The sequence below is a fragment of the Plantactinospora sp. KLBMP9567 genome, from assembly GCF_033446045.1.
In the GTDB taxonomy this organism is placed as follows: domain Bacteria; phylum Actinomycetota; class Actinomycetes; order Mycobacteriales; family Micromonosporaceae; genus Plantactinospora.
Genome location: NZ_JAWQRR010000016.1, coordinates 173,015 through 228,665 on the forward strand (window position 1 = coordinate 173,015; position 55,651 = coordinate 228,665).

A 55,651-nucleotide genomic window follows, 5' to 3' on the forward strand; every position below is an offset into this window, starting at 1 on the left:
TGCGTACCGTAGCCGAGCCAGGTCGCCAGCGACCACCCGACGGCCCCGCGGATGCCGCGCAGGGACAGCGGCCGGGGCATCGGCTCGCGGCGGGCCAGCCGGAGCAGCGCGGCGAGGATCCGGTTGACCAGCGGCGGCCAGAGCACCAGCAACGCGGGCGGGACGGCCAGCAGGACCCACCAGTAGTCCGCCACGGCCCGATCACCCAGCACCGGCAGGGCGACGGCGGTGAGCAGCAGGCCGGTGCCGAGCGTGACGAGCATCGCCAGTAACGCCGCCGCCGCCGACGCCCGCCCCGGCACCCCGTACGCCCGTCCGAGCCGGGCCTGCACCAGGATCGGCCAGACCTTGCCGGGGAGGTACTTCGCCAACTGCCCCACGAAGAAGATCCGCGCCGCGCCGCCCAGCGGAAGTTCGGCGCCGAAGTCCGCCAGGATGGCTCGCCAGGCCAGGCAGCCGCAGAGCGCCCCGGCGACGGCGGCCAGTCCGGCCAGCAGCAGGCCCGACACGGAGAGTTCGTCGAGCACGGCCGGCACCTCGTCCCACCGGCTCGCGACGGACCAGCCGACGAGGCCGAGGAATGCCGTGGTCACCGCGACCTGGGCGATCCTCCGCACCAGGCTCCACCTGCCGGTTGCGCGCGGCATCACGACACGACGATACTCCGCGTGACACTGCCGACCCGGAGAGCCACGCGGTCACCGCACCCCGGCCTGCCCACCACCTCCGCCGCCGGCCCGGACTCGCCACCACCGCCGCCGCGCGCCACCGATGGACGCGGGCGGGGCATGGCCGGCGGGCGTGGCCGGCTCGACTCAGCCCACGTCCCAGACCGGTTCCGGGGTCTCGACCACGTCACCGTCGCCCCGGAAGAGCAGGAACCGGTCGAACGACCGGGTGAACCAGCGGTCGTGGGTGACCGCCAGCACCGTCCCCTCGAACGCCCGCAACCCGGCGTCCAGGGCCTCGGCCGAGGCCAGGTCCAGGTTGTCGGTCGGCTCGTCCAGCAGCAGCAGGGTCGCGCCGGAGAGTTCCAGCAGCAGCACCAGGAACCGGGCCTGCTGCCCACCGGAAAGCGTGCCGAACCGCTGGTCGCCCTGGCCGGCCAGCTCGTACCTGTTCAGCGCCTTCATCGCGGTGTGCCGGTCCATCCCGGCCCGGTGGTCGTCGCCCCGCCACAGCACCTCGACCAGGGTCTTGTCGAGCAGCTCCGGCCGGTCGTGGGTCTGGGAGAAGTGGCCCGGCCTGACCCGGGCACCCAACCGGGCCACCCCGCCGTGCCGGACCGGGGCCAGGGCCAGGCCACCGTCGACCGGGCCGTTGGCCGGGTCCGGATCGGTGCCGCCCCGGGCGAGCAGGCGGAGGAAGTGCGATTTACCCGTCCCGTTGGCGCCGAGCACGGCGACCCGGTCGCCGTACCAGACCTCCAGGTCGAACGGGAAGGTGAGGTCGTCCAGCTCGACCTGCTGGCAGACGACCGCCCGCTTGCCGGTACGCCCGCCGGTCAGCTTCATCCGGATGTCCTGGTCCTTCGGCGGTACGGGTGGTGGCCCCGCCTCCTCGAACTTGCGCAGCCGAGTCTGCGCCGCCTGGTAGCGGGACGCCATCCCGTCGTTGTACGCCGCCTTCTGCTTGTACATCAGCATCAGCTCGCGCAGCTTCTGGTGCTCCTCATCCCAGCGGCGACGCTGCTCCTCCAGCCGGTCGTGCCGGGCGAGGCGGGCCTCGTGCCAGCTGCCGAAGCCGCCCGGGTGCACCCAGGCGCTGCCGCCCTCCACCGCGACCACCCGGTCGGCGGTATGGGCCAGCAGTTCCCGGTCGTGCGACACGTAGAGCACCGACTTCGCCGACTCCCGCAGCCGCCCCTCCAGCCAGCGCTTGCCCGGCACGTCCAGGAAGTTGTCCGGCTCGTCGAGCAGCAGCACCTCGTCGATGCCGCGCAGCAGCAACTCCAGGGCGAACCGCTTCTGCTGCCCGCCGGAGAGGGTGCGTACCGGTCGGCTGCGCGTCTTCTCCCAGGGCAGCTCCAGCACGATCGTGGAGACGGTGTCGAAGAGCACCTCGGCGTCGTAGCCCCCGGCCTCGCCCCAGGCGGTCAGCGCTTCCGCGTACGCAAGTTGGGCCTTGCCGGCGGCACTGCTGAACTTGCCGCGCACCTCGGCGTCGTACAGCGCCACCTCGGCCACCGCCAGCCGCTCCCCCGCCGCGCGCAGCTCTGGCGGCGAGAGCGAGAGTACGAGGTCGTGCAGCGTCGACTCGTCGCCGATCATGCCGATGAACTGGCGCATCACGCCCAGCCCGCCGGAGCGGGCGATAGCTCCGGTCCGGGTGGGCAGGTCGCCGGCCACCATCTTCAGCAGGGTGGTCTTGCCTGCGCCGTTCGGCCCGACCAGGGCGACCTTGGCGCCCTCGCCGACCCGGAACGAGACGTCGGCGACCAACTGCCGGCCATCCGGCAGGATGTGCCCGACTCCGGCGACGTCCACGTAACCCACGTCGGCATCCTGCCCCAACCACCCCTTCCGACGACACCGGGTTTCACCCGCGTGACACCGGGTCCCGGGCGGAATGCCGGGTTCCGGGGCCAGCCCGAAAGTGGACGGGAGACCGAGTTTCCGGGGCCAGCCTGAAAGAGGACAGGAGGCGGAGTTTCCGGCGGCCACTCGGAAACAGAGCAGGTGCGCCGGCCAGCGCCAGGGAACCGTTTCGGCGCAGGCCGCGACGACCGGCGCGGGGCGGTCAGCGGGTGACGCGGAGCACCCGGTAACCCTTCTGGCTGGCGTGACGCTCGACCTGCCAGCCGGCCTCGACGAGCCAGCGCTGGAGGGAGTCACCGCCGAGATGCCGGGCCACCACCAGCCATGCCACGCCGCCCGGCGCCAACCTGGGCAGCCAGCGCCGCAGCATGCCGTGCAACTCCTCCTTGCCGACCCGGATCGGCGGGTTCGACCACAGTTGCGCGAAGGTGAGGTCCTCCGGCACCTCGTCCGGCGCGGCGACGCGTACCCGGTCGGCCAGGCCGAGCCGCTCGGCGTTCTCGCCGGTGAGTTCGCGGGCCCGGCCGTTGACGTCGACCGCCCAGACGGTGGCCGCGCTCGCCCGGGTGGCGAGTACGCAGGTGATCGGCCCGTAACCGCAGCCCAGGTCGAGCAGTGCTCCGCCGGTCTCCGGCCCGGGCAGCTCGGCCTTGCGCAGCAGTACGGCGGTGCCGGGATCCAGCCGGTCGGCGGAGAAGACCCCGGCCGAGGAGGTCAGCGAGTAGTCGTACCCCTCGACGGAGAACGCCACCGTACGCCGGTCGGCGCTGGTCGCGGGCTCGGTGCTGAAATAGTGGTCGCCGGTCACGCCACGCATTCTCGCCTACCGGCCGGGCGCTCTCGTCAGTGGCCGTACTCCGGGCCCTGCCCGGCTTCCGGGCAAATGCCCACTCTCTCACCAACTGAGACTCATCCACGACGGCGCGCCGATCCGCATTTCCGTTACCCTGTGCGACATGGTTTATGGGCGTGGACCTCGACCGGGCGGTGGACCGCCACGGTCTCGACGAGATCCCGCCGATCAGCCTTCGGACGATGCGGATTCGGCGGCCGGTCCGCCGCCAGGCCGAGCCGGCCGGCGCCGGTCCGGAGCCGAGCGGTCCGACGGGTTACCGGCGGCGGCCCGCTTCGGTCCGTCCACTCCAGAGCCCCCTGCACCGGGCTCCTCCCACGGCTGGCCGGGCGACGGGCCGGGTCGACCGGCAGACCGTCCAGGTCGGCCGGTGACGGCTCCGGGCCGCTCCATCGACACCTCCGGCCGATTCCCCGAGGGGCCGGGCCGGCACGCGGACGGACCAGCCAACCGGCACGCGGACGGACCAACCGGCCGGTACGCCGACGGGCCGGCCGGCCGGTACCCGGAGGCGTCGCCCGGCCGTGCGCCGGACGGCCCGGGGCGCTCCGCGGAGTCCCCCGGTCGGTCCCGTCGTGCCCGGCACGGCGCTCCCGAGCCCGACCGCACCGGGCCGGGTGCCGGCTATCCGCCGCCGGGCAAGCCGGTCCCCGACCCACTCGGACCCCCCGGCGGCCAGACCCGCGACCGGTTGCCCTCGAATCGTCCCGGCCAGGATCGTCTGCCTCCGGGCGGCCCGATCCGCGGCGCGGGTGGCGGACGCCATCTGACCGCCCCCGAGGACGGACCTCCCGGTGGTGGCCGGCCGGTCCCAGGCGGTCGGTCCGTCACCGGTGACCGTCCCGGCCCTCGTGACCGGATGGCCTCCGGCGGCCGGCCGGTTCCCAGCGCCCGGATGCCCGCCGACGAGCTGCCCGCCGACGAGGGCGGGCCGGGTCCGGGCGGCCGATCGCCGCGGGCGGGAGGCGGCGTTCCCGTCGGGCCGGCTCCGTCCGGCGCCGAATCGTTCGGGCCGCCCCGCACCGCCTCCGGCCCGGTCGCGCCCGGGAGCGCCGATTCGCGGGAGCGTGCCACCGGCGGTCGACGTCGGGCCCAGCCCGAGCGCGCCTCCGGGGTGGGCGACCCGTACCACCCGGGCCCCGGGGAGGGTCCGCTCGCCGGGCCGCCGCCTGCTCCGGTGCCACGACAGCGACGCCCTCCCTCGGCCGACCAGGAGCCGCTCCGGCCCGGCCTTTCGGACCCTGTCGGGCCGTCCGCCGGACGCCGCAGGCCGGCCGACGGCCCGGCCGAGCACCGCGGTGACCGGGGCGGGCCGGTCCGACCTCCGCTGGACCGCGCCATGCCGCCCCGGCCAGGCCTGGAGAACCCGGGCGTACGACGGCCGGGCGGGCCGGCTGCCGCCGAACCTCCCCCCGCAGGCCGGCCCGGCGCCCGCGGCTCCGCCCGCTCGGGTCCGGCGTCCGGTGCTGCGCCGACGGGGGCACCACGACCCCGACCGGGAGATCCTGGGGCGGATGGTGTCATCCGGCCCGGCCCCGAACCGGGTAGGCCGGCGCCGGCCGGTCCACCGCCCCCGCGCCGGTCCCGGACCGCCGGAAACCCGCCGGGCTCACCCGCCGGGCCGCGCACCGGCCCGCCGCACGACCGGACCCCGGGCTCACCCGCGGGTCCCCGCTCGGGGTCACCGGGGGCGGCGCCGCTGGACCGTGGCCCCGGCTCACCCGCCGGGCCACGCTCCGCACCGGACGGCGTACCGCGATCACCCGCCGGACCACGCGGCAGGCCAGCCGGCGCCGCACCGCTGGACCGGGGCCCAGGCGCACGCCCCGGCCCCGCACCGGACGGCGTACCACGATCACCCGCCGGCCCGCGGTCCGGTCCGCCGCACGATCGGGCCCCGGGTTCACCCGCCGGCCCGCGGTCCGGGCCACCCGGCGGTGGTCGGTCGGGGCCGCCGGCACAGGGTGCACGTACCGGGCCCGCCGGTGGTGCCTCCCCGGCCCGCACGCCGGGCCCCGAGAGGGCACCCAAGTCAGCCGTTACCGCGCCGACCGCGCCCGCCCCGGCAACCACCACCTCGGCCAAGCCCGCCGCCGGCTCGGCCCTCGCCACCGTGCGGTCGACCTCCGGCAACGCGGGCGCACCACTGCGCAGTTCCAAGCGGACCTGGCAGTTGATCATTGGCTCGCTCGGCGTACTGCTCCTGCTCGGTATCTGCGGGCTCAGCTCCTACTTCTTCATGGTCGACGACCCCGTCGGTCGGGACTCCCGGGCGGCTGACGGCACCGGTGCCGGCGCCGCGCCCCGGGACATCAGCTCCCGCGCCGCCGATCCGGCCCCGCTGACCGTCAAGGAGCTCTTCCCGGACGGCAAGGAGGTACTGGTCGACCCCGAGCAGTCACCGTACGAGCTGCTGAAGACCCAGGCGGCGGAGGACTGCAGTCTTGCCGCCGACGGCCAGATCGCCACCGTGCTGGCCGAGGCCGGGTGCAGCCAGTTCGTCCGCGGCACGGTACGCTCCCCCACCGGCCTGTACGTCGCGACCGCCGGCATCGTCAACCTGGCGGACGAGGCGGGGGCGACCTCGGCGCGCGAGAAGATAAAGCCGATCGTGGACGGCCGGAAGGGGCGATTCCTGGGCCTCGCCGCCGGACGCGGCACCGAGGCCGTCACGGCCGCCTCGGCCCAGGCTGGCTGGCACGTCCGTGGCCACTTCCTGATCTACTGCGTCGTGGCCAAGAGCGACGGCAAGACCATCGGCGACGAGGACCTGTTCGCCCGGCAGATCCTCTCCGACATGATCGAGGTGTACCTGCGCGGCAAGGTGCTCGACCAGCGGACCATCGCCCCGTCCGGGCCGGCGAGCCCGGCGGGGTCCGACTGAGCACCGGCCCGGAGGCGCGACACCGCCGGGCCTGCCGGCCGGGTTCAGGCCGAGGCGGTGAGCCGGAGCCGACGGGTACGCAGCGCGCGGCTGGCGTACTCGGCGGGGTCCTCGGGATAGCCGACCGCGACCAGGGTCAGCCCGTGCGGCGGCGCCACGCTCACCTCGCTGGCCCGCTCCCGCCGCCCGAGCAGACCACCCGGCCAGTCGACGGGGCGCCGCCCGTCCCCGGCCACCAGCATCGCCCCGACCAGACTGCGGACCATCGACTGGCAGAACGCGTCGGCCTGCACGGTGGCCACCAGCAGGCCGTCCGGATCCCGCCGCCAGTCCAGTCGGGTCAGTTCCCGCACCGTCGTGGCGTTCTCCTTGCGCCGGCAGTACGCCGCGAAGTCGTGCTCGCCGACCAGCCCGGCGGCGGCCTCGTTCAGCGCCGCCAGGTCGAGCGGGCGGGGCCAGGCGAGGACCTCGTGCCGGCGCAGCGGCTCGGCGCCGTACGGCGCGTCGGTGACCCGGTATTCGTAGCGCCGGAAGGTGGCCGAGAACCGGGCGTCGAACTCGGCCGGTACCTCGGTCACGGCGCGAACCCGCATGTCGGGCGGGAGTACTCCGGCGAGCCGGCGCAGCAGCGTCTCCGCCCCCTGCCGCCACACCCCGCTGGGCAGGTCGAGGTGACAGACCTGCCCGCTGGCATGCACACCGGCGTCGGTCCGCCCCGCCACGGTCAGCCCACTGACCCGATCCGGCCCGATAATCCTGGTCAGCGCCGCAACCAGCACCCCGGCGACGGTACGCCGACCGGGCTGCGCCGCCCAGCCGGAGAAGTCGCCGCCGTCGTAGGCGACGTCCAGGCGTACCCGGGTCCGCCGCTCCTCATCCACCTCGTGCTCCACGACCAGCTCCAGATATGCCGCAGCCCGACACCCCTGCGGGGATGCCGGGCCCGGCGTCGTTCGTCGGTGTTACTTGGTGTCGGCCTCGTCGGTGTCCTCCCGAGCCGCCCCGGTGTCGCCGGAGCGCGACTCCGGCGCCTCGGCGTCCTGGTCGTCCTCGCCGGACGAGGAACGCGGGGTCTCCTCGTCCGGGGCGAGCGCCTCGACCTTGTCCTGCTGCGCCGCCTTGCGGGCGGCGGTCTTCTTCGCCGGTGCCGCCGGAGCCTCGACCAGCTCCTCGACCAGCTCGATGATGGCCATCGGCGCGTTGTCGCCCTTGCGCGGGACGGTCTTCACGATCCGGGTGTAGCCACCGGGACGGTTGGCGAACCGGGGAGCGATCTGGTCGAACAGGGTGAAGACCACGTCCTTGTCCCGTACGACGGTCAGCACCCGTCGGCGGGACGCCAGGTCGCCCCGCTTGGCCTTGGTGATGAGCTGCTCCGCGAGCGGGCGGAGCCGCTTGGCCTTGGTCTGGGTGGTCGTGATGCGGCCGTGCTGGAACAGCGCGGTGGCCAGGTTGGCCAGGATCATCCGCTCGTGCGCGGGGCTACCGCCGAGGCGGGGGCCCTTGGTGGGCGTGGGCATTCTTGGTGCTCCTCAATAGTGGGTGGCCGGATCTCCAGTGGGTGGCCGGATCTCCGGCTAGCCCCGGACTAAAGCTGCTCGGTCTCGCGGTAGTCGTCGGTGTCGTAGTCGGCCTCGCCGAAGGAGTCGACGACGTGCGCCGGGTCGAAGTTGGGCGCGGAGTCCTTCAGCCCGAGCCCCATGCCGGCGAGCTTCATCTTGACCTCGTCGATCGACTTCTGCCCGAAGTTCCGGATGTCGAGCAGATCGGCCTCGGTACGCCCGATCAGCTCGCCAACCGTGTTGATGCCCTCGCGCTTGAGGCAGTTGTAGGAGCGGACGGTGAGGTCCAGCTCCTCGATCGGCAGCGCCAGGTCGGCGGCGAGCTGCGCGTCCTGCGGCGACGGGCCGATGTCGATGCCCTCGGCGCTCTCGTCCAGCTCCCGGGCCAGCCCGAAGAGCTCGACCAGGGTGGAGCCGGCGGAGGCCAGCGCGGTCCGCGGCCCGATCGAGGCCTTGGTCTCGACGTCGATGATCAGCCGGTCGAAGTCGGTACGCTGCTCGACCCGGGTCGCCTCGACGCGGTACGTCACCTTCAGCACCGGCGAGTAGATCGAGTCGACCGGGATCCGGCCGATCTCGGCGCCGGCCTGCTTGTTCTGCGCGGCGGTGACGTAGCCACGACCCCGCTCGACGGTCAGCTCCATGTCGAGCCGGCCCTTGCCGTTCAGGGTGGCGAGCTTGAGGTCGGCGTTGTGCACGGAGACACCGGCCGGAGGCTGGATGTCACCGGCGGTGACGTCGCCGGGGCCCTGCTTGCGCAGGTACATGCTGACCGGCTCGTCGTGGTCGGAGCTGACGCAGAGCTCCTTCACGTTCATGACGAGCTCGACCACGTCCTCCTTGACGCCCGGGATGGTGGTGAACTCGTGCAGCACACCGTCGACCTTGATCGAGGTGACCGCCGCGCCCGGGATGGAGGAGAGCAGGGTCCGGCGGAGGGAGTTGCCCAGGGTGTACCCGAAGCCCGGCTCGAGCGGCTCGATGGTGAACCGGGACCGGGTCTCGCTGATCGACTCCTCGGTGAGGGTCGGCCGCTGGGTGATGAGCATGTTGTTTCCTTTTCGTTCGGGGCACCCGCTATTTGATGCCCAAACTGATGTCCGGCGCTCCGCGCCGGCTCCGGCGGCGAGGCCGGGAGCCGGGCGCGGAGACACCCGGAACCGCTACTTCGAGTAGAGCTCGACGATCAGCTGCTCCTGGACCTGGGTGTCGATGACGCCCCGGGCCGGAAGCGAGTGGATCAGCACCTTCATCTGGCTGGGGATCGCCTCCAGCCAGGCCGGCACCGCCTTCGAGCCGGCCTCGGCCTGCGCCACGATGAACGGCGTCAGCTCCTTGGACTTGGCTCGGACCTCGACGATGTCGTGCTCCTTCACCCGATACGACGGGATGTCGACCTTGCGGCCGTTCACCGTCAGGTGGCCGTGCTTGACGAGCTGCCGCGCGTGGTCGCGCGACTTCGCCAGGCCAGCCCGGTAGACCACGTTGTCGAGACGCGACTCCAGGATCTGCAGGAGGATCTCGCCGGTCTTGCCCTTCTTGGCGACGGCCTCCTCGTAGTACCCCCGGAACTGCTTCTCCAGCACGCCGTACACCCGGCGGGCCTTCTGCTTCTCACGAAGCTGGAGCAGGTATTCCGTCTCCTTGGTACGGCCCCGGCCGTGCTGCCCGGGCGGGAACGGCCGGGACTCGAACGGGCACTTCGGGCCATCGCACTTGCTGCCCTTGAGGAACAGCTTCATCTTCTCCCGACGGCAACGGCGGCAGTCGGCACCGGTGTAACGAGCCATGTTCTTCGTCTACCTCTCAGACCCGACGACGCTTCGGCGGACGGCACCCGTTGTGCGGCTGCGGGGTGACATCGGCGATCTGGCCGACCTCCAGCCCGACGGCCTGCAGCGAACGGATGGCGGTTTCCCGGCCGGAGCCGGGGCCCTTGACGAACACGTCGACCTTGCGCATGCCGTGCTCCATGGCCCGACGCGCGGCGGCCTCGGCGGCCAGCTGCGCGGCGAACGGAGTCGACTTGCGAGAACCCTTGAAGCCCACCTGGCCGGCGGAGGCCCAGGAGATGACGGCACCGGTCGGGTCCGTGATGGAGACGATGGTGTTGTTGAACGTGCTCTTGATGTGCGCCTGCCCGTGGGCGACGTTCTTGCGTTCCTTGCGCCGGACCTTCTTGACGGCGGCCCCGGCGCGAGCCTTCGGTGGCATAAGTCTGTGCGCTCCTAGTTGACTTTCCGGTACAGGTTGGAGTCCGGCCTACTTCGGCGGACGTCGACCCGAATTCCGGAGGACTCTCCGGTACGGATGGCAGTCCGGCCTGGCTCGGCAGACGCCGACCCGGATTCCGGTTGACTTCTCCGGCGCGGGTGGGAGTCCGGCCTGGCTCGGCGGGCGCCGACCCGGATTCCGGTTCAGCTCTACTTCTTGCCGGGCTTCTTCTTGCCGGCGACGGTCCGCTTCGGGCCCTTCCGGGTCCGGGCGTTGGTACGGGTCCGCTGACCACGGACGGGCAGACCCCGGCGGTGCCGGATGCCCGCGTAGCAGCCGATCTCGACCTTGCGGCGGATGTCAGCGGCGACCTCGCGGCGCAGGTCGCCTTCTACCTTGTAGTTGGCCTCGATGTGGTTCCGGAGCTGGACCAGCTCCTCGTCCGTGAGGTCCTTGGCGCGCTTGTCGGGGGAGATACCGGTGGCGGCGAGCGTCTCGACCGCGCGGGTCCGACCGACCCCGAAAATGTAGGTGAGCGCAATCTCCAGCCGCTTCTCGCGGGGAAGATCAACGCCGGCTAGCCGTGCCATGTGCGGGCGTACTCCTCAAAATCTTCGCGGAGGTCTGTACCCGCCCCACCCCGCCTGCCCATAACCTGCGGGCCCCGGCCTCCGACCGGGGGTCGGCCACGACTGCGCTATCGCTGGGCGATCTCGCGGCTCGCGGCTGGGACGAGCTTGTGTTGTTGTACCGGATCTGCGGTCGGAACTCACCGTCGACGCCGCCGGCTCGTCACCGGTCGGCGGTCGCGGATCAGCCCTGGCGCTGCTTGTGGCGCGGGTCGGTGCAGATGACCATGACCCGGCCGTGCCGGCGGATCACCCGGCACTTGTTGCAGATCCTCTTGACGCTCGGCTTGACCTTCACGGTTGCCTTACTTTCCCATCTGTGCCCGGCAGCGCGCTGACGCCGTCGAGTCTTGAGGACGGACACGGACACCCGGCCGTCGTCAGGCAGTTCACGAGGTCCGGACCGGCAACCGGCCCGGCGACGTTCACTTGTAGCGGTAGACGATGCGCCCTCGGGTCAGGTCGTACGGCGAAAGTTCGACGACGACCCGGTCCTCGGGCAGGATGCGGATGTAGTGCTGCCGCATCTTGCCGCTGATGTGAGCCAGCACCTTGTGGCCGTTGGCGAGTTCCACCCGGAACATGGCGTTCGGGAGTGGCTCGATCACTCGGCCCTCGATCTCGATGGCTCCGTCTTTTTTCGGCATGTCCTCCGCTGTCCTGACGTCGGTTACTCCGGACGGCTCACAACGCCTTTCCCGGACGGAGAACATCCGAGCCAGCCGCGGCTCCGGGACCCACCGAAGCGCTGGTGGGCATGCCGGAGTGGACGCTGTGCGCCGATCAGCCAGTGTACGCGCGCCCGCACGCCAGCGCCAACCCGGGACCCTGGGGGTCGCCGGATCGGACGAAGGCGACTATATCAGGCGGGTTCCTCCTGACCGGCCTGCTCGTCCCGCCGGCGTTTCCGCTCCTCCACCCGGGCCCGCTTCTCGATCTTCGCCCGTTCCTTCGCCGCCTGCTTCGCCGCCTGCTTGGCGGCCCACCGCTGCGGCTCCCCCTTCGCCAGCCCCGTGACGGTACCGACCAGCAGCAGCGCGCCGAGCGGCCCGGCGACCCAGCCCGGCCAGAAGTAGAGGAAGTCGGTCGCCAGCACCGAGGTGACCGCCCAGATGGCGACGACGACGCCGACCAGGCCGAAGTAGCCGTCCCAGGTGTCGGCCAGCCAAGCCCGGGTGGCGCCCGGATAGCGGCCGTCGGGTCCGGGGCGGAGCACCGGCCGCTTCGGGTCACCGATCGGCACCAACTGGGCCTGGTCGACCGGCACCGTACCCGGCAGGTCGGTGAGGAGCCCGTCGAGGTCCCCGTAAGTCTTCGCGGCGTACGCCCGCTGGAGCCGGTCGTCGTACTCGCCCAGGTCGAGGCGGCCCTCGTTCAGGGCCCGCAGGAGCTGGTCGGCCACGGCCGCTCGGTCGGAGTCCGCAGCACGCATCTCGTCCCGCCGGTCCATGACTACGAGGATGCCACTGCGGGTCCAGCCCCGCCTACCCGTGCGGACCGGAGGCGGCCGTCAGCCGGCGGAGGACCTGGCCGGTTCCCGGGCGGTGACCAGGTCGCCGAGCCGGGCCCGGCCGCCGTCCGGCGCGGTCAGCACCCAGACACCGTCCTCCAGCAACGCCATCGTGTGCTCGACGTGGGCCGCGATCGACCCGTCGCGGCTGATCACCGTCCAGCCGTCGTCCAGCTCCACCGTCCGGGGGGACCCCATGGTCACCATCGGCTCGATCGCCAGCGCCATCCCCGGCACCAGCCGGGGGCCACGCCCGGGCCGGCCGTGGTTGAGCACGTGCGGGTCCTGGTGCATCTCGGTGCCGATGCCGTGCCCGCCGTACCCCTCGACGATGCCGTACCGGCCGGCGGCCCGGACCGCGCGCTCGACCGCGTACGAGATGTCGGTCAGCCGGCCGCGACCGCTGAGCATGCCGCGCGCCGCGGCCCGGATCCCCGCCCACATCGCGTCCTCGGCGGCCTCGGCCATCCGGAGCAGTTCGGGGCGGACCTCGCCGACCCCGACCGTGATCGCGGCGTCGCCGTGCCAGCCGTCGAGGATGGCACCGCAGTCGATCGAGATCAGGTCGCCGTCCCGGAGCACCTGGGTCGGCGCCGGGATGGCGTGCACGATCTGCTCGTTGACCGAGGAGCAGATCGACGCCGGATAGCCGTGGTAGCCCTTGAACGAGGGCGTGCCGCCGGCCTCCCGGATCACCGACTCGGCGATCGCGTCGAGGTCGGCGGTGGAGACGCCGGGGGCCACCGCCGCACGCATCCGCTCCAGGGCCGCCGCGACGACGAGCCCGGCGGCGCGCATCAGCTCGATCTGCTCCGGGGTCTTCAGCTGGATGTCCAGCTGGGGACGGCGCATGGTGCCCAGCCTATCCGCCGTACGACCGGAGGGCGTCGATAGCCCGGACGGTGACGTCCTCCACCGGCCCGGTGGCGTCGATGCCGACGAGCTTGCCCTGCGCGCCGTAGTAGTCGATCAGCGGCGCGGTCTTGCTGGCGTACTCGCGCAGCCGCTCGGCGATCGTCTCGGCCTTGTCGTCGTCGCGCTGGAACAGCTCCCCGCCGCAGCGGTCACAGAGCCCCTCGACCGAGGAGGGGTCGAACTCGATGTGCCAGACCTTGCCACAGCCCCGGCAGGTACGCCGGCCGGAGAGCCGCCGGATGACCTCGTCGTCGTCGACCACCAGCTCCATCACCAGGTCGAGCGCGGTGCCGAGATCGGCCAACAGCTTGTCCAGCGCGGCGGCCTGCGGAGTGGTCCGCGGGAAACCGTCGAGCAGGAATCCCTCGGCCGCGTCCGGTTCGGCGAGCCGATCCCGGACCATGTTGATGGTCACCTCGTCCGGCACCAGCTTGCCGGCATCCATGTAGCGCTTCGCCTCGACACCGAGTGGGGTGCCCTGCGACACGTTGGCCCGGAAGATGTCCCCCGTCGAGATCTTGGGCACGGCGAGGTGGGCGGCGATGAACTCGGCCTGGGTCCCCTTGCCCGCCCCGGGGGGACCGACCAGAACGAGTCGCATCTACCGCAGGAACCCTTCGTAGTTCCGCTGCATGAGCTGGCTCTCGATCTGCTTCACGGTCTCCAGCCCGACGCCGACCATGATCAGCACCGCGGTGCCGCCGAACGGGAAGTTCTGGAACTGCTGGTTGTCCAGCCAGATGAAGAAGAAGTTCGGCAGGATCGAGATCAAACCCAGGTAGAGCGCACCGGGAAGGGTGATCCGGCTCAGGATGAAGTCGAGGTAGTCGGCGGTCGGCTTGCCGGGCCGGATGCCCGGGACGAACCCGCCGTACTTCTTCATGTTGTCCGCGACCTCGGTCGGGTTGAACGTGATCGAGACGTAGAAGTACGTGAAGAAGATGATCAGCAGGAAGTACACGCTGATGTAGGTCGGGCTGTCCGGCTGCACGAGGTGGTTCTGCACCCAGGTCTGCCAGCCGTTGAGGTTGTTCTGGTCGAAGAACTGGAGCAGCAACGACGGCAGGTAGAGCAGCGACGAGCCGAAGATGACCGGGATGACACCCGCCTGGTTGACCTTCAGCGGGATGTAGGTGGAGGTGCCGCCGTACATCCGCCGGCCGATCATGCGCTTGGCGTACTGCACCGGGATCCGGCGCTGCGCCTGCTCGATGAAGACGACCGCGGTGATGACCACCAGGACCAGGACCAGGACCAGGCCGAACATCCCCCAGCCCTTGTTGTTCTTGATGGTCCAGCCCTCGCTGGGCAGCCGGGCGGCGATCGAGGTGAAGATCAGCACCGACATGCCGTTGCCGACGCCCCGGTCGGTGATCAGCTCGCCGAGCCACATCACCACACCGGTGCCGGCGGTCATCGTGATCACCAGGACGGTCACGGTCAGCCAGGTCGGCAGGCCGGTGCCCTCCGGGATGATCGGGAACTCCTGGCACAGCCCGTTGAAGAGCTGGCCGGATCGGGCCAGCGCCACGAACGCCGAGGCCTGCAGGATGCCCAGGCCGAGGGTGAGGTAACGGGTGTACTGCGTGATCTTCGCCTGACCGGCCTGGCCCTCCTTGCGGAGCTGCTCCAACCGCGGGATGACCACGGTGAGCAGCTGCAGGATGATCGAGGCGGTGATGTAGGGCATGATGCCCAGCGCGAAGACCGACAGCGAGAGCAGCGCGCCGCCGGAGAAAAGGTTGAGCAGGTTGAAGACGCCGTTGCCCTCGCCCTCCTCCATGGTCCGGATGCACTGCTGCACGTTGCCGTAGGAGACGCCCGGGCTGGGCAGCGTCGCGCCGAGCCGGTAGACCGCGATGATGCCTACTGTGAACAGCAGCTTCTTGCGCAGGTCAGGCGTGCGGAACGCACTGAGAAAGGCGGAGAGCAACTTCTTCCTCCTGCGCGAGGCGGCCGCCGCTGGTGCGTGGCGGGACGGGGTGGTTGTCGGGCGATCGACCCGATACCCATAGCTGGGATCGGACTCTAACAGTCCGGCGCGCTTCCGGGCAGATCCACCCCGGAGAGCATTCACCGCTTCCGATATTAACGGGGCGAATGTCCCGCTAGTAGGCCGTGGCGCCCGCCAGTTGCCGGAACTGGGCGAGCGCCTCGACCACGACGTCCTACAGCTCCGTCACCGAGCCGCCGGCAGCGGTGATCTTCTCCTTGGCCGACGCGCTGAACGCGTGCGCCGACACCTGGAGGGCGACCCCGCCCAGCTCCCCGGTACCGAGAACCTTCACCGGCTGCCCCTTGCGGACGGCGCCGGCCTGGACCAGCTCCTGCGGACCGACCTGGCCGCCCTCCGGGAACAACTCGGCGAGCCGGTCCAGGTTGACCACCTGGAACACGACCTTGAACTTGTTCTTGAAGCCCTTCAGTTTCGGCAGCCGCATGTGGATGGGCATCTGCCCACCCTCGAAGGCCGCCGAGATGTTCTTCCGGGCCTTGGAACCCTTGGTACCGCGACCGGCGGTCTTCCCCTTCGAACCCTCACCGCGACCCACCCGGGTCTTCTCGGTCTTGGCTCCGGGGGCCGGGCGCAGGTGATGGACCTTGATCGTCATTACTCGACCTCCTCGACCTTCACGAGGTGGCTCACGGTGAAGATCATGCCCCGAATCTCGGGACGGTCCTCCTTGACCACCACGTCGTTGATCCGCTTGAGACCGAGCGACCGCAGCGACTCGCGCTGGTTGTGCTTGGTCCCGATGCCGGACCGGACCTGGGTCACCTTCAGGCGTGCCATCAGGCCGTCACCCCCGCCTGGGCCGCCAGCATGGCGGCCGGGGCGACGTCCTCGACCGGCAGGCCCCGACGCTTCGCGACCGCCTCCGGCGACTCCAGCCCCTTCAGGGCCGCCACCGTGGCGTGCACGATGTTGATCGGGTTGGACGAGCCGAGGCTCTTGGAGAGCACGTCGTGGATGCCCGCGCACTCCAGCACGGCCCGGACCGGCCCACCGGCGATGACGCCCGTACCGGCGCTGGCCGGCTTGAGCAGCACCACACCGGCGGCGTCCTCACCGGTCACCGGGTGCGGGATCGAGGCACCGATCCGCGGCACCTTGAAGAAGTGCTTCTTGGCCTCCTCGACGCCCTTGGCGATCGCCGCGGGCACCTCCTTGGCCTTTCCGTAGCCCACACCGACCGTGCCGTCGCCGTCGCCCACGATCACCAGGGCGGTGAAGCTGAAGCGACGACCGCCCTTCACGACCTTGGCAACCCGGTTGATGGCGACGACCCGCTCAAGGTGCGGCGTCTTCTCGGCGGGCGCGTTTCCGCGACCGCCCTCACGGCGGTTGTCGCGGCGACCACCCTCGTTGCCACCGGACCCGCCGCCACGGCGCTGTTGACCTGGCATCAGCAGCCTTCCTCTCTCCTCGTGACGGGGTTAGAACTCGAGCCCGGCTTCGCGGGCCGCGTCGGCCAGCGCGGCGATCCGCCCCGCGTACTGGTTGCCACCGCGGTCGAAGACGACCTTGGAGATCCCGGCCGCCTTGGCCCGCTCGGCGATGAGCCCGCCGACCTTGCCGGCCAGGGCGCTCTTGTCGCCCTCGGCGCCCCGGATCGAGTCGTCCATGGTCGAGGCGTAGACCAGCGTGTGGCCCTTGCCGTCGTCCACGATCTGCGCGGTGATGTGCCGCAGCGAGCGGGTGACCACGAGACGCGGCCGCTCGGCGGTGCCGACGACGGTCTTGCGGACCCGGAAGTGCCGACGCGCCCGCCCGATGGCGCGCTTGGCGGCGACCCCGCGGCGACGCTTGAGCAGTGTGGCGGTCACTTCTTACCTGCCTTTCTCCCAGCCTCGCGGCCGGCGGATGCCCTCGCCCTGCCGTTGGCGGTCACTTCTTGCCCGCCTTTCCGGCCTTACGACGGATGACCTCGCCCTGGTACTTGACGCCCTTGCCCTTGTACGGCTCCGGCGGACGGATCTTCCGGATGTTGGCGGCAACCTCGCCGACCTGCTGCTTGTCGATGCCGGCCACGTGGAACAGGGTGGGCCGCTCGACCGTGAAGGTGATCCCGGCCGGAGCCTTCACCTGCACCGGGTGCGAGAACCCGAGCGCGAACTCCAGGTCGCTGCCCTTGGCGGTGACCCGGTAACCGGTACCGGCGATCTCCAGGGTCTTGCGGTAGCCCTCGGTCACCCCGGTGATCATGTTCGCCACCAGCGTACGGCTCAGGCCGTGCAGCTCCTTGGCCTTGCGCTCGTCGTTCGGCCGGTTGACGTGCAGCTGGCCGTCCTCGCCCCGCTCCGCCGTGATCGGCTCGGCCAGGTTGTGCGACAGCTCGCCCTTCGGCCCCTTGACCTTGACGGTCGAGCCGTCGATGGTCACCTCGACGCCGGACGGCACCGGGATCGACTTACGTCCAATACGCGACATTTCTCTCTGTCTCCCGTTACCAGACGAAGGCGAGGACTTCCCCGCCAACGCTCCGCTTGCGGGCCTGCCGGTCGGTCAGCAGCCCCTGGGACGTCGAAATGATCGCCACGCCCAGTCCACCGAGCACCCGCGGGAGCCCGTCCGACTTGGCGTACACCCGGAGGCCGGGCTTGGACACGCGCTTGATGCCGGCCAGGCTCCGCTCCCGGTTCTGGCCGTACTTAAGCTCGACGACCAGTCGCTTGCCGACGACGCCCTCCTCGGGCTCCTCGACGGCCCAGGTGGCGATGTAGCCCTCGGACTTGAGGACCTCGGCGATGTTCGCCTTGATCTTCGAGTAGGGCATCGTCACCCGGTCGTGGTACGCCTGGTTGGCGTTACGCAGACGCGTCAGCATGTCTGCGATCGGGTCGGTCATCGTCATGGATCTCGTCAGCCTTTCTCGCCGGGGTTCCCGGGGCAGTGGCCCGGGCCTACGGCGTTGCGATCCTCGCCCCGGATATCGGTCGGGACGTGGCTGGGCCCAAAGCGGGCGGCGTCACGGTGCTCGCTCCGCCACCCACGGATGGGGCGCAGTGTCACCAGGAAGCCTTCGACACGCCGGGCAGCTCACCGCGGTGGGCCATCTCCCGAATGCAGACCCGGCAGAGGCCGAACTTGCGGTAGACCGCCTTCGGCCGCCCGCAACGCTGGCAGCGGGTGTACGCGCGAACCGAGAATTTCGGCTTCGCGGCGGCCTTGAGGATCAGCGCCTTCTTCGCCATCTCAGTTCTCCTTGAACGGGAAGCCCAGGAGCTTGAGCAGCGCCCGGCCCTCGTCGTCGGTCTTGGCGGTGGTCACCACCGTGATGTCCATGCCCCGTACGCGGTCGATCCGGTCCTGATCGATCTCGTGGAACACCGACTGCTCGGTCAGGCCGAACGTGTAGTTGCCGTGCCCGTCGAGCTTGCGCCCGTCCAGACCACGGAAGTCCCGGATCCGGGGCAGCGCGATCGAGAGCAGCCGGTCCAGGAACTCCCACATCCGGTCGCCCCGCAGGGTCACCTTGGCGCCGATCGGCATGCCCTCGCGGAGCTTGAACTGCGCGATGGACTTGCGGGCCCGGCGGACCTGCGGCTTCTGGCCGGAGATGGTGGCCAGGTCGCGTACGGCGCCGTCGATCAGCTTCGCGTCCCGGGCAGCCTCGCCGACGCCCATGTTGACGACGATCTTGACCAGGCCGGGCACCTGCATCGGGTTGCCGTACTGGAACTGCTCGCGGAGCTGGCCCACGATCTCTTCGCGGTACCGCTGCTTGAGCCGGGGCAGCGTCTTGGTCTCGGTTGCCGTCATCACAGGTCCTTACCGGTGCTACGCGCGATGCGGACCTTCTGGCCACCCTCGTCGATCCGGTACCCGACCCGCGTCGGGTTGCCGTCGGAGTCCAGGACCATCACGTTCGAGACGTGGATCGCGGCCTCCTGCGTGACGATGCCGCCGGTCTTCGCACCGCGCTGGGTGGTGCGGATGCGGGTGTGCTTCTTGACCCGGTTCACGCCCTCGACCAGGACCTTGTCCTGCCGCGGGTAGGCCGCGATGACCTTGCCCTTGGCACCCTTGTCCTTGCCGGCGATGACGATGACCGTGTCGCCTTTCTTGACCTTCATGCCCGCACCTCCCTCCGGTCGGCGCGTGCCTGAAGGTCGCACCGCCTGAGCTTGCTGGTTCCCTCGCTGCGCTCGGTCACGGTTACAACACCTCCGGCGCGAGCGAGATGATCTTCATGAACCGCTTGTCCCGCAGCTCACGGCCTACCGGGCCAAAGATACGGGTACCGCGCGGGTCGCCACCATCCTTGATGATCACGGCCGCGTTCTCGTCGAATCGGATGTACGAGCCGTCCGGCCGCCGCTTCTCCTTCGCGGTGCGGACGACGACGGCCTTGACGACGTCGCCCTTCTTCACACCGGCACCGGGGATGGCGTCCTTGACCGTGGCCACGATGACGTCGCCGATGCTCGCGTAGCGCCGACCGGAGCCACCGAGCACCCGGATGCACAGGATCTCCCGGGCACCCGTGTTGTCGGCGACGCGCAGTCGCGACTCCTGCTGAATCACGTCTATCTCCTATGTCTGCCAGTTCTCAGCCGGCGGTGGATCCGGCCTGCCTTCGTCGACCGAAGTCCCGTGCCGGCTGAGCTTGGCGGAACCCTGAGCCTGCGGTACGGCTCTTACTTGGCCTTCTCGAGGATCTCCACGACCCGCCACCGCTTGGTGGCGGACAGCGGACGGGTCTCCATGAGCAGCACCCGGTCGCCCACGCCGCACGCGTTCTGCTCGTCGTGCGCCTTCAGCTTGCTGGTGCGGCGCATGACCTTGCCGTACAGCGCGTGCTTGACCCGGTCCTCGACCTCGACGACCACGGTCTTCTCCATCTTGTCGCTGACCACGAGGCCCTCGCGGACCTTGCGCTGGGCCCGCGCCTTGGCAGTGGTGGTCTCTTCGCTCATGACTTCCCCTCGCTTCGCTCGGTGAAGTCACGAGGCTCCACCGCACTGAGCCTGATGATTCGCTCGCTGCGCTCGCTCATGATGCAGTCACCTCAGTCGGCGCGGCCGAAAGCCCAAGCTCACGCTCACGCATGATCGTGTAGATCCGCGCGATCTCCCGGCGGATGACCTGGAGCCGGCGGTTGTTGTCCAGCTGACCGGTCGCCGACTGGACGCGGAGGTTGAACAGCTCCGCCTTGGCCTCCCGGAGCCGGCTGACCAGCTCCTCCTCGGAGAGCTCACGCAGCTCGCCGGCTTTGACGCCCGCGGCCATCAGCTTTCACCCACTTCACGCGTCACAATGCGGCACTTCATCGGGAGCTTGTGGATCGCGCGGCGCATCGCCTCTCGCGCGATCTGCTCGTTGGGGAAGGACATCTCGAAGAGCACCCGCCCCGGCTTGATGTTGGCCACCCACCACTCGGGCGAACCCTTACCGGAACCCATCCGGGTTTCGGCCGGCTTCTTGGTCAGGGCCTGGTCCGGGAAGACCGTGATCCAGACCTTGCCACCGCGCTTGATGTGCCGGGTCATCGCGATACGCGCCGCTTCGATCTGCCGGTTGGTCAGGTACGCGGACTCGAGCGCCTGGATTCCGAACTCGCCGAACACCACCCGGGTGCCACCCTTCGCCGCGCCATGGCGGTCGGGGTGGTGCGGCTTGCGGAAGCCCTTCGGGGGCTTGCGCGGCATCAGCATCTGTCAGCCCTCCTGCGCTGAGCTGTCCGTTCCGGCGGAACCCGCCGGAGTCGCCGCGGCGGTAGCCGGCGCGGCGCTGTCGTTCGTCGCCTCGGCGGGCGTACCGGAGATCTCCGCGGCCGCCGCCCGGCCCGCCTCGGTACCGCCGGCGGTGGTGCCGGAGGAGCCGGAGCGGCCACGACGCGGCCGGTCGGGACGGTCGCCCCGCTCACGGCGCGGACGTGCCGGACCCGTCTCGGCCGGGGCCTCCCGACCGGGTACGGCGTCGCCCTTGTAGATCCAGACCTTCACGCCGATCCGGCCGAAGGTGGTCCGGGCCTCGAAGAAGCCGTACTCGATGTTGGCCCGCAGCGTGTGCAGCGGCACCCGACCCTCGCGGTAGAACTCGGTACGGCTCATCTCGGCGCCGCCGAGCCGGCCGGAGACCTGCACCCGGATGCCCCGCACGATCGGGTTCTTCATCGCGGACTGCATGGCCTTACGCATCGCCCGCCGGAAGCTGACCCGGCTGGAGAGCTGCTCGGCCACGCCCTGCGCGACGAGCTGCGCGTCCGACTCCGGGCTCTTCACCTCGAGGATGTTGAGCTGTACCTGCTTGCCGGTCAGCTTCTCCAGCTCGCCACGGATCCGGTCGGCCTCCGCACCCTTGCGGCCGATGACGATGCCCGGCCGGGCGGTGTGGATGTCGACCCGGACCCGGTCCCGGGTCCGCTCGATGTCGACCTTGGAGATACCGGCCCGCTCCAGGCCCTTGGACATCATCCGCCGGATCTTGACGTCCTCGGCGATGTAGTCCTTGTAGAGCTTGTCCGCGTACCAGCGGGACTTCCAGTCGGTCGAGATGCCGAGCCGGAACCCGTGCGGGTGAACCTTCTGACCCATTACTCGGCACCCTCCGTCTTGCTCTGCGTCTCCGCTGCCTCGGTCGTCGGCTCGGCCTCGGCCGGCGCGGTCGCCTTGGCCGGAGCGGCCTTCTTCGCCGCGCCCCGGCCGCCCGGCGCCGCCGGCGCGACGGCCTCCACCACGATGGTGATGTGGCAGGTCCGCTTGCGGATCCGGTACGCCCGGCCCTGCGCCCGCGGCTGGAAGCGCTTCATCGTCGGGCCCTCGTCCACGAACGCCTCGCTGACGAGCAGCGCGTCGGGGTCCAGCCGCTCGTTGTTCTCCGCGTTGGCGATCGCGCTCGCGAGCACCTTGTAAACCTGCTCACTCGCCGCCTGCGGCGCGAACTGCAGCACCGTGAGCGCCTCCTTCGCGGGCAGACCGCGGACGAGGTTGACCACCCGGCGCGCCTTGGTCGGCGAGATGCGCACGTGTCGCGCAACCGCCCGCGCGCCCGGAAGCACCGGAGCGTCGCCCTTTACTGGCATCGCTGAAACCCCTTGATCCTTTATCCGTGGTCGGCGCTCAGCGCCGGCGGCTCTTCCGGTCGTCCTTCTCGTGACCCTTGAACGTGCGGGTCAGCGCAAACTCACCGAGCTTGTGCCCGACCATCGCCTCGGTGATGAACACCGGGACGTGCTTGCGCCCGTCATGCACGGCGATCGTGTGCCCGAGCATGTCCGGGATGATCGTCGAACGGCGCGACCAGGTCTTGATGACGTTCTTCGAGCCCTTCTCGTTCTGCGTCTCCACCTTCTTGAGCAGGTGGTCGTCGATGAACGGGCCCTTCTTCAGGCTGCGAGGCATGTCTACCTATCTCCCTTAGCCGCGCTTACGGGTGGCGTAGCGGCGGCGGACGATGAGGCGGTCGCTCGCCTTGCCCTTCTGCCGGGTACGACCCTCGGGCTTACCCTGCGGGTTAACCGGGTGACGACCACCGGAGGTCTTACCCTCACCACCACCGTGCGGGTGGTCGACCGGGTTCATCGCCACACCACGGACGGTCGGGCGGCGGCCCTTCCAGCGCATCCGGCCGGCCTTGCCCCAGTTGATGTTTGACTGGTCGGCGTTGCCGATCTCGCCGATGGTGGCCCGGCAGCGTACGTCCACCCGCCGGATCTCGCCGGAGGGCATCCGCAGCGTGGCGTACGCCCCCTCCCGGCCCAGCAGTTGGATGCCGACGCCGGCCGAGCGGGCCAGCTTGGCGCCACCGCCGGGACGCAGTTCCACCCCGTGGATCGTGGAACCGACCGGGATGTTGCGCAGCGGCAGGTTGTTGCCCGGCTTGATGTCGGCGCCCGGACCGGACTCGACCCGGTCGCCCTGCTTCAGGTCCTTCGGCGCGATGATGTACCGCTTCTCGCCGTCGGCGTAGTGCAGCAGCGCGATCCGCGCGGTGCGGTTCGGGTCGTACTCGATGTGCGCGACCTTCGCCGGCACGCCGTCCTTGTCGACCCGCTTGAAGTCGATCAGACGGTACTGCCGCTTGTGCCCACCACCGTGGTGCCGCGTGGTGATCCGGCCGTGGGCGTTACGCCCGCCCTTCTTCGGCAGCGGCACCAGCAGCGACTTCTCCGGAGTCGACCGGGTGATCTCGGCGAAGTCGGCGACGCTGGAGCCACGCCGGCCCGGCGTCGTCGGCTTGTACTTACGGATAGCCATTGTCTATACCCCTCAGCTGACCGGGCCGCCGAAGGCCTCGATACGGTCACCGTCAGCCAGCTTCACCATCGCCCGCTTGGTGTTCTTGCGCTTGCCGTACCCGGTGCGGGTGCGCTTGCGCTTGCCCTCGCGGTTGAGCGTGTTCACCGTCAGGACGCGCACGTCGAAGATCTGCTGAATCGCGATCTTGATGGCGGTCTTGTTGGCGTCCGGGTGCACCAGGAAGGTGTACCAGTTCTTGTTCAGCTCGCTGTAGCTCTTCTCCGAGACGACCGGCGCGAAGATGATGTCCCGCGGGTCGGCGATGGTGCTCACTTGTCGCTCTCCTCACCCTGCGCCCCACCGCGGACACCCAGGAACTCGTCCAGGGCCTCCTTGGTGAAGACCACGTCGTCGGCCACCAGCACGTCGTACGTGTTGAGCTGGCCGGCCTCCAGCAGGTGCACCCGGGGCTCGTTGCGCAGCGAGAGCCAGTTCAGCTCGTCGGTGCTGCTGAGCACCACCAGCACCCGCTTGGCCTCGGTCGCCTTGCGCAGCGTGGCGAGGGCGCCCTTGGTCGACGGCTTGTCGCCGGTGACGAAGGTCTCGACCACGTGCACCTGGCCGCCGCGGGCCCGGTCCGAGAGGGCGCCCCGCAGTGCGGCCGCCTTCATCTTCTTCGGGGTCCGCTGGCTGTAGTCGCGCGGGACCGGCCCGTGCACGACGCCACCGCCGGCGAACTGCGGCGCGCGGATCGAGCCCTGCCGGGCCCGACCGGTGCCCTTCTGCTTGTACGGCTTCTTGCCGCCACCGGCGACCTCGCCCCGGGTCTTGGTCTTGTGCGTGCCCTGCCGCGCGGCGGCGAGCTGGGCGACCACGACCTGGTGCATCAGCGCGATGTTCGCCTGCACGTCGAAGACCTCGGCGGGCAGCTCGACGGAGCCGCTCGCGGTGCCCTCGGCGGTCAGCACGTCAACGGTGGTCACAGCGCTCGTCCTCCGTTCGCGACTGCGAGGCTCGCAAGCTCACTCCTCGCGCTCACTGGGCACCGCCCTTCTTCGCGACGGCCTTGGCGGCCGAGCGGACCAGCACCAGCGCGCCCTTGGGGCCGGGGATGGCGCCGCGGACCAGCAGCAGGTTGTTCTCCGGGTCCACCGCCTGGATGGTGAGGTTCTGCACGGTGTAGCGTGCCCCACCCATCCGGCCGGCCATCCGGGTGCCCTTGAAGACCCGGCCCGGGGTGGCGCAGGCGCCGATCGATCCGGGCGAGCGGTGCTTGCGCTCGACACCGTGGCTGGCGCGCAGACCGTGGAAGCCGTGCCGCTTCATGGGACCGGCGAAGCCCTTGCCCTTGGTCCGGCCGGTCACGTCGATCGGCGTGCCGACGGCGAACGCCTCCACGCTGACCTCCTGCCCCAGCTCGTAGTCCGCGGCGTCGGTGGTGCGCAGCTCGACGATGTGCCGGCGCGGCGCCACGTTCGCCTTGGCGTAGTGGCCGGTGATCGGCTTCTTGACCTTCCGCGGGTCGACCACGCCGTACGCCAGCTGGACCGCGGAGTAGCCGTCCTTATCAGCGGTGCGGACCTGGGTCACGACACACGGTCCGGCCTGCACCACGGTCACCGGGACAACCTTGTTGTTGTCCCAGACCTGGGTCATGCCGAGCTTGGCGCCCAGGATGCCCTTCACTTGCCTGTCCATTAGTCCGGTCCCTACAGCTTGATCTCGATGTCGACGCCAGCCGGCAGGTCGAGGCGCATGAGCGAGTCGACCGTCTTGGGGGTCGGGTCGATGATGTCGATCAGACGCTTGTGCGTGCGCATCTCGAAGTGCTCACGCGAGTCCTTGTACTTGTGCGGCGAACGGATCACGCAGAAACGGTTGATCTCCGTGGGCAGCGGCACCGGGCCCGCGACCTGAGCCCCGGTACGCGTCACCGTCTCAACGATCTTGCGCGCCGAGGAGTCGACCACCTCGTGGTCGTACGCCTTGAGCCGGATGCGGATCTTCTGTCCCGCCATGGTGGCCTCTGTTCCTTCTCTCGCCTTGTCCGTCCCGCCCGCCCGCTCCAGCGGAGCCGCTCTCCCGGAGGGGGAGCGGGATGTTCCATGCCGGGCTCGGGCGCTGCCCAGTTCCCGTGCTGTCCGACCCCCGCGGTCGGGCGTGTCGCACCCCCGGGCCGGACTCCACCCCGGAAAGTCCGAGGCGGTCCCGCCCGTGCGGGAAGTATCGGGGCGCCGGAAATAGATCAACTACTCCCGGACGCCCAACAAGGGTGGCTGACTTGATCTCAATGTCGGTTTCCCGCCGTTGAGCAGCCAGCCACCCCGCCGGTACGCAACCTGACCAGTATGCCGTACTACCGCACGGCAACGCTAATCGGGGTTACCTGAATTACTTTGATTACTTGACGATCTTCGTGACGAACCCGGCGCCGACGGTCCGGCCACCCTCGCGGATCGCGAACTTGAGGTTTTCCTCCATCGCGATCGGCTGGATCAGCTTGACCGACATCGTGGTGTTGTCACCCGGCATGACCATCTCGGTGCCCTCGGGCAGCGTGACGACGCCGGTAACGTCCGTGGTCCGGAAGTAGAACTGCGGACGGTAGTTCTGGAAGAACGGGGTGTGCCGGCCACCCTCCTCCTTGGAGAGGATGTAGACGGTCGCCTCGAACTCCGTGTGCGGGGTGGTGGTGCCGGGCTTGACGACCACCATGCCGCGCTCGACGTCCTCGCGCTTGATGCCCCGGAGCAGCAGACCGACGTTCTCACCCGCGCGGGCCTCGTCGAGCAGCTTGCGGAACATCTCGATACCGGTGCAGACCGTCTTCTGCGACTTCTCGCGGATACCGACGAGCTCCACCTCCTCGTTCGGCTTGAGGATGCCGCGCTCGGCGCGACCGGTGACCACGGTGCCCCGACCGGTGATCGTGAAGACGTCCTCGATCGGCATCAGGAACGGCTTCTCGGTCTCCCGCTCCGGCTGCGGAATGGCGGTGTCGACAGCGCTCATCAGGTCCATGAGCTTGTCGGTCCACTCCGGGTCGCCCTCGAGCGCCTTCAGAGCCGACACCCGGACGACCGGCAGGTCGTCACCCGGGTACTCCTGCGCCGACAGCAGCTCGCGGACCTCGAGCTCGACCAGCTCGAGCAGCTCCTCGTCGTCGACCATGTCGCTCTTGTTCAGCGCCACGACGATGTAGGGAACGCCGACCTGGCGGGCCAGCAGCACGTGCTCGCGGGTCTGCGGCATCGGGCCGTCGGTCGCCGCGACCACCAGGATCGCGCCGTCCATCTGCGCGGCACCGGTGATCATGTTCTTGATGTAGTCGGCGTGACCGGGGCAGTCGACGTGTGCGTAGTGCCGCGCCTCGGTCTGGTACTCGACGTGTGCGATCGAGATCGTGATGCCCCGGGCCTTCTCCTCCGGCGCCTTGTCGATCTCGTCGAACGGCGTGTACGGGTTCAGGTCCGGCATCTTGTCGTGCAGGACCTTCGTGATGGCCGCCGTCAGCGTCGTCTTACCGTGGTCGATGTGACCAATGGTGCCGATGTTGACGTGCGGCTTAGTCCGCTCGAACTTCGCCTTCGCCACTGGTGTCCTCCTGTGGACTTCTTGGTTCGTACGCCCGGCACGCCATTCGGCGCTCAGGACTCTGTCGACAGCCTTTCCGACCGAGGTTCCCGGCCGGGAAGTCATGTGGGTCTTGCGGCGGTGAAACCTTCAGGCCCGGTCTAGCAGCCCGGCCCGTGGGCGCCGCGGGCGAGATTACTCGCCCGCCGCGCTCGCGGTATCACCGGCCCGGTGACTGGTCAGTGCGCGTTTCCGCTCACTCACCCGTCGCCTTCGCGATGATCTCCTTCGCCACGCTCGCGGGAACCTCGGCGTAGGAGTCGAACTGCATGCTGTAGCTAGCCCGGCCCTGGGTCTTCGACCGCAGGTCGCCGACATAGCCGAACATCTCCGACAGCGGCACCAGAGCCCGGACGATGCGAGCGCCGCTGCGCTCCTCCATCGCCTGGATGATGCCTCGGCGGGAGTTGAGGTCGCCGATCACGTCGCCCATGTTCTCCTCGGGCGTGGTGACCTCGACGGACATCATCGGTTCGAGCAGTGCCGGGTCGGCCTTGCGGGCCGCCTCCTTCAGCACCATCGAACCGGCGATCTTGAAGGCCATTTCCGACGAGTCGACCTCGTGGTACTGGCCGTCGAGCAGGGTCAGCTTCAGACCGACCAGCGGGAAGCCGGCGAGGATGCCGTACTGCATGGCGTCCTGGGCACCGGCGTCCACCGAGGGGATGAACTCCCTCGGGATCCGCCCGCCGGTGACCGCGTTCGCGAACTCGTACGTCGGCGAGTCGTTGTCCAGCGGCAGCGGTTCGAGGCTGACGATGACCCGGGCGTACTGCCCCGAACCACCGGTCTGCTTCTTGTGGGTGTACTCGACCTTCTCCACCTTGCGGCGGATGGTCTCCCGGTACGCGACCTGCGGCTTGCCGATGTTCGCCTCGACGTTGAACTCGCGGCGCATCCGGTCCACCAGGATGTCCAGGTGCAGCTCACCCATGCCGGAGATGACGGTCTGGCCGGTCTCCTCGTCGAGCTTGACCCGGAACGTCGGGTCCTCCTCGGCGAGCCGCTGGATGGCGGTGCTCAGCTTCTCCTGGTCGGCCTTTGTCTTCGGCTCGATCGCTACCTCGATGACCGGCTCCGGGAAGGTCATCGACTCCAGGATGACCGGGTTGGCCGGGTCGCAGAGGGTGTCTCCGGTGGTGGTCTGCTTCAGACCCTGCACCGCGATGATGTCGCCAGCCTGGGCCGAGCTGCGCTCTTCCCGCTTGTTGGCGTGCATCTGGTAGATCTTGCCGATCCGCTCCTTGCGGTCCTTGGTGGAGTTGATCACCTGCGATCCGGACTCCACCGTGCCCGAGTAGACGCGGACGTAGGTCAGCTTGCCCAGGTGCTTGTCGGTCTGAATCTTGAAGGCCAGCCCGGAGAACGGCTCGTTCTTGTCCGGCTTGCGCAGCATCGGGGTCTCGCCGTCGGGGGCGGTGCCCTCGATCGCCGGGACGTCCAGCGGCGACGGCAGGTAGTCGACCACCGCATCGAGCATCGGCTGGACACCCTTGTTCTTGAAGGCCGAACCGCAGAGCACCGGGTTCGCCTTGCCACCGATGGTGGCCCGCCGGATGGCGGCCTTGATCGCGTCGACGGAGAGTTCCTCGCCCTCGAGGTACTTCTCCATCACCGAGTCGTCGACGTCGGCGAGGGTCTCGATCAGCTTCTCGCGCCACTCGGCGGCCATGTCCGCGAGGTCGGCCGGAATCTCCTCGACCGCGTAGTCCTCGCCCTTCTGGGTCTCACCGCGCCAGGTCAGCGCCCGCATCCCGATCAGGTCGACGACGCCGATGTGATCGCCTTCCAGGCCGATCGGCACCTGCAGCACCAGCGGGGTGGCGTTGAGCCGGTCGATCATCATCTGCACGCAGCGGAAGAAGTCCGCCCCGGTCCGGTCGAGCTTGTTGACGAAGCACATCCGGGGGACGTTGTACTTGTCGGCCTGGCGCCAGACGTTCTCCGTCTGCGGCTCCACACCGGCGACACCGTCGTAGACGGCCACCGCACCGTCGAGCACCCGCAGCGACCGCTCGACCTCGACCGTGAAGTCGACGTGGCCGGGCGTGTCGATGATCTGGATCGTGTGGCCCTTCCACTCACACTTGGTGGCGGCGGAGGTGATGGTGATCCCCCGCTCCTGCTCCTGCTCCATCCAGTCCATGACGGCGGCGCCTTCGTGGACCTCACCGATCTTGTAGGTGATGCCGGTGTAGAACAGGATCCGCTCGGTGGTAGTGGTCTTACCGGCATCGATGTGCGCCATGATGCCGATGTTGCGTACGTTGGCGAGCGCGTCTGCGGCGGCCACTTCAATCCCTACTTGTCGTCTCGTCGTCGTCTCGTCGGTGTGATCGCGACCGTTGCCCGGGCTCCGGCGCGGCGGACCGCGCCGGAACCCGGCTGGCCGTCACCAGCGGTAGTGCGCGAAGGCCTTGTTGGACTCGGCCATCTTGTGGGTGTCCTCACGCCGCTTCACGGCGGCGCCAAGACCGTTGCTCGCGTCCAGCAGCTCGTTCATCAGCCGCTCGACCATCGTCTTCTCCCGGCGGGCGCGGGAGTAGGTGACCAGCCAGCGCAGGCCGAGCGTCGTGGCACGCTGCGGCTTGACCTCGACCGGCACCTGGTAGGTCGCGCCACCGACCCGGCGGCTGCGGACCTCCAGGGTCGGCTTCACGTTGTCCATCGCCCGCTTGAGCGTGACCACGGGGTCGGTGCCGGACTTCTCCCGGCAGCCCTCCAGGGCCTCGTAGACGATGCGCTCGGCGAGCTGACGCTTGCCGCGGAGCAGGATCTTGTTCACCAGCTGGGTGACCAGCGGGGAGTTGTACACCGGGTCCGCGACCAGCGGCCGGCGCGGAGCAGGGCCCTTACGCGGCATGTCAGCTCTTCTCCTTCTTCGCGCCGTAGCGGCTACGGGCCTGCTTGCGGTTGCGGACGCCCTGGGTGTCCAGCGAACCGCGGACGATCTTGTAACGCACGCCCGGAAGGTCCTTCACACGGCCGCCACGGACCAGCACGAGGGAGTGCTCCTGGAGGTTGTGCCCGACGCCCGGGATGTAGGCGGTCACCTCGATCTGGCTGCTGAGCTTCACCCGAGCGACCTTGCGCAGCGCGGAGTTCGGCTTCTTGGGGGTGGTGGTGTACACGCGCGTGCACACGCCGCGCCGCTGAGGACTCCCCTTCAGCGCCGGCGTCTTGGTCTTACTCGTCTTCGCCTGGCGGCCCTTGCGGACCAACTGCTGGATCGTGGGCACCGGGTTTTCCGCTCCCTTCGGCCGCCCTCTGCGACCGCGCCGTGTGTCTTAGCCGCCCGTACGGGTGGGCTCTCTTACCTTCCAACCAGGGCCGTCTCGGGACGATCCCGGCACCCGCGGTCGGGCGTGTCGCCCGCTCGCGGTTTCCGCCGTCGCTCGTCGACGCCGGATTCCAGCTCGTCGGCACGCTGGGGCGTAGCCGACTCGTTTCGACTTTGTCGTGGGTTGCTCGATTGCCACCACGTGGACTCGGGCACACGCACGAGTTGCCCGGGCATGCCCGGGCACGAGAGGAAAGAGTACCTACCGTGAGTGGGCACGTCAAAACAGGACTCCGGGAGGTCGTCGAGCAACCCCCGGCCAGGCCCGGATCTCCGCGTCGCTCCCGAGAAGCACTGCCGGTTTTCAAGTGTACCGGCTGATCCCGCGATCGGCCCGTCGGCCCGGTAAGCCGACGGCCGTCCGCCCGCCGACGGCGCTCAGGCCAGTTGCAGCAGCACTGCCACGGCCAGCGCGAGCACCGTCAGCGCGAGGCCCACACCGGCACAGCTGAGGCCGGCGATCGCCAGCCCCCGGCCGGTGAACCGGACCGGCGGCGCCGCGGAGCCCGGCGCGGCTGCGGGCGTCACGCGGCGACGGCCGGCCCAGAGCGCCCGGCCGATGGGCGAGGTCTGCCGGCGGCCCAGCTCGCCCAGCAGCACGCCGGCCAGGCCGAGCAGCCCGGCGAGCACCGCGAAGGCGCCCGCGACCCAGCCGCCCCAGTCCTCCGGGCTGCTGCCGGCGAGGCCCAGGCAGCCGGCGGTGAGGGCGACCAGCACGGATCCGACCCCGGTCACCAGCGAGGCCACCGCCGGCCCTGAGGTGACCGGAGCCACCTCGAGATGTACCAGGCCGAACGGCGTACCCGGGACCGCGTCCACCCGGCTGGGCGCCCGCAGCGACTCGCGGGGTGGCGCCGGCACCGCGGCCGGTCCACCGCCGCCGGCCGGGCCCGCTCCGCCGGCCAGACCGGGCATGCCGGGGTACGCCGTCGGCGCACCGCCCGGCGTCGCGGCCCGCAGCGGCTCCGCCACCGGGTACCCGGCGACGCCGGCCGCCCCCGGCGTACCCGCGGGGGGCGGGCCGGAGATCGGAACCGCCGGCACCGGGCCGGAATCCTGGCCGGGCGCCCAGGCGGAGGTCACCGGGGTCGGCGGCGGGACGGGGCTCGGTGCCCAGGTCGGGTTCGCCGGGAGCGGGGCGGTGGAGGCGCCTGCCCAGCCAGTGCCGGCGACCCCCGGCCCGGCCTCGGACCCGGTCGGCGCGGGGCGGGACCATTCGCTGGCCAATCCGCCCCGCTCCCCCGGCGCGCTCGTCGGCGACGCTGCGGCAGTCGGCGGCAGCGTGTACGAGGGTTCGTGGTAGCGAGGCTCGGGCCCGGCGGGCTGCCCCGGCGTCTCGTCCGCCGCGCGCTCCACCCCGGGTGGCTGCGCCTCCTCCGTCACGAAAATCCCCCTGCACACCACCGAGCCGCCAACCACGGCGGAACCGACCGGCCGAGGAGAATCCGTCGACCGGGCCCGACACGTCGTGCCAAGGTCAGGTTACCGCCGCGCGGCCAGCCGCCACCGGCCCGGTTACGTCCGGTAGCCCTGCCACCGAACCACCCCTCCGCCGGCGGCCTGGTCAGTCGACCCCGGGCGCGAAGTCCTGGCCCACCGAGCCGTCGGCCAGATTCACCACACCGATCACGGTCGCCGCCACCAGCGCGGTCGCGGCGAGGGCGACGCCGGCCCAGGCCAGCCGCTCACCGCGACGCAGCCAGGCGGCACCCGTCAGATAACCGCGGGAGGCGTACGCCTCCCGGCGGGCCTGCCGGGCCAGCACCATCGCCAGCGTCGCCGGGACGATGCCCCCGACCAGTGGACCGGTCAGCAGCGCCACCAGGCCGAGGGCGAAGACCGCCCGGGACTTGGTGGAACGCACCGGATCCGGGTCGAGCGGATGCCGCGTCCCCGGGTTGGCGGCCGGCATCGTGGTCACCCCGCCAGCCTACCCAACCCGGCGTGCACGGCCGGAAAAGCGAGGCGCCCCGCTCGTCGACCGACGAGCGGGGCGCCTCAGGTGTCGCCTTAGCGGTACGACCCGAAGTCGAAGTCGTCCAGCGGCACCGCCTGGCCGCTGGCCGGCCCGAACCCGTAGTCGGTCTCCGGGTAGCCGGTCATCGAGTAGACCTTGGCCTTCGCCTCCTCGGTCGGCTCGACCCGGATGTTGCGGTACTTGCTGATGCCCGTACCGGCCGGGATGAGCTTACCGATGATGACGTTCTCCTTGAGACCGATCAGCGAGTCGCTCCGGGCGTGGATCGCCGCGTCCGTGAGTACCCGGGTGGTCTCCTGGAAGGACGCCGCCGACAGCCACGAGTCGGTGGCCAGCGACGCCTTGGTGATACCCATCAGCACCGGCCGGCCCGCCGCGGGCTCGCCGCCCTCGGAGACGAGTCGGCGGTTCTCCGACTCGAACAGTGCCCGGTCGACCAGCACACCCGGCAGGAACTCGGTCGCGCCGGAGTCGATCACCGTCACCCGCTTGAGCATCTGGCGGATGATGATCTCGATGTGCTTGTCGTGGATGAGCACACCCTGCGACCGGTAGACCTCCTGGACCTCCTGGGTCAGGTGGACCTGCACCGCCCGCGGGCCGAGGATCCGCAGCAGCTCGTGCGGGTCGATCGTGCCCTTGGTGAGCTTCTGGCCGACGTCGACGTGATCCCCGTCGTGCGCCTGGAGCGGCACCCGCTTGGAGATCTTGTCGTACACGATCTCGTCGCTGCCGTCGTCCGGCACCACGATGATCTTGCGCGACCGCTCGCCGTCCTCGATCCGGATCCGGCCCGGCGTGTCGGCGATCGGCGCCTTGCCCTTCGGGACCCGGGCTTCGAAGATCTCCTGGACCCGGGGCAGACCCTGGGTGATGTCCTCACCCGCGACACCACCGGTGTGGAAGGTACGCATCGTGAGCTGCGTACCCGGCTCACCGATCGACTGGGCGGCGATGATGCCGACCGCCTCGCCGACGTCCACGGTCTTGCCGGTCGGCAGCGAGCGGCCGTAGCACGCCCCGCAGACGCCGAGCTTGGACTCGCAGGTGAGCACGCTGCGGACCCGTACGGTGTCCACCCCGGCCCCCACGATCCTGTCGACCAGGATCGTGTTGATGTCCGCACCCCGCTCGGCGACCAGGTTGCCGTCCGGGCCCTTGATGTCGTCGGCCAGGGTCCGGGCGTGCACGCTGGTCTCCACGTGCTCGTGTGCCACCAGCCTGCCGTCGAGCTGGGTCGCGATCTGCATCGGGATGGCGCGGTCGGTGCCGCAGTCCTCCTCGCGGATGATCACGTCCTGCGAGACGTCCACCAGACGACGGGTCAGGTAACCCGAGTCGGCGGTACGCAGCGCCGTGTCGGCGAGACCCTTCCGGGCACCGTGCGTGGAGATGAAGTACTCCAGCACGGAGAGACCCTCCCGGTAGCTGGCCTTGATCGGCCGCGGGATGATCTCACCCTTCGGGTTGGCCACCAGACCACGGATCGCCGCGATCTGCCGGAGCTGAAGCAGGTTACCGCGGGCACCCGAGTTGATCATCTTCCACAGCGGGTTCTCCTGCGGCAGCGCGGTCTCCATCTCCTTGGCGACCTCGTTGGTCGCCTTGGTCCAGATCTCGATGAGCTCGCCGCGACGTTCCTCGGCGGTCATCAGACCCCGCTGGTACTGCTTGTCGATCCGCTCGGCTTCCTTCTCGTACCGCTCCAGGATCTCCCGCTTGCGCGGCGGCGCGATGACGTCCTCCATGCCGATCGTCACGCCGGACCAGGTGGCCCAGTGGAAACCGGCCTCCTTGAGCCCGTCGAGCGTCGCGGCCAGGGCCACCTTCGGGAACCGCTCGGCGAGATCGTTGACGATCGCGGAGAGCTGCCCCTTGCGGATCTCGTAGTTCACGAACCGGTAGCCGACCGGCAGGGTCTCGTTGAAGAGCACCCGGCCGAGCGTGGTCTCCACGGTCAGCGGCTCACCCGGAACCCAGCCCTCCGGCGCGGTCCACCGCGAGGCACCGGGGCCGTTGTCCACCTCGACCACACCGCGCAGCCGGACCTTCACCGGGGTCTGCAGGTGCAGCTCACCGTTGTCGAAGGCCATCCGCGCCTCGGCGTCCGAGCTGAACGCCCGGCCCTCGCCGACCTCACCCGGGGTGAGGTGGGTCAGGTGGTAGAGGCCGATGACCATGTCCTGGGTGGGCATGGTGACCGGCTTGCCGTCCGCCGGCTTGAGGATGTTGTTGGACGAGAGCATCAGGATCCGGGCCTCGGCCTGCGCCTCGGCGGACAGCGGTACGTGCACCGCCATCTGGTCACCGTCGAAGTCCGCGTTGAACGCGGTGCAGACCAGCGGGTGGATCTGGATCGCCTTGCCCTCGACGAGCTGCGGCTCGAACGCCTGGATGCCCAGCCGGTGCAGGGTCGGCGCCCGGTTCAGCAGCACCGGGTGCTCGCCGATGACCTCTTCCAGCACGTCCCAGACGACCGGCCGCTGCCGCTCGACCATCCGCTTCGCGGACTTGATGTTCTGTGCGTGGTTGAGGTCGACCAGCCGCTTCATCACGAACGGCTTGAACAGCTCCAGCGCCATCTGCTTGGGCAGGCCGCACTGGTGCAACTTGAGCTGCGGACCGACCACGATCACGGAACGACCGGAGTAGTCGACCCGCTTGCCCAGCAGGTTCTGCCGGAACCGGCCCTGCTTGCCCTTGAGCATGTCCGACAGCGACTTCAGTGGCCGGTTACCCGGGCCGGTGACCGGCCGACCACGCCGGCCGTTGTCGAACAGCGCGTCCACGGCCTCCTGGAGCATCCGCTTCTCGTTGTTGACGATGATCTCGGGCGCGCCGAGGTCGATCAGTCGCTTGAGCCGGTTGTTCCGGTTGATCACACGGCGGTAGAGGTCGTTCAGGTCCGAGGTCGCGAACCGGCCACCATCGAGCTGCACCATCGGGCGCAGGTCCGGCGGGATCACCGGTACGCAGTCCAGCACCATGCCGAGCGGCGAGTTGCGGGTGTTCAGGAACGCCGCCACGACCTTGAGCCGCTTGAGCGCCCGGATCTTCCGCTGGCCCTTACCACTACGGATGATCTCGCGGAGGTTGTCCGCCTCGGCGTCCAGGTCCATGTTCTGGACCAGCGCCTTGATCGCCTCGGCACCCATCCCACCGGTGAAGTACTCGCCGAACCGGTCCCGCAGCTCGCGGTAGAGCAGCTCGTCGGTGACCAGCTGCTTCGGCTCCAGCTTGCGGAAGGTGTCCAGCACCTCGTCGAGGCGGTCGATCTCGCGCTGGGCCCGGTCGCGGATCTGGCGCATCTCGCGCTCTCCGCCCTCCTTGACCTTGCGCCGGACGTCCGCCTTGGCACCCTCGGCCTCCAGCTCGGCCAGGTCGGCCTCGAGCTTGGCGGCCCGCTTCTCGATCTCCGAGTCGCGGCTGTTCTCCGCCTGCCGCTTCTCGGCGAGGATCTCGTTCTCCACCGTCGAGAGGTCGCGGTGCCGCGCCTCCGTGTCGACGCTGGTCACCACGTACGACGCGAAGTAAATGATCTTTTCGAGGTCCTTCGGCGCCAGGTCGAGCAGGTAGCCCAGCCGGCTCGGCACACCCTTGAAGTACCAGATGTGCGTGACCGACGCGGCCAGCTCGATGTGGCCCATCCGCTCACGCCGCACCTTGGAGCGGGTCACCTCGACACCGCAGCGCTCACAGATGATGCCCTTGAACCGGACCCGCTTGTACTTACCGCAGTAGCACTCCCAGTCCCGCTGCGGGCCGAAGATCTTCTCGCAGAAGAGCCCGTCCTTTTCCGGCTTCAGGGTGCGGTAGTTGATCGTCTCAGGCTTCTTAACCTCGCCGTGCGACCACTGACGGATGTCGTCAGCGGTGGCCAGGCCAATCCGCAACTCGTCGAAGAAGTTGACGTCGAGCACGTTATATGTCCCTCGTGTCGTGTCGTTTTCTGTTGCTAGCACCCGGGGTTGGGGTTCGGGGTGGCTCGAGCCGCCCCGAACCCACCACCCACCTACACCTCTTCGACCGAGCTCGGCTCACGCCGGGACAGGTCGATGCCGAGTTCCTCCGCGGCCCGGAAGACCTCGTCGTCGGTCTCGCGCATCTCCAGGGCCACACCGTCGCTGGAGAGCACCTCTACGTTGAGGCACAGCGACTGGAGCTCCTTGAGCAGCACCTTGAAGGACTCCGGGATGCCCGGTTCGGGAATGTTCTCGCCCTTGACGATCGCCTCGTACACCTTGACCCGGCCGAGGACGTCGTCGGACTTGATCGTCAGCAGCTCCTGCAGGGCGTACGCGGCGCCGTACGCCTGCATCGCCCAGCACTCCATCTCGCCGAACCGCTGGCCACCGAACTGCGCCTTACCACCCAGCGGCTGCTGCGTGATCATCGAGTACGGGCCGGTCGACCGAGCGTGGATCTTGTCGTCGACCAGGTGGTTCAGCTTGAGGATGTAGATGTAGCCGACCGCGATCGGGTCGGGCAGCGGCTCGCCGGAACGTCCGTCGAAGAGCTGCGCCTTGCCGCTCGCGCCGATCAGCTGCTTGCCGTCCCGGTTGGGCAGGGTCGACGAGAGCAGACCGGAGATCTCCTCCTCCTTGGCGCCGTCGAAGACCGGCGTCGCCACGTTGGTGTCCGGCTCGGACTCGTGCGCGTCGATCGACCGCAGCGCCCGCTTCCAGTCCGCGTCCTCGCCCTGTACCTGCCAGCCGGTCTTGGCGACCCACCCGAGGTGGGTTTCCAGCACCTGGCCGATGTTCATCCGGCTCGGCACGCCGAGCGGGTTGAGCACGATGTCGACCGGGGTGCCGTCCTCCAGGAACGGCATGTCCTCGACCGGCAGGATCTTGGAGATGACGCCCTTGTTGCCGTGCCGGCCAGCGAGCTTGTCACCGTCCTGGATCTTCCGCTTCTGCGCCACGTAGACCCGGACCAGCTCGTTGACGCCCGGCGGCAGCTCGTCGCCGTCCTCCCGGGAGAAGGTCCGTACGCCGATGACCGTGCCGGTCTCGCCGTGCGGCACCTTCAGCGAGGTGTCCCGGACCTCGCGCGCCTTCTCGCCGAAGATCGCGCGGAGCAGCCGCTCCTCCGGGGTCAGCTCGGTCTCGCCCTTGGGCGTAACCTTGCCGACCAGGATGTCGCCGGTGACGACCTCGGCACCGATCCGGATGATGCCACGCTCGTCGAGGTCGGCGAGCATCTCCTCGCTGACGTTCGGGATGTCGCGGGTGATCTCCTCCGGACCGAGCTTGGTGTCCCGGGCGTCGACCTCGTGCTCCTCGATGTGGATCGAGGTGAGGGCATCCTGCTGGACGAGGCGCTGCGACAGGATGATCGCGTCCTCGTAGTTGTGGCCCTCCCACGGCATGAACGCGACCAGCAGGTTGCGGCCGAGCGCCATCTCGCCGTCGTCGGTGCACGGACCGTCCGCGATGACCTGGCCCGCCTCCACCCGGTCGCCCTCGAAGACGATCGGCTTCTGGTTGACGCAGGAGCCCGCGTTGGAGCGACGGAATTTGTGCAGCAGGTAGGTACGCCGGTGGCCGTCGTCCTGGTGCACCGTCACGTAGTCGGCGCACAGGTCCTCGACCACGCCGCCGACCTCGGCGACGACCACGTCACCGGCGTCCACCGCGGCCCGGTACTCCATACCGGTACCGACCAGCGGCGCCTCGGCCTTGACCAGCGGCACCGCCTGGCGCTGCATGTTCGCGCCCATCAGTGCCCGGTTGGCGTCGTCGTGCTCGAGGAACGGAATCATGGCGGTGGCGACCGACACCATCTGGCGCGGCGACACGTCCATGTAGTCGACCGCGGTGGGAGCGACGTAGTCGACCTCACCGCCCTTCCGGCGGACCAGGACCCGGTCCTCGGCGAAGGTGCCGTCCGCACGCAGCGCGGTGTTGGCCTGCGCCTTGACGAACCGGTCCTCCTCGTCGGCGGTCAGGTAGTCGATCTGGTCGGTGACCCGGCCCTCGACCACCTTCCGGTACGGCGTCTCGATGAAGCCGAACGGGTTGACCCGGCCGAAGGTCGACAGGGCGCCGATCAGGCCGATGTTCGGGCCTTCCGGCGTCTCGATCGGGCACATCCGGCCGTAGTGCGACGGGTGCACGTCCCGGACCTCGAAGCCGGCCCGCTCCCGGGACAGACCACCCGGGCCGAGCGCGCTCAGCCGGCGCCGGTGGGTCAGGCCCGCCAGCGGGTTGGTCTGGTCCATGAACTGGGACAGCTGCGACGTACCGAAGAACTCCTTGATCGCCGCCACCACCGGGCGGATGTTGATCAGGGTCTGCGGGGTGATCGCCTCGACGTCCTGGGTGGTCATCCGCTCGCGGACCACCCGCTCCATCCGGGAGAGGCCGACCCGAACCTGGTTCTGGATCAGCTCGCCCACGGTACGGAGCCGGCGGTTGCCGAAGTGGTCGATGTCGTCGGCCTCGTAGCCCTCCTCACCGGCGTGCAGCCGGCAGAGGTACTCCACGGTGGCGACGATGTCGTCCTCGGTCAGCGTGCCGGTGTTGATCGGCACGTCCAGCTCGAGCTTCTTGTTGAACTTGTATCGGCCGACCTTGGCGACGTCGTACCTCTTCGGGTTGAAGAAGAGGTTGTCGAGCAGGGTCTGGGCGTTCTCCCGGGTGGGAGGCTCGCCCGGCCGGAGCTTGCGGTAGATGTCGAGCAGTGCCTCGTCCACCCCGGCGATGTGGTCCTTCTCCAGGGTGGTCATCATCAGCTCGGACCAGCCGAACCGCTCGCGGATCTGCTCGTTGGTCCAGCCGATCGCCTTGAGCAGGACGGTGACGGCCTGCCGGCGCTTACGGTCGATGCGGACACCCACGGTGTCGCGCTTGTCGATGTCGAACTCCAGCCAGGCACCCCGACTCGGGATGACCTTGACGCTGGAGAGATCGCGGTCGGAGGTCTTGTCCGGCTGCTTGTCGAAGTAGACGCCCGGGGACCGGACGAGCTGGCTGACCACCACGCGCTCGGTGCCGTTGATGATGAAGGTGCCCTTCGGCGTCATCATCGGGAAGTCACCCATGAACACCGTCTGGCTCTTGATCTCGCCGGTGGTGTTGTTGGTGAACTCCGCGGTCACGAACAGCGGGGCGCAGTAGGTCAGGTCCTTCTCCTTACACTCCTCGATCGAGGCCTTGACCTCGTCGAAGCGGGGCGCGGAGAAGGAAAGCGACATAGTGCCAGAGAAGTCCTCAATGGGACTGATCTCGTCGAGGATCTCGGCGAGACCCGATCGAGCGTGCGGGTCGTCGGCCGACCGGCCCTGCCAAGCCTCGTTGCCGACCAGCCAGTCAAACGACTCGTTCTGGATGGCGAGGAGGTTGGGGACCTCGAGGTGTTCGGTAATCCTGCCGAAGGAGATTCGGCGGGGCGCGAAAGCGCTCGACGTACGACTGGTCTTCGCAGGGCGGGAAGCTGCCAAGATGCGTCCTTCCGAGGACCGGTGCTGCTAGATGCGGCTGTCACGCGTGCACTCCAATGGCCCCACTCCAAACGCCCAAAACTGGACATTCCGAGCAGGGGTCAAGTCGGAAGGCAGCGCAAACTAGCAGTGTAGCCGAGCGGCTAACCGCTGTCCAGCCCACCACGGCAGGGCGTTGCAGAACGTGTCGCCAGCCGCCGGCTGGCGCGCGCCGAGCGCGCTCACACGTCCCGCACGCATCCCGCTAGGCCTCGTAGGGGCCAGCGGCTCGTGGTGCTCCGTGGCCCTTACCCAGGTGTCGGCCGTCGCAAGCGCGGAAGGTCTTGCTGATGTCAGCGTGCCTGCCGGTTCCTGCCGCGTCAAGGGCTGATGACCGGGTCGGGCGACGTCTTTGCCCGGGTCGCCATCCGAGCCTGACCGGCCGGACGGGCCGACGACGGCCGTCCGAGGCGCCAAAGCCCTGATCATCGACGGTCGCAGCCTGTCAACGAACGGAGACGGGCGGCGATCCGGCGCCGGACCGCCGCCCGTCGGCGACATTGCTGTGCGTCAGCTCACTAGCCGACGCGAACCGCCTCCGGTGGCCCGTACCTCCGCAGCCCCCCGCTCGGCGGAACGGAGAGCTGGTCGGTACGGGCGCCCGGGGGCGACGCGGTGCGGAACTACTTGAGGGTGACCTTCGCGCCCTCGGCCTCGAGCTTGGCCTTGGCCTTGTCGGCGGCCTCCTTGTTGGCCTTCTCCAGGACCGGCTTCGGCGCGCCCTCGACGAGGTCCTTGGCCTCCTTCAGGCCCAGGCCGGTCAGCTCACGCACGACCTTGATGACCTGGATCTTCTTGCCGCCGTCGGCCTCCAGGATGACGTCGAACTCGTCCTGCTCCGGCTCGGCCTCGGCCGCCGGGGCCGCAGGGCCACCGGCAGCGATGGCCACCGGTGCGGCGGCGGTCACGTCGAAGGTGGTCTCGAACTGCTTCACGAACTCCGAGAGCTCGATCAGCGTCATCTCCTTGAACGCGTCGAGCAGCTCTTCGGTGCTGAGCTTCGCCATGGTGTCTGGCGTCCTTTCCTAATCTCTTACACGAATATCGGGGGTACCGGAGGGCTGGCCGCTCAGGCCTGCCCCTCCTTCTCACGCTTGTCCTGCAGGGCAGCCGCCAGGCGGGCGGTCTGCGCCAGCGGCGCCTGGAACAGGGCAGCGGCCTTGCTCAGGCTGCCCTTCATCGCGCCGGCCATCTTGGCCAGCAGCACCTCACGGGACTCGAGGTCGGCGAGCTTGTTGACCTCGTCCGCGGTGATCGCCCGGCCCTCGAAGACGCCACCCTTGATGACGAGCTTCGGGTTGGCCTTCGCGAACTCCCGCAGACCCTTCGCCGCCTCGACCACGTCGCCGGAGACGAAGGTCAGCGCGGTAGGACCGGTGAACAGCTCGTCGAGGCCGGCAATGCCAGCGTCCGTCGCGGCGCGCTTGGCCAGCGTGTTCTTCGCCACCTCGTAGGTCGTGTCCCGACCGAGCGAGCGGCGTAGCTGGGTGAGCTGGGAAACCGTCAGGCCGCGGTACTCGGTGAGCACGGTGGCTCCCGAGTTGCGGAAGTATTCGGTGAGCTCGGCGACGGCGGTGGCCTTGTCGGCCCGAACCGGCTTGTCCGCCATGTCCCTCCTCTCTCGTTGCTCCAGGCTGATCACGGCCCGATCGGCCGTCTGGGCGCGATCGGAGCCCGGGTGCGGATCGGAAGTTCCGCCGCAACGAGAGAAGCCCCGGCGCAGGGCGCACGGGGCGGGGAAGGTCATGCGGACACGACCTGGCACGCTACCGTCTCCCCTGCGCGGGCCGCCCGTCGAGCGGGACCTTCGACCGTGCCGGGGCACGGTGACCAGCGGTCTCTGGGTTAGAACGTCGGCCAGACTAGCTGGCCGACTTATCAGAGTACGGGATGCCTGCCGTAACGGCCAAATCACCCGAGGTGGTCCGGCTCACGTCCGGCCCGTCCCCGCTCAGGCGCCACCGTCCCCCGGCTCAGGTCCGGCGGCGGCGCAGCCAGGCGTACCCGGCCAGCGCCGCAGCGCTCCAGAGCAGGGCGTGCCCGGTCAACTGGGCCACCGACCAGCCGGTCGGCCCGGCGGTGCTGGCCCGGGCGGTGGCGAGTACCGGGGGCGCGATCCAGGGCAGCACCGAGTCCTTCAACCCGAGGACGTACACCCCGACCACCCCGCCGACCATGGCGGCTAGCCCGTACAGCGGGCTGTTGGTCGCCGCCCGGCTGGCCAGCGCGCCCAGGCCGACGGCCGCCGGCAGGACCAGCAGGTGTGCCCAGAGCCCGACCGTCAGGCCCAGCCCGAGCGGCAGGTCGCCGTCCCGTTGGGGCCCGGTCACCCCGCCCACCAGCCAGGGCAGCAGCAGCGCGACCGGGACCAGGGCCAGCCCGGCCAGCCCGGCGGCGAGGATCCCGCCGGCCAACTCCGCCCGGCGGCCGGCGGCGACCACGGCAAGCCGGCGCTGGATGTCCGGCTCGGTGTCCAGCAGCAGCTTGGTCTGCCAGGTCAGGACCGGGAAGAGCACCACGGCGGAGACCCCGTACGCCTCGGCGGCCTGCGCGGCACCGCCCCCGTACAGCACGGTGAGTGCGACCAGCCCGGCGATCAGCGGCGGCAGCGCCCGGGCGGTCCGGACGAATCCCGCCAACCGCATCCGGGCCAGCGCGGTCACGACGCCTCCCCGGTGGCCGCGCCGGGTTTGGTCGGCTGCTCGCCGCCCCCGTCGACCGCCCCGGCCGCTCCGGCCGCCTTGGCTGGAATGGCTGGAACAGCCGGAACACCGGGAACAGCCGGAACGGCCTGGGCACCGGGGACGGTCCGGGTGCCCCTGGCCGCCGGGGTGCGGTGCGGGGCGGGCACTTCGGCCGCGAGGTCAGCATGTCCGGCGGCCGGTGGCTCGGCACGGCGTACCCCGAGCACCTGGTGGCCGGCGCGGCGCAGCGCGGCGACGGTCTCCAGGGCCCGCTCGGTCGGCACCGCGATCTCCACCACGGAGGTCCCGGCCCCGGCGGCCCGCTGGTCGGCACCGGCCGGAGACACGGCGGAGACACCCCCGGCAGGGGTCGGAGGCACGGCGGAGGCAGTCCCGGCAGGGGTCTCGGCCCCGGCGGGCCGCTGGCCGCCGGAGCCCGGAGACAGGACGCTCACGGTCCCGTCGGCCACGCTCCACTGCGCGGCGTGCGGCAGCCGGACCGTCTCGCCACGGTGGTCGCTGACCAGTACGGCGCCGCCGTCGTCGAGTACCTCCCCGATCAGCTCGGGGACCAGTTCGCGGGTGGCCGCGTCCAGCCCCTCCCATGGTTCGTCGAGGACGAGCAGTCCGGGCGGACGGAGCAGGGCCTGGGCCAGCCCGACCTTCTGGGCGGTGCCCTTGGAGAGCGCCGGCAGCCGGACGTCGCGGTACGCCGCCAGCCCGAGGCGCTCGATCCAGCCGGTCACGGTACGAGCGGCTGCCGCGGCCGAGAGCCCCCGGATCCGCCCCATCCCGGTGAGGTACTGGTCGACGGTGTACGGCTGGTCCGCCGGAAAGCGCTCCGGCACCCAGCCGACCGCACTGGGCCGGTCCCGGACCACACCCCGGGTCGGGTCCAGTACGCCCACCGCCACCTGGAGCAGCGTCGACTTGCCCACGCCGTTGCGGCCGAGCACCACGGCGCTCTGCCCGGGGCCGATCTCCAGCTCGACCGCGCGCAGCACCCACGGGGCGCGGACGCCGTACCGCAGCCAGACCTGATCCAGTCGCACGGATAGCAGAGTGCCATAGCGCCGCCGGAACACGGAGCCGCAGCGCGCCGGAGGGTGGTGGTGACACCGATCCGGAGCCCGCCGGTGCAACGGAAACGCCGACGCGGGGCGCCCGCGAAACGTCGCTGGGCGCCCCGCGTCGGACGGGACTGACCGGTTCGGTCGAGACTCAGGCCTCGGCCGACTCCCGCAGGTTCTTCACCACGTTCGGGTCGACCGGAACGCCCGGGCCCATCGTGGTGGTGAGGGTGACCTTCCTGAGGTACTTGCCCTTGGCCGCGGACGGCTTGGTCCGGAGGACCTCGTCGAGCACCGCGGCGTAGTTCTCCACCAGCTGGGCCTCGGAGAACGAGGCCTTGCCGATGATCAGGTGCAGGTTGGAGTGCTTGTCCACCCGGAAGGTGATCTTGCCGCCCTTGATGTCCGAGACGGCCTTGGTGACGTCCATGGTCACCGTGCCGGTCTTCGGGTTCGGCATGAGACCGCGCGGGCCCAGGATCCGCGCGATCCGGCCGATCTTGGCCATCTGGTCCGGCGTGGCGATCGCCGCGTCGAAGTCCAGCCAGCCCTCCTGGATCCGGGCGACCAGCTCGTCGGTGCCGACCACGTCCGCTCCGGCGGCGGTCGCCTCCTCGGCCTTGGCGCCGGCCGCGAAGACGATCACGCGGGCGGTCTTGCCGGTGCCGTGCGGAAGGTTGACCGTGCCCCGGACCATCTGGTCGGCCTTACGGGGGTCGACGCCGAGGCGCATAGCGACCTCGACCGTAGCGTCGAACTTGACCGTGCTGCTCCCCTTGGCCAGCTTGACGGCCTCGATCGGGGTGTAGAGCTTGTCCCGGTCGATGGCCTCGGCGGCCTTGCGGTAGCTCTTGCTGCGCTGCATCTCTGATTACTCCTGTGGTGTCTGGCGGGCTGCGGAGTGCCGCGGCCCTCCCACGAACTGGTCGTGCCGGTCAGGGGTGGTAGGAGGACCTATTCCTTGACCGTGATGCCCATCGACCGGGCGGTGCCGGCGATGATCTTCTCGGCCTGGTCGAGGTCGTTGGCGTTCAGGTCGGCCATCTTCTTCTCGGCGATCTCGCGCAGCTGGGCGCGGGTAACCGAGCCGACCTTCTGGCTCTGCGGGACGCCGGAGCCCTTCTGCACGCCGGCAGCCTTGATCAGCAGTCGGGCGGCGGGCGGGGTCTTCAGCACGAAGGTGAAGGTCCGGTCCTCGTACACGCTGATCTCGGCCGGCACGATGTCACCGCGCTGCGACTCGGTCTGCGAGTTGTAGGACTTGCAGAACTCCATGATGTTGACGCCGTGCTGACCCAGCGCCGGACCGACCGGCGGCGCCGGGGTGGCCTGGCCCGCCGGGAGCTGAAGCGTGAACGTCTTGACGAGCTTCTTCTTCGGAGGCATGTCTCTTCCTGGGCTTGAAACTGGGGAACGTGCACCTGAGGTCACCCGTTGACGCGCACGGTCAAGCGCGCCTACGTGGCGGGCGACGTTCAAGAGTAGCGCAGCGCCCTCGCGGACGCCGTGCCGAGGTCGGCCGAGGCCCGATGGGGCTGGCCGGGCCGAGCCCTGACGCGGCCCGGCCCGCCGGGCGGCCCGTCAATCAGATCTTGGCGACCTGGTTGAAGTTGAGCTCGACCGGAGTCTCCCGACCGAAGATCGACACCAGGACCTTGAGCTTCTGCTGGTCGGCGTTGATCTCGCTGATCGTGGCCGGCAGCGACGCGAAGGCGCCGTCGGTCACGGTGACCGAGTCACCGACCTCGAAGTCGAGCACCTTGACCTCCGGCTTCGCCTTCTTGGTCTCGGTCTCCACCGCCGGGGCGAGCCACTTGAGCACCTCGTCGAGCGAGAGTGGCGCCGGCCGGTCGGCCCGGTCGGTCGCGCCGACGAAGCCGGTCACCCCCGGAGTGTTGCGCACGCAGGAGTACGACTCCGGGGTCAGCTCCATCCGGACCAGGATGTAGCCCGGGAAGACCTTGTTCTGGACCTGGAGGCGCTTGCCGTTCTTGACCTCGACCTCTTCCCGGGTCGGCACCTCGACCTGGTAGATGAACTCCTCCATGTCGAGGCTGGTGATCCGGGTCTCCAGGTTCGTCTTGACCTTGTTCTCGTAACCGGCGTACGAGTGGACCACAAACCAGTCACCGGGCGCATAGCGCAGCTTCTGCCGCAGCTCGGCGACCGGGTCGTAGTCCTCGTCCGGCGCCTCGGCGGCGGCGAACTCCGGCTCGTTGGCGGCCTCGACCGACTCGGTACCGCTCGCCGTCGCCACCGCGGACTGCTCGTCCGGGGTCTCGGCGGTCTCGTCGTACTCAGGCACGCTCGCTCACTTCCGTCACTATCAGGTGGGGCAGGTGGTCAGCTGGAGCCGCCGAAGACCCACAGCACGCCGCGGGCGAAGGCGAGGTCCAGCCCGGCCACGATCGACAGCACCACGGCGACGAACACGACCACCACGGCGGTGTAGGTCAGCAGCTCCTTACGGGTCGGCCAGATGACCTTACGCAGTTCTGCCACGACCTCGCGGAAGAACCGGGCAAGCCGGCCGAATATTCCGACCCGACCCTCGGTCTTGGTGGTGGGCCTGCTGTCCGCCGAGTCGGCCTTGGTGCGCTCCCGGGTGGCGGTGCCACCACGTCCGACCGGCTCGTCCGCCTCGTCGTCGGCGTCATCGTCGACAACGTCGTCGATCATCTCGTCGTCGAGACGGTCGTTGTCGTCCTCGTCGCGCCGATTCTTGTCGGCCACTTCGCCCTCCGTCGCCGGGTGGTTGGTACGCGCGCCGGTGGGCGCGCGCTGCGCTTTTCACGCCGGCCGGAACCCGGAGTCTCCGCCGCGGGCGCCGACCGCCCTCGACCGAACCCTCCGGACGACCGTCCCCGGAACGGCCCGCGGCCGGCGGATCCGTCAGGGGACGGACCGGGCGGACTGACCGCCCCGGCTCGACCCCGCCGGTGCCACCAACACGAGCCGGTCGCCACAGGTGGTGGCGACGCCGATCCCGGGACCGGTCAGGCCGTAGGCGCAGGGGTGACAGGACTTGAACCTGCAGCCTGCGGTTTTGGAGACCGCTGCTCTGCCAATTGAGCTACACCCCTGTGCGGGCAGCTGGACCCACTCAGGCACGCACGCCTGAGTAGAGGCCACTTGCCCCACGGCGGACCAGTGTACGGGTAGAGGCACGAGTTTCCCAACCGGTGTGCCCCAGCGAGCCCGCCGTACCTGGTCCGGGCCGGACTAGGCCGGGGTGCGGATCACCGCCCTGGCCTGGGCCAGCACTTTTTCCCCGTGGCAGGTGGCGGTCAGGTCGAGCCGGGTGAGTCCGTCCTCGGGCTCGCCCCGCACGGCGGCGCTCACCTCGATCTCGGTGCCCTCGTCGTCGTCCGGGACCACGACCGGCCGGGTGAACCGGACGCTGTATTCCACCACCGCGTCCGGCGAGCCGGCCCAGTCGGTGACCGCCCGCCCGACCAGCGCCATGGTGAACATGCCGTGCGCGATCACCCCGGGCAGTCCCACCTTGATGGCGAACCGGTCGCTCCAGTGGATCGGATTGAAGTCACCCGAGGCGCCCGCGTACCGGATCAGGTCCGCGCGGGTGATCCGGAAGGTCCGGGGAGACAGATCCATCTCAGCCCTCTCCGCGTACGACGAGCTTGGTCCAGACGGTGACCACCGGTTCCCCGGCGGTCGTGTTCACCTCGGTGCGGGTGGTCATGAAGGCGTGTGCGCCCCGGTTGACGATCTCCTCGATCGTGTTGACGCAGACCAGCTCGTCGCCGGCCACCACCGGCCGGGTGTACCGGAACCGCTGGTCGCCGTGGACCACCCGGCTGTAGTCGACCCCGAGTTGCGGATCGTCGACGATCTGCCGGTTGGCCGCCATGGTGATCGTGAACGGGTACGTCGGCGGGGCCACCACGTCGGCGTGCCCGAGCGCCCGGGCGGCATCCGGATCGTGGTGCGCCGGGTCGGCGGCGCCGATCGCGGCGGCGAACTCTCGGATCTTCTCGCGCCCCACCTGGTAGGGCGGGGTCGGCGGATAGCTGCGACCGACGAAGGACGGGTCCAGGGACATGCCGCCGAACCTACACGGCCGGGGCGAGCCGCCGTGGTCACCGCCCAGCGGCCGGAACGCGCCCGCGGGACGCCCGGAGCGGTCCCGCCGCACGCCGGCGCCGGGCCGGCCGCAGACAGCAGAATCGCCGCCCCGGCCCCGGCGGGAGCGGGCTCGCAGGCGCGCTCGCCAGGGTCGGAACGGCGATGCTGGAGGTCTCTGACCGGCCGACTCGCGTCGGCGGTGGATCAGCGGGTCTCGCGGTGAACGGTGTGCTTGCCGTCCCGGGGGCAGAACTTCTTCAGCTCGATGCGGTCCGGGTCGTTACGGCGGTTCTTACGCGTGATGTAGTTGCGCTCCTTGCACTCCACACACGCCAAAGTGATCTTGGGACGGACATCGGTCGCCTTGGCCACGGCGGGGCGCCTTCCTCGTTAGCGGACTGAACTACGACGTACCAGCGTAGACGCCTGCCACGCGGACACGCAAAGTGGGCGCCAACGGCGCCCCCTCGTTTCGGTCTCCGGGTCGGCCCCGGCGCCCGAGAGTAGCGGTGGCCGGACTTGAACCGGCGACACAGCGATTATGAGCCGCTTGCTCTGCCATCTGAGCTACACCGCCGAGGCGGGTCCAGCTGAACCCTCTGAGCCCCCTTACGGAATCGAACCGTAGACCTTCTCCTTACCATGGAGACGCTCTGCCGACTGAGCTAAGGGGGCGCGCACGCGATCTTTCCCGGTGGCGCGCAGGGGTAAGAGTACACGTCGCCGGGCACGAGGTGAAATCAGATCCCCGATGGCCATACCGGGGCATCGATCCCGGATCGCCGGCGCAGCTCAGGGCACCGCCCGCAGCCGCCGTACGTCGGCCGGGCCGGACTGGGCGTCGGACTCCGTCTGGGCCGCGAACCAGGCCTCCAGGCGCTCGTACGGCAGCGGACGGCTGAACAGGAAGCCCTGCCCGATCTGGCATCCGATGTCCTGGAGCAGCTCCAGGGTGAGTTCGCTCTCCACCCCCTCGGCCACCACCGCCAGGCCGAACTGCTGGGAGAGCGTCACCACCGCGTTGACGATCGCCAGGTCCACCGGATCGGTCGCCATTCCCTGCACGAACGAGCGGTCGACCTTGACCTCGTTGACCGGCAACCGGCGCAGGTAGGAGAGCGAGGAGTGGCCGGTGCCGAAGTCGTCGACGGCGAGGCGTACCCCGATGTCGCGCAGCCGGCGCAGCCCCGGCACCGCGCGCTCGGTGCCGTCCAGAACGCCGGCCTCCCTGATCTCCAGCGTGAGCAGTTCCGGGGCGACGCCGTACTCCGCGAGCATCCCCTGCACCAGGGCGGGGAACTGCTGGTCGGCGAGCGTACGCGGGGAGATGTTCACCGAGACGGCGAGAGTGTTGCCGCCGCTGGTCCAGTCGCGGCTGCGCCGCAGCGCCTCGCCGAGTACCAGCTTGGTCAGCTCGGGAAGCTGGCCGGTGTGCTCCGCCACCGCCACGAAGTCCTCCGGGGCCACCGTCCCGTGCGCCGGGTGCACCCACCGGGCCAGGCACTCCACCCCGACCAGCCGCCGGTCGGTCAGCGCGACCTTCGGCTGGTAGTAGACCTCCACCTCGGCGTGGCCGAGCGCGCGGCGCAGGTCGCCGGCCAGGCCGAGCCGGCGCGACGACCGGGACTCCAGCCCGGGGCTGAACAGCTGGATGCCGTCCGGCGCCGACTTGGCCCTGGTCACCGCGAGGTCGGCGCGCTGGAGCAGGGTCGCCGGGTCGTCACCGTGGTCCGGATGCACCGCGACCCCGACCACGGTGTCGACGTCGAGGACCAGCGCGTCGAAGACCATCCGGTCGCGGATCTGCTCACGCAGCTCGGCGGCGAGGTCGAGCGCCGCGTCGATGCTCTCCATCCGCAGCGTCACCACGAACTCGTCACTCCCGACCCGGCCCACCAGCGCGGCGGACGGAGCCGAGGCGCGCAGCCGGGTCGCCACCTCGACGAGTACCCGGTCGCCGGCCGCGTGCCCGACGGACTCGTTGACCTGGCGAAGCCCGGCCACGTCGAAGAGAAGCAGGGCGACGACCTCGTTCGGCGCGCGTACCCGGACCGCCTCTTCCAGCGCCCCGGTCACCCTGCGCCGGTTGGGCAGGTTGGTCAACCCGTCGTGGTACGCATCGTGCCGCAGCCGGTCTACCAGCCGGGAGTTCTCCAGGGCGACCGCGGCGTGCGCGGCGATCGTCTCGAAGATCGGCACATCGGCAGGGGTGAAGTGCCCGATGTCGCCGAGCCGGTTCACCACCTCGAGCGACCCGATCACCGCCTGGCCGGAGCGGAGCGGCGTGACGATCACGTCCTTCAGGCCCGCTTCCCGCAACGCCTCCCGTACGTCCGGATGGCCGCCCATCCGGCTGCCGGCGGCGACGGTCCGGCTCTCCCCGGTGGCGCGCTCCCGGGCGACCAGGGGGGTCCGGGAGAAGTCGAGTAGTCCCGAGTCGTCGACTCTGGCGGTGAGCAGGACCTCCGGGTGCCGGCCCTGGGCGGGGAGCCAGAGGGTGGCGTACTCGGCCTGCATCAGCGCCCGGACCCGGCCCAGCAGTGAGTCGGCCAGGGTGCCGTCCTGACCGCGCTCGCTCATCGCCTTGGTCAGTTCGTAGACGTCCGCCAGGGTCCGGTGCTGCCGGAAGAACTGTGCGTACGCGCGGTATAGCAGGACCAGCGCGGCGGCGAGCGCGAGCAGGAGCAGGGCGGACCACGGGGTGACCCGGAGGCAGATCACGATGACCAGGCCCATGGCCACGTTGAGCATCACCGTGAGCAGGCCGGGACCGGAGGTACGGAACACCTCCCAGCCCGCCTGCGCTCCGTGCATGATCGCGAAGACTCCGGCGACCGCGCCCAGCGTCACCAGCGCGTGGGTCGCCACGGCGGCGACGAGCACGCCCCAGGTGCTCGGCCCGAAGCCGTGCATCTCCGGCAGCGCCAGCACGACCAGACTGGCCAGCGACACCGCCGCGGCAGACTTGGCGACGTTGAACCACAACTTCGCCGGTGGGAACCGGCGGTAGATCTGGGTGATCAGCGAACCGAGCGTGAAGACGAGTACGACGGTGATCGGCGGCAGCAGGTAGAGCCCGAAGAGCAGTGGAATCTCGATGAACGTGGTGACCGTGGTCTGTCGTCGGACGACGTAGAACAGCAGCGGCGTGTCACCCAGCAGCGCAAGACCGAGCACCAGGGCGGCCAACGCCCACTCGTCGGGCGGACCGTCGAGGACACCGAGCACCACCGCCAGGACGACCGCGAAGATGGCAAGCGGGCCGGTGATCAGCCAGGCGTGCTCAGGAGATCGACGTGGTGACGGTGGGCGCCCAGCCATACCACTCCCGATGGAAGAGAGTCCGTCCCTCGACGCGGGTGGTCGCTAGGCCCAGTCCCAGCCGAGGACCTGGAGCCCGTCGTCCGGCTCGGTGGTGTCACCCTCGGTTGGAGGGTCGGTCGAGTCAGCGATCCAGGTGTGGCCGCTTCGGTCCCGCACAGCCAGATCGGTCACCGCGGTCGCCGCGGCGAAGCCACTGACGGCGAGCGCCGCGAGCAGAAGTAGGGAGCCTATGAGGCGGCCCAACCTCCATGCAGGCATCGGTTGCTCCCGTCGAGGTAGCGTCGTGGAAGGTAGATGTTCCATGATGGTGCCACAGTCCGAGGAACCCGCAAAGCCATCGGAAGAGCGACCATCCGGGGATCGGCAAAGTCTAACCGTTCGGTAGGGACAAGTCCGCCGGCCGGCCGCAACCCCACTGGCCGGCAAATGCCCGACATGATTCACTCCCCGCTCAATAAGACTCACCACCCGTACGCGATCAGCCGTACCAAATACCGTTGTCGACGGATTTCGGCTAAACCGCTGCAACCGCGTAACTCCGCCCATCACGGACGCAGTGCCGCCAGAGAATAGGTCGACATCGGGACACTAGGGATACCTCGGGCCGTCGTCCACAGCAGACTCAGCAAGCACCTGCCGGAGGGCGTGCGGCCGGTGCCCCGACGTCGGCAGGATCACAGTCCGTGAGGGCACCCGACGGGAAGGCTCCGGCCCGGGCGGCCGCCACGGCGTCCCGGGCCGCCTGGACCGCGAACTCCCGGTCGGGCGATGTCCGCAGCAGCACCAGCTCGTGGTAGAGCGGTGCGGTGGCGGCGACGAGTAACCGGCGCGGGTCGCAGCCGGGCGGGATCTCGCCGCGCCGTACGGCCCGGTGGACGATGACGGCGCAGCGGTCGTACCGGTCGGCCCAGAAGGAGCGGAGAGCGTCCGCGGCCGGCGCCGAGCGGAACGACGCGGCGATCAGCGCCATCGTGAGCGGGGGTTCGGCGCTCAGCGCCGCGTACACCTCGGAGTTGACGGCGCGCAGGTCGCCCTCCAGCGAGCCGGTGTCGGGTGGCCGCCAGTCGTCGTCGGTGGCCTCGACGAGTACGTCGGCGAGCAGCCCGCCGACATCGCGCCAGCGCCGGTAGACCGTGGTGCGGTGCACCCCCGACCGGTCCGCCACGGCGTCGATGCCCAGCGCGTCGTAGCCGTACTCGACGAGGTGGGCCCGGACCGCGTCGAGAACCCGACGGCGGACCTCGGCGCTGCGGCCCCCCGGCCGACGGACCGGCCCGGCGGCGGAATCGGTTGGCGGTCGGGGCGACGACATGGCAGTATCTTACTGCTACATCCGTAGACTTAAGGCAGGTACCCGTCCGATGGTCAGGTGAGCCTCACCCCGTGTCCCGAGCCGCCGCACGACCGGTGGCTGATCCGCCGACGACCGGAGCCGCTCCCATGCCTAGCCAACTCAGCCTGCACAACGTCACCAAGCGCTACGCCGACCGGACCGTGCTCGACGGGGTCAGCTGCGGCATCGCCGCCGACGAACGCACCGCGATCATCGGCGGGAACGGCTCCGGCCAGCCCACCCTGCTTCGGCTGCTCGCCGGACGAGGGAAGGTGAAGTCGTCACCACCGGCGGCCTCGGCTACCTGGGGCAGGACGCGCCGCTGCCCGGGTACCTGACGGTGCGACAGACGATCGACGACGCGCTCGCCGAGCTGCGCCGGTTCGAGGCGCGGCTGCGGGAGTTGGAGCCGCTGCTCGGCGACCAGCGGCGGCTGACGGAGTACGGCGAGGGCCCGGCAGGTCGGACCGGGACGGGAGATGCAGGACCGCAACAAGATGGCGTACGACCGGAACGCCGGCCGGGTACAGCAGTCCGTCGCCAGCCGGGTACCAATGGGTCGCCGCCGCTCGAAATACTAAGGAAACTGAATGACATCCTCGCGTCCTCCGTCGGTCCGGGAATTTCGGATAGCCGATTCCACCGCCGGCCCGTACGGCGTCACTATCGGACCGGATGGCGCAATATGGGTCACCCTGGTGCATGCCGGGGAAATCATCCGAATGACCGCTGACGGGGAGGTTCAGCGTTACCAACTCGACGAATCGGCGAGCGGACCCTCCGTCATCACGACGGGACCGGACGGCGCACTCTGGTTCACCCGGTTCCGGGACCACCGAATCGGCCGGGTGTCGCTCTCCGGGCAGGTCAGCTCCTATCCGATCCCGTCGCCGGCCGGCGGCCCGTACGGGATCACCGCCGGGCGGGACGGCGCGCTCTGGTTCACCGAGATGAACAGTGATCGGATCGGCCGGATCAGCACTGATGGCGAGGTGGTGGAGTTTCCGCTGCCCGAAGCGGGTGGCTATCCCTCGGTGATCACCGCCGGTGCCGACGGGACGCTCTGGTTCACGCTCAACCAGGCGAACGCGGTCGGTCGGATCGATCTCGACGGAACAATCACGCTGCACCCGCTGCCGGCGGCCGGCGCCGGACCGGTCGGCATCGCGTCCGGCCCGGACGGCACAGTCCGGTTCGTCGAGATCGCCGCCGGCCAGCTCGGCCGGATCACCCCGGACGGGCGGATCACCGAGATCCCGCTGCCGGACCGGACCGCCCGGCCGCACGCGATCACCGCCGGGCCGGACGGGAGCTACTGGTTCACCGAGTGGGGCGCCAACCGGGTCGGGCGGCTCGGTCCGGACGGCACGATCCGGGAGTACGAGCTGCCGACTCCGGGGTCGGAGCCGCACGGGATCACGGTCGGTCCGGACGGGGTGGTCTGGGTCGCCCTGGAGATCGGTGCGGTGGCCCGGCTGACGTGCTGAACGCCAGCCACGCCGGCGTACCCGATGTCACCGCTGCCGCTGGTTCGCCCGACGGCGGTCGGCGTCCTCGATCGCGTGGCGTACCGCCAGCCGGACGACCCAGTAGAGCAGTGCGAGCATGACAGCCGACAGGGCGACGTACACCGTCAGGACGAACACCAGCTCGGGGATCTGGTCGGAGGCCATGCAGCGACGCTAAGGCACCCGGGCCGCCGTCGCCGCCCCGCGCGGCCCTCCGCAAAGCCCCACCATCCCTCCCGTCGGTACCCGGGAATCTGCCCCCGTCGGGGATGTCGGTGCGAGCCGAAGGGTGAGATGGTCGAGCGAGCGCGCTGCAGGAATGCGCTACCCGCCGTGGCCCGCCGGTGGTGCCCGGTTGTCCGGCGGGGCTACCCCGGCTCCGGTCGACGGCGGGACGTACGCCAGGAAGAGGAGGACGGATGGCCGGGAAGTCACATCCGATCTTCGCCCGGTTCTACGAGCGGGTCAGCGTACTGATGGACCGGGCCGGAGCCGTGGAGCACCGGCAGGCCCTGGTAGCGGGACTGGCCGGGAGGGTCGTCGAGATCGGCGCTGGTAACGGGCGTATGTTCGCGCACTATCCCACCTCGGTCAGCGAGGTGCTGGCGGTCGAACCGGAGCGCCGGCTGCGGGCGAGCGCGACCGTCGCCGCGACCGGCGAACACTCCGACCGCCGCGACCAGGTCCCGACAAGATCTCCCACGCGAGAAATGTACGTGCCGGCGGGGACCGGGCAGGGCAGGCCGGTCCCGCCGCCGGAGGCTCGACTCCGTACGGTTCGGGTGCACAATGCGCGGCGTGGGCGACTTCATCGTGTACCTCATCCCGACCGACCTGACCTGGCAGCCGAGCCGGGACGCGGCCGAGCGCACCGCCGCCGAGGCGCGGCGGCTCGCCGGCATTCCGGAGAACGTGTACCCCAGCATCGAAGTGGAGTTCTTCGCGCGGATCACCGTAGCCCACCCGTTCGAGAACCTGGAGCGGATCGGGTGCCCACGGTGCGGTGGCATGATCGATGTGGGGTGGTTCGACCGGTTGACGGATCTCAACTCGCCGAATCCGGACGGGTTCGACGACCTGACCGTGGCGGTGCCGTGCTGCGGTGAGCTGGTCTCCCTCGCCGACCTCGACTACGCCTGGCCGGCCGGGTTCTCCCGGTTCCGGCTCACGTTGTGGAATCCGGAGCGCGAGCTGACCGACGACGATCTGGTGACCCTGTCGGCGGGGTTGGGCCACGAACTCCGGCTCATCCACGCGCATCCGTGAGCCGGGGTCGTAGCCGGTCTCTTGTTGGTACGCGGTTCGAGGCGCTGGCTAGGTCGGGTCGGCGGCTCGGGAGGCGCGCAGGGTGCCGACCGCGAGCAGCGCCGGCCCGGTGAGCGTCACCGCGGCCAGCAGCGCCGCTGGCACGTCCACCACGTTGGCCAGCGACACGGCTACGCCGGCCGACAGCAAGACCCCGTCGTCCGGATTCGAGAACGTCCACCAGGCTACCCACCTGCGGGTGAGATCGTGGAAGGCGACCGCCGCCGAGACGGCGACCAGCAGCGCCCCGAGCGGCACGAGGGCGACCCGGTCGGCGCGCGACGCCGACAGCGCCAGCACACCCGCCGCCGCGAGGGTGGCCAGCAGCGCCGGCCAGGCGGTACCGAGCAGGCCGAGCAGCGGTTCGCCGTCGACCCGCGACCAGACGTCGGCACCGACGATCAGGAGCAGGAGTACGGCGACGACTCCCGCCAGTACGGTGGTCTTCGGCCGCTGCCGAGCCGGCAGGGCGAGCACCGCCACGGCTAGACAGAGCACGCCGAGCAGCAGTCCTACGCTGGCAAGCCGTTCCTGGTCGAGCGCCTGCCGCCACTGGTCGAGAATCGATGGGAGCGCCGTCCGTCCCGTTGGTGCGGCACTACCGCCCAGCGGCGTGTA

64 protein-coding genes and 3 tRNA genes (2 of these 67 cut by a window edge) are annotated in these 55,651 nt (G+C 70.0%); 4 read left to right on the forward strand and 63 right to left on the reverse strand.

Annotation, left to right across the window (positions count from 1 at the left end; translation table 11 throughout):
* From R6Y94_RS12230 to R6Y94_RS12240, 3 genes are all read right to left on the reverse strand, one after another.
* Positions 1–647, reverse strand: partial view of a lysylphosphatidylglycerol synthase domain-containing protein gene (locus R6Y94_RS12230; RefSeq protein WP_318396098.1) — the 5' portion only. Its footprint begins 460 nt before the window's first position; the window shows 647 of its 1,107 coding nt (coding positions 1–647); the start codon lies at positions 645–647; its stop codon lies beyond the left edge, outside the window.
* Positions 648–815: 168 nt separating this feature from the next.
* A complete protein-coding gene (locus tag R6Y94_RS12235; RefSeq protein WP_318395937.1) occupies positions 816–2,495 on the reverse strand; it encodes an ABC-F family ATP-binding cassette domain-containing protein in 1,680 nt (559 codons plus the stop codon).
* Between the two features lie 244 nt (positions 2,496–2,739).
* Entirely contained in the window at positions 2,740–3,345 is a 606-nt protein-coding gene (locus R6Y94_RS12240) for a class I SAM-dependent methyltransferase (protein ID WP_318395938.1), read from the reverse strand.
* 2,158 nt (positions 3,346–5,503) lie between these two features.
* Here R6Y94_RS12240 and R6Y94_RS12245 point away from each other — a divergent pair.
* Positions 5,504–6,274, forward strand: coding sequence for a hypothetical protein (locus tag R6Y94_RS12245; RefSeq protein WP_318395939.1), 771 nt, complete (start codon positions 5,504–5,506; stop codon positions 6,272–6,274).
* 44 nt (positions 6,275–6,318) lie between these two features.
* On the opposite strand, the gene truA is transcribed toward R6Y94_RS12245, so the two are convergent.
* The 57 genes from truA to R6Y94_RS12530 all read right to left on the reverse strand — a co-directional run bounded on the left by truA (position 6,319) and on the right by R6Y94_RS12530 (position 52,199).
* A complete protein-coding gene (gene truA, locus R6Y94_RS12250; RefSeq protein ID WP_318395940.1) occupies positions 6,319–7,167 on the reverse strand; it encodes a tRNA pseudouridine(38-40) synthase TruA in 849 nt (282 codons plus the stop codon).
* A gap of 69 nt (positions 7,168–7,236) precedes the next feature.
* A complete protein-coding gene (gene rplQ, locus R6Y94_RS12255; protein ID WP_318395941.1) occupies positions 7,237–7,794 on the reverse strand; it encodes a 50S ribosomal protein L17 in 558 nt (185 codons plus the stop codon).
* Positions 7,795–7,862: 68 nt separating this feature from the next.
* A complete protein-coding gene (locus tag R6Y94_RS12260; protein ID WP_101368124.1) occupies positions 7,863–8,885 on the reverse strand; it encodes a DNA-directed RNA polymerase subunit alpha in 1,023 nt (340 codons plus the stop codon).
* Between the two features lie 114 nt (positions 8,886–8,999).
* Positions 9,000–9,626 (reverse strand): 30S ribosomal protein S4, encoded by a 627-nt coding sequence (rpsD, locus tag R6Y94_RS12265; RefSeq protein WP_318395942.1) that lies wholly within the window; start codon positions 9,624–9,626, stop codon positions 9,000–9,002.
* Between the two features lie 16 nt (positions 9,627–9,642).
* The gene (gene rpsK, locus R6Y94_RS12270; RefSeq protein ID WP_030329919.1) at positions 9,643–10,050 is read right to left on the reverse strand and encodes a 30S ribosomal protein S11; all 408 of its coding nucleotides are present in this window, start codon (positions 10,048–10,050) and stop codon (positions 9,643–9,645) included.
* A gap of 209 nt (positions 10,051–10,259) precedes the next feature.
* Entirely contained in the window at positions 10,260–10,640 is a 381-nt protein-coding gene (rpsM, locus tag R6Y94_RS12275) for a 30S ribosomal protein S13 (RefSeq protein WP_107260877.1), read from the reverse strand.
* Between the two features lie 223 nt (positions 10,641–10,863).
* Positions 10,864–10,977 (reverse strand): 50S ribosomal protein L36, encoded by a 114-nt coding sequence (gene rpmJ, locus R6Y94_RS12280; protein ID WP_012184307.1) that lies wholly within the window; start codon positions 10,975–10,977, stop codon positions 10,864–10,866.
* A gap of 127 nt (positions 10,978–11,104) precedes the next feature.
* Positions 11,105–11,326 (reverse strand): translation initiation factor IF-1, encoded by a 222-nt coding sequence (gene infA, locus R6Y94_RS12285; protein ID WP_007073013.1) that lies wholly within the window; start codon positions 11,324–11,326, stop codon positions 11,105–11,107.
* Positions 11,327–11,541: 215 nt separating this feature from the next.
* A complete protein-coding gene (locus R6Y94_RS12290; protein WP_318395943.1) occupies positions 11,542–12,129 on the reverse strand; it encodes a DUF1707 domain-containing protein in 588 nt (195 codons plus the stop codon).
* Between the two features lie 60 nt (positions 12,130–12,189).
* The gene (gene map, locus R6Y94_RS12295; protein ID WP_318395944.1) at positions 12,190–13,041 is read right to left on the reverse strand and encodes a type I methionyl aminopeptidase; all 852 of its coding nucleotides are present in this window, start codon (positions 13,039–13,041) and stop codon (positions 12,190–12,192) included.
* 10 nt (positions 13,042–13,051) lie between these two features.
* Entirely contained in the window at positions 13,052–13,705 is a 654-nt protein-coding gene (locus tag R6Y94_RS12300) for an adenylate kinase (protein WP_318395945.1), read from the reverse strand.
* Positions 13,706–15,037 (reverse strand): preprotein translocase subunit SecY, encoded by a 1,332-nt coding sequence (gene secY / locus R6Y94_RS12305; protein ID WP_318395946.1) that lies wholly within the window; start codon positions 15,035–15,037, stop codon positions 13,706–13,708. It lies immediately after the preceding gene.
* Positions 15,038–15,272: 235 nt separating this feature from the next.
* On the reverse strand, positions 15,273–15,716 hold the full coding sequence (gene rplO, locus R6Y94_RS12310) for a 50S ribosomal protein L15 (RefSeq protein WP_101368131.1): 444 nt from the start codon (positions 15,714–15,716) through the stop codon (positions 15,273–15,275).
* Entirely contained in the window at positions 15,716–15,898 is a 183-nt protein-coding gene (gene rpmD / locus R6Y94_RS12315; RefSeq protein ID WP_013735939.1) for a 50S ribosomal protein L30, read from the reverse strand. The genes rplO and rpmD overlap by 1 nt, the downstream gene beginning before the upstream one ends.
* Positions 15,898–16,512 (reverse strand): 30S ribosomal protein S5, encoded by a 615-nt coding sequence (gene rpsE, locus R6Y94_RS12320; RefSeq protein ID WP_101368132.1) that lies wholly within the window; start codon positions 16,510–16,512, stop codon positions 15,898–15,900. Before rpsE ends, rpmD begins: the two co-directional genes overlap by 1 nt.
* Positions 16,513–16,542: 30 nt before the next feature.
* Positions 16,543–16,920 carry a 50S ribosomal protein L18 gene (gene rplR / locus R6Y94_RS12325; protein WP_318396099.1) on the reverse strand — a complete coding sequence of 126 codons (378 nt, stop codon included), beginning with the start codon at positions 16,918–16,920 and terminating at the stop codon, positions 16,543–16,545.
* Between the two features lie 73 nt (positions 16,921–16,993).
* Positions 16,994–17,536: a 50S ribosomal protein L6 gene (gene rplF, locus R6Y94_RS12330; protein WP_318395947.1), complete on the reverse strand. Its 543-nt coding sequence runs from the start codon at positions 17,534–17,536 to the stop codon at positions 16,994–16,996.
* 16 nt (positions 17,537–17,552) lie between these two features.
* Complete coding sequence (rpsH, locus tag R6Y94_RS12335; RefSeq protein WP_107260889.1) at positions 17,553–17,960, reverse strand: 30S ribosomal protein S8; 408 nt, start codon at positions 17,958–17,960, stop codon at positions 17,553–17,555.
* A 154-nt stretch (positions 17,961–18,114) separates the two neighbouring features.
* Entirely contained in the window at positions 18,115–18,300 is a 186-nt protein-coding gene (locus R6Y94_RS12340; RefSeq protein ID WP_007073023.1) for a type Z 30S ribosomal protein S14, read from the reverse strand.
* A 1-nt stretch (position 18,301) separates the two neighbouring features.
* Entirely contained in the window at positions 18,302–18,871 is a 570-nt protein-coding gene (gene rplE, locus R6Y94_RS12345) for a 50S ribosomal protein L5 (RefSeq protein WP_412102745.1), read from the reverse strand.
* Positions 18,868–19,182: a 50S ribosomal protein L24 gene (gene rplX, locus R6Y94_RS12350; protein ID WP_278064264.1), complete on the reverse strand. Its 315-nt coding sequence runs from the start codon at positions 19,180–19,182 to the stop codon at positions 18,868–18,870. Before rplX ends, rplE begins: the two co-directional genes overlap by 4 nt.
* Before the next feature lie 82 nt (positions 19,183–19,264).
* Positions 19,265–19,633, reverse strand: coding sequence for a 50S ribosomal protein L14 (gene rplN / locus R6Y94_RS12355; protein ID WP_007073026.1), 369 nt, complete (start codon positions 19,631–19,633; stop codon positions 19,265–19,267).
* Positions 19,634–19,746: 113 nt separating this feature from the next.
* A complete protein-coding gene (gene rpsQ / locus R6Y94_RS12360) occupies positions 19,747–20,025 on the reverse strand; it encodes a 30S ribosomal protein S17 (protein WP_318395949.1) in 279 nt (92 codons plus the stop codon).
* 76 nt (positions 20,026–20,101) lie between these two features.
* On the reverse strand, positions 20,102–20,338 hold the full coding sequence (gene rpmC, locus R6Y94_RS12365; protein ID WP_101368138.1) for a 50S ribosomal protein L29: 237 nt from the start codon (positions 20,336–20,338) through the stop codon (positions 20,102–20,104).
* Positions 20,338–20,763 carry a 50S ribosomal protein L16 gene (gene rplP / locus R6Y94_RS12370; RefSeq protein WP_192765393.1) on the reverse strand — a complete coding sequence of 142 codons (426 nt, stop codon included), beginning with the start codon at positions 20,761–20,763 and terminating at the stop codon, positions 20,338–20,340. The genes rpmC and rplP overlap by 1 nt, the downstream gene beginning before the upstream one ends.
* Before the next feature lie 3 nt (positions 20,764–20,766).
* Positions 20,767–21,645, reverse strand: coding sequence for a 30S ribosomal protein S3 (gene rpsC / locus R6Y94_RS12375; RefSeq protein ID WP_318395950.1), 879 nt, complete (start codon positions 21,643–21,645; stop codon positions 20,767–20,769).
* Positions 21,645–22,133, reverse strand: coding sequence for a 50S ribosomal protein L22 (gene rplV / locus R6Y94_RS12380; RefSeq protein WP_318395951.1), 489 nt, complete (start codon positions 22,131–22,133; stop codon positions 21,645–21,647). Before rplV ends, rpsC begins: the two co-directional genes overlap by 1 nt.
* Positions 22,134–22,170: 37 nt before the next feature.
* Positions 22,171–22,452: a 30S ribosomal protein S19 gene (gene rpsS, locus R6Y94_RS12385; protein WP_101368142.1), complete on the reverse strand. Its 282-nt coding sequence runs from the start codon at positions 22,450–22,452 to the stop codon at positions 22,171–22,173.
* Positions 22,453–22,467: 15 nt separating this feature from the next.
* Positions 22,468–23,307, reverse strand: a complete 840-nt coding sequence (gene rplB, locus R6Y94_RS12390; protein ID WP_203860669.1) for a 50S ribosomal protein L2 — start codon at positions 23,305–23,307, stop codon at positions 22,468–22,470.
* Between the two features lie 12 nt (positions 23,308–23,319).
* Positions 23,320–23,622 (reverse strand): 50S ribosomal protein L23, encoded by a 303-nt coding sequence (rplW, locus tag R6Y94_RS12395; protein ID WP_101368144.1) that lies wholly within the window; start codon positions 23,620–23,622, stop codon positions 23,320–23,322.
* Complete coding sequence (gene rplD, locus R6Y94_RS12400; RefSeq protein WP_318395952.1) at positions 23,619–24,272, reverse strand: 50S ribosomal protein L4; 654 nt, start codon at positions 24,270–24,272, stop codon at positions 23,619–23,621. Before rplD ends, rplW begins: the two co-directional genes overlap by 4 nt.
* 52 nt (positions 24,273–24,324) lie before the next feature.
* Positions 24,325–24,987 carry a 50S ribosomal protein L3 gene (gene rplC, locus R6Y94_RS12405; protein ID WP_318395953.1) on the reverse strand — a complete coding sequence of 221 codons (663 nt, stop codon included), beginning with the start codon at positions 24,985–24,987 and terminating at the stop codon, positions 24,325–24,327.
* Positions 24,988–24,998: 11 nt separating this feature from the next.
* A complete protein-coding gene (rpsJ, locus tag R6Y94_RS12410) occupies positions 24,999–25,307 on the reverse strand; it encodes a 30S ribosomal protein S10 (protein ID WP_007073037.1) in 309 nt (102 codons plus the stop codon).
* Positions 25,308–25,689: 382 nt separating this feature from the next.
* On the reverse strand, positions 25,690–26,883 hold the full coding sequence (gene tuf, locus R6Y94_RS12415; RefSeq protein WP_318395954.1) for an elongation factor Tu: 1,194 nt from the start codon (positions 26,881–26,883) through the stop codon (positions 25,690–25,692).
* Between the two features lie 235 nt (positions 26,884–27,118).
* Positions 27,119–29,215: an elongation factor G gene (fusA, locus tag R6Y94_RS12420; RefSeq protein ID WP_318395955.1), complete on the reverse strand. Its 2,097-nt coding sequence runs from the start codon at positions 29,213–29,215 to the stop codon at positions 27,119–27,121.
* A gap of 99 nt (positions 29,216–29,314) precedes the next feature.
* Complete coding sequence (gene rpsG, locus R6Y94_RS12425; protein ID WP_101368149.1) at positions 29,315–29,785, reverse strand: 30S ribosomal protein S7; 471 nt, start codon at positions 29,783–29,785, stop codon at positions 29,315–29,317.
* 1 nt (position 29,786) lies between these two features.
* Complete coding sequence (gene rpsL, locus R6Y94_RS12430; RefSeq protein WP_101368150.1) at positions 29,787–30,161, reverse strand: 30S ribosomal protein S12; 375 nt, start codon at positions 30,159–30,161, stop codon at positions 29,787–29,789.
* Positions 30,162–30,640: 479 nt separating this feature from the next.
* The gene (locus tag R6Y94_RS12435; protein WP_318395956.1) at positions 30,641–31,645 is read right to left on the reverse strand and encodes a hypothetical protein; all 1,005 of its coding nucleotides are present in this window, start codon (positions 31,643–31,645) and stop codon (positions 30,641–30,643) included.
* A gap of 181 nt (positions 31,646–31,826) precedes the next feature.
* Positions 31,827–32,174, reverse strand: coding sequence for a hypothetical protein (locus R6Y94_RS12440; RefSeq protein WP_318396100.1), 348 nt, complete (start codon positions 32,172–32,174; stop codon positions 31,827–31,829).
* A 98-nt stretch (positions 32,175–32,272) separates the two neighbouring features.
* Positions 32,273–36,160 (reverse strand): DNA-directed RNA polymerase subunit beta', encoded by a 3,888-nt coding sequence (locus R6Y94_RS12445; protein ID WP_318395957.1) that lies wholly within the window; start codon positions 36,158–36,160, stop codon positions 32,273–32,275.
* A 92-nt stretch (positions 36,161–36,252) separates the two neighbouring features.
* On the reverse strand, positions 36,253–39,684 hold the full coding sequence (locus R6Y94_RS12450) for a DNA-directed RNA polymerase subunit beta (RefSeq protein WP_318395958.1): 3,432 nt from the start codon (positions 39,682–39,684) through the stop codon (positions 36,253–36,255).
* Between the two features lie 662 nt (positions 39,685–40,346).
* Positions 40,347–40,730 (reverse strand): 50S ribosomal protein L7/L12, encoded by a 384-nt coding sequence (gene rplL / locus R6Y94_RS12455; RefSeq protein ID WP_318395959.1) that lies wholly within the window; start codon positions 40,728–40,730, stop codon positions 40,347–40,349.
* Positions 40,731–40,792: 62 nt separating this feature from the next.
* Positions 40,793–41,332, reverse strand: coding sequence for a 50S ribosomal protein L10 (rplJ, locus tag R6Y94_RS12460; RefSeq protein WP_101368155.1), 540 nt, complete (start codon positions 41,330–41,332; stop codon positions 40,793–40,795).
* Positions 41,333–41,696: 364 nt separating this feature from the next.
* Positions 41,697–42,386, reverse strand: a complete 690-nt coding sequence (locus tag R6Y94_RS12465) for a hypothetical protein (RefSeq protein WP_318395960.1) — start codon at positions 42,384–42,386, stop codon at positions 41,697–41,699.
* The gene (locus R6Y94_RS12470) at positions 42,383–43,459 is read right to left on the reverse strand and encodes an ATP-binding cassette domain-containing protein (protein WP_318395961.1); all 1,077 of its coding nucleotides are present in this window, start codon (positions 43,457–43,459) and stop codon (positions 42,383–42,385) included. The genes R6Y94_RS12465 and R6Y94_RS12470 overlap by 4 nt, the downstream gene beginning before the upstream one ends.
* 169 nt (positions 43,460–43,628) lie before the next feature.
* The gene (gene rplA, locus R6Y94_RS12475) at positions 43,629–44,342 is read right to left on the reverse strand and encodes a 50S ribosomal protein L1 (RefSeq protein WP_318395962.1); all 714 of its coding nucleotides are present in this window, start codon (positions 44,340–44,342) and stop codon (positions 43,629–43,631) included.
* A gap of 89 nt (positions 44,343–44,431) precedes the next feature.
* Positions 44,432–44,863 (reverse strand): 50S ribosomal protein L11, encoded by a 432-nt coding sequence (gene rplK, locus R6Y94_RS12480; RefSeq protein ID WP_318395963.1) that lies wholly within the window; start codon positions 44,861–44,863, stop codon positions 44,432–44,434.
* A 199-nt stretch (positions 44,864–45,062) separates the two neighbouring features.
* Positions 45,063–45,782 carry a transcription termination/antitermination protein NusG gene (gene nusG / locus R6Y94_RS12485; protein ID WP_107260922.1) on the reverse strand — a complete coding sequence of 240 codons (720 nt, stop codon included), beginning with the start codon at positions 45,780–45,782 and terminating at the stop codon, positions 45,063–45,065.
* 38 nt (positions 45,783–45,820) lie between these two features.
* Positions 45,821–46,210 (reverse strand): preprotein translocase subunit SecE, encoded by a 390-nt coding sequence (gene secE / locus R6Y94_RS12490; RefSeq protein WP_318395964.1) that lies wholly within the window; start codon positions 46,208–46,210, stop codon positions 45,821–45,823.
* A gap of 277 nt (positions 46,211–46,487) precedes the next feature.
* A tRNA-Trp gene (locus tag R6Y94_RS12495) sits at positions 46,488–46,560 on the reverse strand.
* 139 nt (positions 46,561–46,699) lie between these two features.
* A complete protein-coding gene (locus R6Y94_RS12500; protein WP_318395965.1) occupies positions 46,700–47,092 on the reverse strand; it encodes a MaoC family dehydratase in 393 nt (130 codons plus the stop codon).
* A gap of 1 nt (position 47,093) precedes the next feature.
* Entirely contained in the window at positions 47,094–47,540 is a 447-nt protein-coding gene (locus tag R6Y94_RS12505; RefSeq protein ID WP_318395966.1) for a MaoC family dehydratase N-terminal domain-containing protein, read from the reverse strand.
* 227 nt (positions 47,541–47,767) lie between these two features.
* The gene (rpmG, locus tag R6Y94_RS12510; RefSeq protein ID WP_013288652.1) at positions 47,768–47,935 is read right to left on the reverse strand and encodes a 50S ribosomal protein L33; all 168 of its coding nucleotides are present in this window, start codon (positions 47,933–47,935) and stop codon (positions 47,768–47,770) included.
* Between the two features lie 132 nt (positions 47,936–48,067).
* Positions 48,068–48,140 (reverse strand) — tRNA-Met (locus tag R6Y94_RS12515).
* Positions 48,141–48,165: 25 nt separating this feature from the next.
* A tRNA-Thr gene (locus tag R6Y94_RS12520) sits at positions 48,166–48,238 on the reverse strand.
* A 117-nt stretch (positions 48,239–48,355) separates the two neighbouring features.
* On the reverse strand, positions 48,356–50,884 hold the full coding sequence (locus tag R6Y94_RS12525) for a sensor domain-containing phosphodiesterase (protein WP_318395967.1): 2,529 nt from the start codon (positions 50,882–50,884) through the stop codon (positions 48,356–48,358).
* A 625-nt stretch (positions 50,885–51,509) separates the two neighbouring features.
* Positions 51,510–52,199: a TetR/AcrR family transcriptional regulator gene (locus tag R6Y94_RS12530; protein ID WP_318395968.1), complete on the reverse strand. Its 690-nt coding sequence runs from the start codon at positions 52,197–52,199 to the stop codon at positions 51,510–51,512.
* A gap of 128 nt (positions 52,200–52,327) precedes the next feature.
* On the opposite strand from R6Y94_RS12530, the gene R6Y94_RS12535 reads away from it, so the two are divergent.
* Together R6Y94_RS12535 and R6Y94_RS12540 are read left to right on the forward strand one after the other, a co-directional pair.
* Positions 52,328–52,558 carry an ATP-binding cassette domain-containing protein gene (locus tag R6Y94_RS12535; RefSeq protein ID WP_318395969.1) on the forward strand — a complete coding sequence of 77 codons (231 nt, stop codon included), beginning with the start codon at positions 52,328–52,330 and terminating at the stop codon, positions 52,556–52,558.
* Between the two features lie 384 nt (positions 52,559–52,942).
* Entirely contained in the window at positions 52,943–53,707 is a 765-nt protein-coding gene (locus R6Y94_RS12540; protein ID WP_318395970.1) for a virginiamycin B lyase, read from the forward strand.
* 27 nt (positions 53,708–53,734) lie between these two features.
* On the opposite strand, the gene R6Y94_RS12545 is transcribed toward R6Y94_RS12540, so the two are convergent.
* A complete protein-coding gene (locus R6Y94_RS12545; protein WP_318395971.1) occupies positions 53,735–53,893 on the reverse strand; it encodes a hypothetical protein in 159 nt (52 codons plus the stop codon).
* A 412-nt stretch (positions 53,894–54,305) separates the two neighbouring features.
* On the reverse strand, positions 54,306–54,431 hold the full coding sequence (locus R6Y94_RS12550; RefSeq protein WP_318395972.1) for a hypothetical protein: 126 nt from the start codon (positions 54,429–54,431) through the stop codon (positions 54,306–54,308).
* Positions 54,432–54,526: 95 nt separating this feature from the next.
* Between R6Y94_RS12550 and R6Y94_RS12555 the strand changes: the two genes are divergently transcribed.
* Entirely contained in the window at positions 54,527–54,994 is a 468-nt protein-coding gene (locus R6Y94_RS12555; protein WP_318395973.1) for a hypothetical protein, read from the forward strand.
* Between the two features lie 48 nt (positions 54,995–55,042).
* Here R6Y94_RS12555 and R6Y94_RS12560 read toward each other — a convergent pair whose 3' ends face one another.
* On the reverse strand, positions 55,043–55,651 hold the 3' portion of the coding sequence (locus R6Y94_RS12560) for a hypothetical protein (protein ID WP_318395974.1). 270 nt of this gene lie beyond the right edge of the window; only the last 609 of its 879 coding nucleotides appear in the window; its start codon lies beyond the right edge, outside the window; the stop codon is at positions 55,043–55,045.

Coding starts and splice junctions, on each gene's coding strand:
- rplQ (WP_318395941.1), bottom strand. CDS start 7,794: ATGCCCACGCCCACCAAGGGCCCCCGCCTCGGCGGTAGCCCCGCGCAC.
- R6Y94_RS12260 (WP_101368124.1), bottom strand. CDS start 8,885: ATGCTCATCACCCAGCGGCCGACCCTCACCGAGGAGTCGATCAGCGAG.
- rpsD (WP_318395942.1), bottom strand. CDS start 9,626: ATGGCTCGTTACACCGGTGCCGACTGCCGCCGTTGCCGTCGGGAGAAG.
- rpsK (WP_030329919.1), bottom strand. CDS start 10,050: ATGCCACCGAAGGCTCGCGCCGGGGCCGCCGTCAAGAAGGTCCGGCGC.
- rpsM (WP_107260877.1), bottom strand. CDS start 10,640: ATGGCACGGCTAGCCGGCGTTGATCTTCCCCGCGAGAAGCGGCTGGAG.
- infA (WP_007073013.1), bottom strand. CDS start 11,326: ATGCCGAAAAAAGACGGAGCCATCGAGATCGAGGGCCGAGTGATCGAG.
- R6Y94_RS12290 (WP_318395943.1), bottom strand. CDS start 12,129: ATGGACCGGCGGGACGAGATGCGTGCTGCGGACTCCGACCGAGCGGCC.
- map (WP_318395944.1), bottom strand. CDS start 13,041: ATGCGCCGTCCCCAGCTGGACATCCAGCTGAAGACCCCGGAGCAGATC.
- R6Y94_RS12300 (WP_318395945.1), bottom strand. CDS start 13,705: ATGCGACTCGTTCTGGTCGGTCCCCCCGGGGCGGGCAAGGGGACCCAG.
- rplO (WP_101368131.1), bottom strand. CDS start 15,716: ATGACGATCAAGGTCCATCACCTGCGCCCGGCCCCCGGAGCCAAGACC.
- rpmD (WP_013735939.1), bottom strand. CDS start 15,898: ATGGCACGCCTGAAGGTGACCCAGGTCCGGTCCGGCATCGGGACCAAG.
- rpsE (WP_101368132.1), bottom strand. CDS start 16,512: ATGCCAGGTCAACAGCGCCGTGGCGGCGGGTCCGGTGGCAACGAGGGT.
- rplF (WP_318395947.1), bottom strand. CDS start 17,536: ATGTCGCGTATTGGACGTAAGTCGATCCCGGTGCCGTCCGGCGTCGAG.
- rpsH (WP_107260889.1), bottom strand. CDS start 17,960: ATGACGATGACCGACCCGATCGCAGACATGCTGACGCGTCTGCGTAAC.
- R6Y94_RS12340 (WP_007073023.1), bottom strand. CDS start 18,300: ATGGCGAAGAAGGCGCTGATCCTCAAGGCCGCCGCGAAGCCGAAATTC.
- rplX (WP_278064264.1), bottom strand. CDS start 19,182: ATGAAGGTCAAGAAAGGCGACACGGTCATCGTCATCGCCGGCAAGGAC.
- rpsQ (WP_318395949.1), bottom strand. CDS start 20,025: ATGAGCGAAGAGACCACCACTGCCAAGGCGCGGGCCCAGCGCAAGGTC.
- rpmC (WP_101368138.1), bottom strand. CDS start 20,338: ATGGCCGCGGGCGTCAAAGCCGGCGAGCTGCGTGAGCTCTCCGAGGAG.
- rplP (WP_192765393.1), bottom strand. CDS start 20,763: ATGCTGATGCCGCGCAAGCCCCCGAAGGGCTTCCGCAAGCCGCACCAC.
- rpsC (WP_318395950.1), bottom strand. CDS start 21,645: ATGGGTCAGAAGGTTCACCCGCACGGGTTCCGGCTCGGCATCTCGACC.
- rplV (WP_318395951.1), bottom strand. CDS start 22,133: ATGCCAGTAAAGGGCGACGCTCCGGTGCTTCCGGGCGCGCGGGCGGTT.
- rpsS (WP_101368142.1), bottom strand. CDS start 22,452: ATGCCTCGCAGCCTGAAGAAGGGCCCGTTCATCGACGACCACCTGCTC.
- rplB (WP_203860669.1), bottom strand. CDS start 23,307: ATGGCTATCCGTAAGTACAAGCCGACGACGCCGGGCCGGCGTGGCTCC.
- rplC (WP_318395953.1), bottom strand. CDS start 24,987: ATGGACAGGCAAGTGAAGGGCATCCTGGGCGCCAAGCTCGGCATGACC.
- rpsJ (WP_007073037.1), bottom strand. CDS start 25,307: ATGGCGGGACAGAAGATCCGCATCCGGCTCAAGGCGTACGACCACGAG.
- rpsG (WP_101368149.1), bottom strand. CDS start 29,785: ATGCCGCGTAAGGGCCCTGCTCCGCGCCGGCCGCTGGTCGCGGACCCG.
- R6Y94_RS12440 (WP_318396100.1), bottom strand. CDS start 32,174: ATGCCGGCCGCCAACCCGGGGACGCGGCATCCGCTCGACCCGGATCCG.
- rplL (WP_318395959.1), bottom strand. CDS start 40,730: ATGGCGAAGCTCAGCACCGAAGAGCTGCTCGACGCGTTCAAGGAGATG.
- rplJ (WP_101368155.1), bottom strand. CDS start 41,332: ATGGCGGACAAGCCGGTTCGGGCCGACAAGGCCACCGCCGTCGCCGAG.
- rplA (WP_318395962.1), bottom strand. CDS start 44,342: ATGCAGCGCAGCAAGAGCTACCGCAAGGCCGCCGAGGCCATCGACCGG.
- rplK (WP_318395963.1), bottom strand. CDS start 44,863: ATGCCTCCGAAGAAGAAGCTCGTCAAGACGTTCACGCTTCAGCTCCCG.
- R6Y94_RS12500 (WP_318395965.1), bottom strand. CDS start 47,092: ATGGATCTGTCTCCCCGGACCTTCCGGATCACCCGCGCGGACCTGATC.
- R6Y94_RS12505 (WP_318395966.1), bottom strand. CDS start 47,540: ATGTCCCTGGACCCGTCCTTCGTCGGTCGCAGCTATCCGCCGACCCCG.
- R6Y94_RS12525 (WP_318395967.1), bottom strand. CDS start 50,884: ATGGCTGGGCGCCCACCGTCACCACGTCGATCTCCTGAGCACGCCTGG.
- R6Y94_RS12530 (WP_318395968.1), bottom strand. CDS start 52,199: ATGTCGTCGCCCCGACCGCCAACCGATTCCGCCGCCGGGCCGGTCCGT.
- R6Y94_RS12535 (WP_318395969.1), top strand. CDS start 52,328: ATGCCTAGCCAACTCAGCCTGCACAACGTCACCAAGCGCTACGCCGAC.
- R6Y94_RS12540 (WP_318395970.1), top strand. CDS start 52,943: ATGACCGCTGACGGGGAGGTTCAGCGTTACCAACTCGACGAATCGGCG.
- R6Y94_RS12545 (WP_318395971.1), bottom strand. CDS start 53,893: ATGGCCTCCGACCAGATCCCCGAGCTGGTGTTCGTCCTGACGGTGTAC.